This window comes from Bradyrhizobium sp. IC4059 (genome assembly GCF_020193615.1).
Lineage (GTDB): Bacteria > Pseudomonadota > Alphaproteobacteria > Rhizobiales > Xanthobacteraceae > Bradyrhizobium > Bradyrhizobium yuanmingense.
Genome location: NZ_JADYVH010000001.1, coordinates 340428 through 398098, shown reverse-complemented (window position 1 = coordinate 398098; position 57671 = coordinate 340428). Strand labels below are relative to the sequence as shown.

At 66.3% G+C, this 57671-nt stretch carries 47 protein-coding genes, 1 other RNA gene and 1 pseudogene (2 of these 49 cut by a window edge); 12 read left to right on the top strand and 37 right to left on the bottom strand.

Features of this window, described 5'->3' with window-relative positions:
- Positions 1 to 1162, top strand: partial view of an L-aspartate oxidase gene (locus I6F12_RS01845; RefSeq protein ID WP_225155378.1) — the 3' portion only. 443 nt of this gene lie to the left of the window's left edge; 1162 of the gene's 1605 nt are visible here — the last part of the coding sequence; its start codon lies off the left edge, out of view; it ends in the stop codon at positions 1160 to 1162.
- Positions 1163 to 1172: 10 nt separating this feature from the next.
- Positions 1173 to 2051: a carboxylating nicotinate-nucleotide diphosphorylase gene (gene nadC, locus I6F12_RS01840; RefSeq protein ID WP_109144665.1), complete on the top strand. Its 879-nt coding sequence runs from the start codon at positions 1173 to 1175 to the stop codon at positions 2049 to 2051.
- A 107-nt stretch (positions 2052 to 2158) separates the two neighbouring features.
- Here the strand turns inward: nadC and I6F12_RS01835 are convergent, their stop codons facing one another.
- The 21 genes from I6F12_RS01835 to rsmH form a co-directional block, all read right to left on the bottom strand.
- Complete coding sequence (locus tag I6F12_RS01835) at positions 2159 to 3607, bottom strand: cell wall hydrolase (RefSeq protein ID WP_225155377.1); 1449 nt, start codon at positions 3605 to 3607, stop codon at positions 2159 to 2161.
- Between the two features lie 310 nt (positions 3608 to 3917).
- Entirely contained in the window at positions 3918 to 6071 is a 2154-nt protein-coding gene (ligA, locus tag I6F12_RS01830) for an NAD-dependent DNA ligase LigA (RefSeq protein ID WP_225155376.1), read from the bottom strand.
- A 164-nt stretch (positions 6072 to 6235) separates the two neighbouring features.
- Positions 6236 to 7909 carry a DNA repair protein RecN gene (gene recN / locus I6F12_RS01825; protein WP_036003579.1) on the bottom strand — a complete coding sequence of 558 codons (1674 nt, stop codon included), beginning with the start codon at positions 7907 to 7909 and terminating at the stop codon, positions 6236 to 6238.
- Between the two features lie 13 nt (positions 7910 to 7922).
- Positions 7923 to 8813, bottom strand: a complete 891-nt coding sequence (locus tag I6F12_RS01820) for an outer membrane protein assembly factor BamD (protein ID WP_036003576.1) — start codon at positions 8811 to 8813, stop codon at positions 7923 to 7925.
- A gap of 243 nt (positions 8814 to 9056) precedes the next feature.
- Entirely contained in the window at positions 9057 to 10019 is a 963-nt protein-coding gene (gene lpxC / locus I6F12_RS01815; protein WP_225155375.1) for a UDP-3-O-acyl-N-acetylglucosamine deacetylase, read from the bottom strand.
- Between the two features lie 364 nt (positions 10020 to 10383).
- Entirely contained in the window at positions 10384 to 12171 is a 1788-nt protein-coding gene (gene ftsZ / locus I6F12_RS01810) for a cell division protein FtsZ (protein WP_074447532.1), read from the bottom strand.
- Between the two features lie 87 nt (positions 12172 to 12258).
- Positions 12259 to 13581, bottom strand: a complete 1323-nt coding sequence (ftsA, locus tag I6F12_RS01805) for a cell division protein FtsA (RefSeq protein ID WP_036003557.1) — start codon at positions 13579 to 13581, stop codon at positions 12259 to 12261.
- Entirely contained in the window at positions 13578 to 14606 is a 1029-nt protein-coding gene (locus I6F12_RS01800; protein ID WP_225155374.1) for a cell division protein FtsQ/DivIB, read from the bottom strand. The genes ftsA and I6F12_RS01800 overlap by 4 nt, the downstream gene beginning before the upstream one ends.
- Positions 14607 to 14956: 350 nt before the next feature.
- Positions 14957 to 15943 (bottom strand): D-alanine--D-alanine ligase, encoded by a 987-nt coding sequence (locus I6F12_RS01795; RefSeq protein ID WP_225155735.1) that lies wholly within the window; start codon positions 15941 to 15943, stop codon positions 14957 to 14959.
- 147 nt (positions 15944 to 16090) lie between these two features.
- A complete protein-coding gene (gene murB, locus I6F12_RS01790) occupies positions 16091 to 17008 on the bottom strand; it encodes a UDP-N-acetylmuramate dehydrogenase (RefSeq protein ID WP_225155373.1) in 918 nt (305 codons plus the stop codon).
- A gap of 4 nt (positions 17009 to 17012) precedes the next feature.
- The gene (gene murC, locus I6F12_RS01785) at positions 17013 to 18416 is read right to left on the bottom strand and encodes a UDP-N-acetylmuramate--L-alanine ligase (protein ID WP_225155372.1); all 1404 of its coding nucleotides are present in this window, start codon (positions 18414 to 18416) and stop codon (positions 17013 to 17015) included.
- Between the two features lie 149 nt (positions 18417 to 18565).
- Entirely contained in the window at positions 18566 to 19669 is a 1104-nt protein-coding gene (gene murG / locus I6F12_RS01780; protein WP_225136907.1) for an undecaprenyldiphospho-muramoylpentapeptide beta-N-acetylglucosaminyltransferase, read from the bottom strand.
- A 113-nt stretch (positions 19670 to 19782) separates the two neighbouring features.
- Positions 19783 to 20934, bottom strand: coding sequence for a putative lipid II flippase FtsW (ftsW, locus tag I6F12_RS01775; protein ID WP_225136864.1), 1152 nt, complete (start codon positions 20932 to 20934; stop codon positions 19783 to 19785).
- A 101-nt stretch (positions 20935 to 21035) separates the two neighbouring features.
- Positions 21036 to 21329, bottom strand: coding sequence for a hypothetical protein (locus I6F12_RS01770; protein ID WP_036003531.1), 294 nt, complete (start codon positions 21327 to 21329; stop codon positions 21036 to 21038).
- A 30-nt stretch (positions 21330 to 21359) separates the two neighbouring features.
- Positions 21360 to 22760 carry a UDP-N-acetylmuramoyl-L-alanine--D-glutamate ligase gene (gene murD / locus I6F12_RS01765; RefSeq protein WP_225155371.1) on the bottom strand — a complete coding sequence of 467 codons (1401 nt, stop codon included), beginning with the start codon at positions 22758 to 22760 and terminating at the stop codon, positions 21360 to 21362.
- A gap of 7 nt (positions 22761 to 22767) precedes the next feature.
- Positions 22768 to 23871 carry a phospho-N-acetylmuramoyl-pentapeptide-transferase gene (mraY, locus tag I6F12_RS01760; RefSeq protein WP_036003524.1) on the bottom strand — a complete coding sequence of 368 codons (1104 nt, stop codon included), beginning with the start codon at positions 23869 to 23871 and terminating at the stop codon, positions 22768 to 22770.
- 138 nt (positions 23872 to 24009) lie between these two features.
- Entirely contained in the window at positions 24010 to 25392 is a 1383-nt protein-coding gene (gene murF, locus I6F12_RS01755; RefSeq protein WP_225155370.1) for a UDP-N-acetylmuramoyl-tripeptide--D-alanyl-D-alanine ligase, read from the bottom strand.
- Complete coding sequence (locus I6F12_RS01750) at positions 25389 to 26861, bottom strand: UDP-N-acetylmuramoyl-L-alanyl-D-glutamate--2,6-diaminopimelate ligase (RefSeq protein ID WP_225155369.1); 1473 nt, start codon at positions 26859 to 26861, stop codon at positions 25389 to 25391. The genes murF and I6F12_RS01750 overlap by 4 nt, the downstream gene beginning before the upstream one ends.
- 86 nt (positions 26862 to 26947) lie before the next feature.
- The gene (locus tag I6F12_RS01745) at positions 26948 to 28714 is read right to left on the bottom strand and encodes a penicillin-binding protein 2 (RefSeq protein ID WP_225155368.1); all 1767 of its coding nucleotides are present in this window, start codon (positions 28712 to 28714) and stop codon (positions 26948 to 26950) included.
- Entirely contained in the window at positions 28711 to 29103 is a 393-nt protein-coding gene (locus I6F12_RS01740; protein ID WP_036028375.1) for a hypothetical protein, read from the bottom strand. Before I6F12_RS01740 ends, I6F12_RS01745 begins: the two co-directional genes overlap by 4 nt.
- Positions 29104 to 29106: 3 nt before the next feature.
- Positions 29107 to 30096: a 16S rRNA (cytosine(1402)-N(4))-methyltransferase RsmH gene (rsmH, locus tag I6F12_RS01735; RefSeq protein ID WP_225155367.1), complete on the bottom strand. Its 990-nt coding sequence runs from the start codon at positions 30094 to 30096 to the stop codon at positions 29107 to 29109.
- Positions 30097 to 30537: 441 nt separating this feature from the next.
- On the opposite strand from rsmH, the gene I6F12_RS01730 reads away from it, so the two are divergent.
- Positions 30538 to 31398 (top strand): N-acetylmuramoyl-L-alanine amidase, encoded by an 861-nt coding sequence (locus tag I6F12_RS01730; protein WP_225112578.1) that lies wholly within the window; start codon positions 30538 to 30540, stop codon positions 31396 to 31398.
- 123 nt (positions 31399 to 31521) lie between these two features.
- On the opposite strand, the gene I6F12_RS01725 is transcribed toward I6F12_RS01730, so the two are convergent.
- Together I6F12_RS01725 and I6F12_RS01720 are read right to left on the bottom strand one after the other, a co-directional pair.
- Positions 31522 to 32751, bottom strand: a complete 1230-nt coding sequence (locus tag I6F12_RS01725) for an RNA polymerase sigma factor (protein ID WP_225155366.1) — start codon at positions 32749 to 32751, stop codon at positions 31522 to 31524.
- 137 nt (positions 32752 to 32888) lie between these two features.
- On the bottom strand, positions 32889 to 33242 hold the full coding sequence (locus I6F12_RS01720; protein ID WP_158284423.1) for a YciI family protein: 354 nt from the start codon (positions 33240 to 33242) through the stop codon (positions 32889 to 32891).
- 148 nt (positions 33243 to 33390) lie between these two features.
- Between I6F12_RS01720 and rnpB the strand changes: the two genes are divergently transcribed.
- Positions 33391 to 33821: RNase P RNA component class A (gene rnpB, locus I6F12_RS01715), an RNA gene on the top strand.
- A gap of 202 nt (positions 33822 to 34023) precedes the next feature.
- Here rnpB and I6F12_RS01710 read toward each other — a convergent pair.
- Both I6F12_RS01710 and I6F12_RS01705 read right to left on the bottom strand, forming a co-directional pair.
- Positions 34024 to 34737 carry an alpha/beta hydrolase gene (locus I6F12_RS01710; protein ID WP_225155365.1) on the bottom strand — a complete coding sequence of 238 codons (714 nt, stop codon included), beginning with the start codon at positions 34735 to 34737 and terminating at the stop codon, positions 34024 to 34026.
- 68 nt (positions 34738 to 34805) lie between these two features.
- On the bottom strand, positions 34806 to 35273 hold the full coding sequence (locus I6F12_RS01705; protein ID WP_225155364.1) for a DUF983 domain-containing protein: 468 nt from the start codon (positions 35271 to 35273) through the stop codon (positions 34806 to 34808).
- Positions 35274 to 35322: 49 nt separating this feature from the next.
- Here I6F12_RS01705 and I6F12_RS01700 point away from each other — a divergent pair, with 49 nt between their 5' ends.
- Together I6F12_RS01700 and I6F12_RS01695 are read left to right on the top strand one after the other, a co-directional pair.
- Complete coding sequence (locus I6F12_RS01700; protein WP_225155363.1) at positions 35323 to 36693, top strand: PLP-dependent aminotransferase family protein; 1371 nt, start codon at positions 35323 to 35325, stop codon at positions 36691 to 36693.
- A gap of 363 nt (positions 36694 to 37056) precedes the next feature.
- A complete protein-coding gene (locus I6F12_RS01695) occupies positions 37057 to 37800 on the top strand; it encodes a sulfite exporter TauE/SafE family protein (protein WP_225155734.1) in 744 nt (247 codons plus the stop codon).
- 66 nt (positions 37801 to 37866) lie between these two features.
- On the opposite strand, the pseudogene I6F12_RS01690 reads toward I6F12_RS01695, so the two are convergent.
- The 4 genes and pseudogenes from I6F12_RS01690 to I6F12_RS01675 all read right to left on the bottom strand — a co-directional run.
- A pseudogene (locus I6F12_RS01690) lies at positions 37867 to 39198 on the bottom strand (MATE family efflux transporter); the annotation flags it as partial.
- 55 nt (positions 39199 to 39253) lie between these two features.
- The gene (locus tag I6F12_RS01685; RefSeq protein ID WP_036003502.1) at positions 39254 to 41053 is read right to left on the bottom strand and encodes an ABC transporter ATP-binding protein; all 1800 of its coding nucleotides are present in this window, start codon (positions 41051 to 41053) and stop codon (positions 39254 to 39256) included.
- Between the two features lie 349 nt (positions 41054 to 41402).
- On the bottom strand, positions 41403 to 42989 hold the full coding sequence (locus I6F12_RS01680; RefSeq protein WP_225155362.1) for a DHA2 family efflux MFS transporter permease subunit: 1587 nt from the start codon (positions 42987 to 42989) through the stop codon (positions 41403 to 41405).
- Positions 42990 to 43079: 90 nt separating this feature from the next.
- Positions 43080 to 44393, bottom strand: coding sequence for an HlyD family secretion protein (locus I6F12_RS01675; protein WP_225155361.1), 1314 nt, complete (start codon positions 44391 to 44393; stop codon positions 43080 to 43082).
- Between the two features lie 191 nt (positions 44394 to 44584).
- Between I6F12_RS01675 and I6F12_RS01670 the strand changes: the two genes are divergently transcribed.
- Both I6F12_RS01670 and I6F12_RS01665 read left to right on the top strand, forming a co-directional pair.
- The gene (locus tag I6F12_RS01670) at positions 44585 to 45220 is read left to right on the top strand and encodes a TetR/AcrR family transcriptional regulator (protein ID WP_036003459.1); all 636 of its coding nucleotides are present in this window, start codon (positions 44585 to 44587) and stop codon (positions 45218 to 45220) included.
- Between the two features lie 41 nt (positions 45221 to 45261).
- Positions 45262 to 45603 (top strand): DUF6665 family protein, encoded by a 342-nt coding sequence (locus I6F12_RS01665; protein ID WP_036003457.1) that lies wholly within the window; start codon positions 45262 to 45264, stop codon positions 45601 to 45603.
- Positions 45604 to 45621: 18 nt separating this feature from the next.
- Here the strand turns inward: I6F12_RS01665 and I6F12_RS01660 are convergent, their stop codons facing one another.
- On the bottom strand, positions 45622 to 46203 hold the full coding sequence (locus tag I6F12_RS01660; RefSeq protein WP_225128350.1) for a histidine phosphatase family protein: 582 nt from the start codon (positions 46201 to 46203) through the stop codon (positions 45622 to 45624).
- A gap of 100 nt (positions 46204 to 46303) precedes the next feature.
- Positions 46304 to 47521 carry an extensin family protein gene (locus I6F12_RS01655; RefSeq protein WP_225155360.1) on the bottom strand — a complete coding sequence of 406 codons (1218 nt, stop codon included), beginning with the start codon at positions 47519 to 47521 and terminating at the stop codon, positions 46304 to 46306.
- 95 nt (positions 47522 to 47616) lie between these two features.
- Between I6F12_RS01655 and I6F12_RS01650 the strand changes: the two genes are divergently transcribed.
- The gene (locus tag I6F12_RS01650; RefSeq protein WP_225155359.1) at positions 47617 to 47796 is read left to right on the top strand and encodes a hypothetical protein; all 180 of its coding nucleotides are present in this window, start codon (positions 47617 to 47619) and stop codon (positions 47794 to 47796) included.
- A 192-nt stretch (positions 47797 to 47988) separates the two neighbouring features.
- Here I6F12_RS01650 and I6F12_RS01645 read toward each other — a convergent pair whose 3' ends face one another.
- Positions 47989 to 48885, bottom strand: a complete 897-nt coding sequence (locus tag I6F12_RS01645) for a DUF2147 domain-containing protein (RefSeq protein WP_225155358.1) — start codon at positions 48883 to 48885, stop codon at positions 47989 to 47991.
- A gap of 194 nt (positions 48886 to 49079) precedes the next feature.
- On the opposite strand from I6F12_RS01645, the gene I6F12_RS01640 reads away from it, so the two are divergent.
- Complete coding sequence (locus tag I6F12_RS01640) at positions 49080 to 49856, top strand: DUF2147 domain-containing protein (RefSeq protein WP_225155357.1); 777 nt, start codon at positions 49080 to 49082, stop codon at positions 49854 to 49856.
- A 153-nt stretch (positions 49857 to 50009) separates the two neighbouring features.
- Positions 50010 to 51431 carry a FecR domain-containing protein gene (locus I6F12_RS01635; RefSeq protein ID WP_225155733.1) on the top strand — a complete coding sequence of 474 codons (1422 nt, stop codon included), beginning with the start codon at positions 50010 to 50012 and terminating at the stop codon, positions 51429 to 51431.
- A gap of 216 nt (positions 51432 to 51647) precedes the next feature.
- Here I6F12_RS01635 and I6F12_RS01630 read toward each other — a convergent pair whose 3' ends face one another.
- Both I6F12_RS01630 and asd read right to left on the bottom strand, forming a co-directional pair.
- Positions 51648 to 52235 (bottom strand): NUDIX hydrolase, encoded by a 588-nt coding sequence (locus I6F12_RS01630; RefSeq protein WP_225155356.1) that lies wholly within the window; start codon positions 52233 to 52235, stop codon positions 51648 to 51650.
- 64 nt (positions 52236 to 52299) lie between these two features.
- Positions 52300 to 53163: an archaetidylserine decarboxylase gene (asd, locus tag I6F12_RS01625; RefSeq protein ID WP_225136832.1), complete on the bottom strand. Its 864-nt coding sequence runs from the start codon at positions 53161 to 53163 to the stop codon at positions 52300 to 52302.
- A 35-nt stretch (positions 53164 to 53198) separates the two neighbouring features.
- Here asd and I6F12_RS01620 point away from each other — a divergent pair, with 35 nt between their 5' ends.
- Complete coding sequence (locus I6F12_RS01620) at positions 53199 to 54863, top strand: aminotransferase class III-fold pyridoxal phosphate-dependent enzyme (RefSeq protein WP_225155355.1); 1665 nt, start codon at positions 53199 to 53201, stop codon at positions 54861 to 54863.
- Between the two features lie 306 nt (positions 54864 to 55169).
- On the opposite strand, the gene I6F12_RS01615 is transcribed toward I6F12_RS01620, so the two are convergent.
- The 3 genes from I6F12_RS01615 to I6F12_RS01605 all read right to left on the bottom strand — a co-directional run.
- Complete coding sequence (locus I6F12_RS01615; protein WP_025034507.1) at positions 55170 to 55829, bottom strand: membrane protein; 660 nt, start codon at positions 55827 to 55829, stop codon at positions 55170 to 55172.
- A 120-nt stretch (positions 55830 to 55949) separates the two neighbouring features.
- The gene (locus tag I6F12_RS01610; RefSeq protein WP_036003432.1) at positions 55950 to 56639 is read right to left on the bottom strand and encodes a methyltransferase domain-containing protein; all 690 of its coding nucleotides are present in this window, start codon (positions 56637 to 56639) and stop codon (positions 55950 to 55952) included.
- A gap of 33 nt (positions 56640 to 56672) precedes the next feature.
- A protein-coding gene (locus I6F12_RS01605) for a glycosyltransferase family 1 protein (protein ID WP_225155354.1) crosses the window boundary here: on the bottom strand, positions 56673 to 57671 show its 3' portion. The gene runs 54 nt beyond the window's last position; only the last 999 of its 1053 coding nucleotides appear in the window; its start codon lies beyond the right edge, outside the window — the gene reads right to left on this strand; its stop codon occupies positions 56673 to 56675.

The window sequence follows — 57671 nt, the reverse complement described above, 5'->3', positions numbered from 1 at the left end:
GCGTCGCACCCCCTCGATCCGCCTGATGGAAGGCTTCGTCGCCGAAGCACTGCTGACCGAGGACGGCGCGGTCACCGGGCTTCAATTGCGCGAGGCCGGCAATGCCGCGGCACGGCCGCTCGTGCTCGCCTCGCGCGCGGTCGTGCTTGCGACCGGTGGGCTCGGCCATCTCTACGCCGTCACCACCAACCCGTCGGAAGCGAGCGGCTCGGGCCTTGCGATCGCCGCCCGCGCCGGCGCCGTGATTGCCGATCCTGAATTCGTGCAGTTCCACCCGACCGCCATCATGGTCGGCCGCGACCCGGCACCGCTCGCCACCGAAGCCCTGCGCGGCGAAGGTGCAACGCTGATCAATGGCAACGGCGAGCGCTTCATGAGCGCCCGCCACCCGCTCGCGGAGCTCGCGCCGCGCGATATCGTGGCCCGCGGCGTGTTCGCCGAGATCGCGGCCGGGCGCGGCGCCTTCCTCGATGCGCGACGGGCGCTGGGCGCGCGTTTCGCGACGAGTTTTCCGACCGTGCATGCGAGCTGCATCGCTGCCGGCATCGATCCCGCGGCGCAGCCGATTCCGATCGCGACGGCCGCGCATTACCACATGGGCGGCATCGCGGTGGACGCGCGCGGTCGCAGCTCGATCGACGGTCTCTGGGCCGCCGGAGAAGTCTCCTCCACGGGCGCGCATGGCGCCAACCGGCTTGCCTCGAATTCCCTGCTCGAAGCCGTCGTCTATGCCGCCCGCATTGCCGACGACATCGCCGGCCGCACTGTGCCCCCGCCGGCACGCCTTCCCGAGTCTTTGGTGACACCACGCGCCGGCACGCCGGATGCTGCGGAGGTGAAGCGGCTGCGCGCAATGATGAGCGCGCATGTCGGCGTGATCCGCGACGGTGATGGGCTTGCGCAAGCCGTGCGCCATTTCGTCAGGCTCGAGCGCGAGGCCGGACGCAGCGTCCTCGGCAACATGGCGATTTCGGCCCTGCTCGTCGCCGCTGCGGCCTGGACGCGGCGCGAAAGCCGCGGTGCGCATTACCGTTCCGATCACCCGGCCGAGAACCCAGCGCTGGCGCAGAGAACGATGACCACGCTCGCCGCGGCGCGCGAGGTCGCGGAGAGCCTCGACGAGCGCCCGCGGCCACGCCTTGTGCAATCCATGATCGCCTGAAGGAGGCCCCATGATCACCCCGACCTCACTGCTCTATCCCGATGCCTTCCTCTCGCCGCTCGCGATCGAGGCGGCCGTTGAGCGCGCGCTCGACGAGGATCTCGGCCGCGCCGGCGACATCACCTCGCTGGCGACGATCCCGGAGGCGACGCGCGCGCAAGCCATCCTGGTCGCGCGCCAGTCCGGCGTGATCGCCGGATTGCCGCTGGCGCTCGCGACCTTGCAGAAGCTTTCGCCCGAGATCGAGGTGCGCGCACATGTCCGCGATGCCACGGGGGTTGCGCGCGGCCAGCACGTGCTGACGATCTCGGGCCCGGCGCGCGCCATTCTCACGGCGGAGCGCACCGCGCTGAACTTCGTCGGCCGGCTGTCGGGCATCGCCACGCTCACCGCGGACTATGTCGCCCGCACCGAAGGCACCAGGATGCGCATCTGCTGCACGCGCAAGACCACGCCGGGATTGCGGGCGCTGGAGAAATACGCGGTGCGCTGCGGCGGCGGCTTCAACCACCGCTTCGGGCTCGACGATGCGATCCTGATCAAGGACAACCACATTGCGGTGGCCGGCGGCATCCGCCCGGTGCTGGAGCGCGCCCGCGCCCATGCCGGCCATCTCGTCAAGATCGAGATCGAGGTCGACACGCTGGCGCAGCTGCGCGAGGTGCTCGAGAGCGGGATGGCCGATGCGGTGCTGCTCGATAATATGGACCTTGCGACGCTGCGCGAGGCGGTGAGGCTCAACGCGGGCCGCGTCGCGCTGGAGGCGTCCGGCGGCGTCACGCTGGACACGATCGCCGCCATCGCGGCCACCGGCGTCGACTATGCGTCGGCCGGCGCCCTGACGCATTCTGCGCCGAACTTCGATTGTGCGCTGGACATCGAGGCGTGATGGCACCTCTCGCGTCATGGCCGGGCTTGTCCCGGCCATCAACGTCATGCGTTACCAAGAACGTGGATGCCCGGGACAAGCCCGGGCATGACGATCACTTGTAGGCGCTACCGCCGCTCGCCCAACTCCGCGGAGCTCTTGGCTTCCTGCGCGAGCGCGGCGGAGAGCGCGGCGGTTTGCGCCGGCGTGCCCCAGCTCGGCAACTCGCTGCCGTCGCCCCAATTGCGCGGCCGATAGAAGGTGTGCACGCCGGTCTTGTACAGCTTCTTCATCTCGGCGACCCAGGACGGGCGGACCCAATAGGCATGGTAATGCGTGGACTTGCCGACCTCGGGCAGCCAGATCTGCCCGTCGAGCATCGCCTTGGAGATCTTCTTGGCGCGCTCCCACATTTCGGGTTCGCGGATCACGTCGGCATTGTTGTCGCAGGCGAAGGTGAACTGACAGGCCAGGTGACGGTGCTTGTTCTGATAGACCGCGCCGCATACGGTGTCAGGATATTTGCCGGAGAAGACGCGGTTCATCACCACTTGCGCCACCGCAATCTGGCCGCGCACGGCTTCGCCGCGGGCCTCGAAATAGACGGCTTCGGCAAGACACTTCTCGGACTTGGCGCGCGACTTGTCGTCGAGCGCGAGCCGCTCCGCCGGCGACTTGCCGCGCTGGTTGTCGGCGTTGACCTCGCCCTTCGGCGCGACGCTCTCGCCGCTCTCGATGTCCTTGGCGATCTCCGCCGTCGGCGGGGTCAGCGAGGCCGTCACCTTCATGTCGGGGTCGGGCACCACGATCAGCGGCTCGGCGCCGGGCTGCCAGCTCTCGATGGTCTCGATCTGGCCGCCCAGCGAGGAGCTGCCGAAGAAAAGGCTCGATGTCTTGACGCTGAAAGGATCGCGCGCGGGAGCAGCCGGCGCCGTGGCGTGCTTCAGCGCTTCCAGCGGCTGCACCGCGAACGCGCGCGCAGCCTCGCTCGCCTGCGGCGGATTGGAATATTGCGGCAGCGGCGGCGCGCGCATCGCCTCCTGCAGCTCGGGATCGAGCGGGGCCGCGGATTCCGGCGACATCGCCGGCGGCCATGCGGCGGTCTTGGCGCCGAACACCGAGCTGTTCGAGGTAGCGGGATCTTCCTTGGCTGGTGCTGCAGCCGGCGCGGCCGTCTCAGGCGACTGCGTCGGCGCGACGATTGCGAGGCGATCGCCCTTCAGGGCGCGATCGACCTTGGGAAAGTCGGATGCGTGGTAGCGCGGCGGTGCCTGAAGCGCCGGATTGCGGCGGATTGCGCCGGTGACGTCGCCGCCGTCGAGGCTCGCGAGCCGAACCATCGCACTCTGCGGAACCGAGGTGCCGATGGGGCGGGAAAAACTGTAGGTGGCAAGCTGGATCGAGGACGCAGCGGAGAACACCTGCTTCTGCCACCGCTCGGCGACGCCGGGTTGGCGCGCCAGCAACGAGGCAATGTCCTGATAGCCGGTCTCTCTCGGCATCAATGCGAAGATGCAGAGACCGATGCCGAAGGACGCGAACCGCGCGCCCTTCGGATGGTTACGCAACACAGACATCGATACGCTCACGCTACGCTTACGCTGGTTCGATCGAACTCAGTACATCCGTGCAATTCGATCTTTATTGTGAGTATCTAATTTAGGTTGCCGGGGCGTTAATCGGCGTTGCGCAGGCGGCACACTCAAGCGAATGCAGGTGTTTTCACGGGGCGACGTCGCGCATTGGCAAATGCGGCCTCACGTGAAGCGGTAAACATCGGGTCAACGCGAATGGTGAAGGAACTCTTGCGCCCCCGCGTACCATCACGGGAAGCTGTTGGGGGAGCGCCTGTGCGATGACGACGGTTGCGAGGGGCCAACGCGCCCCTCACTCGGCGATCAGCTTCAACCACTCGTCTTCGGTCAGCACCTTGACGCCGTGCTTGTTGGCGTCCGCGAGCTTCGAGCCGGCGCCGGGGCCCGCGACGACGAGATCGGTCTTTTTCGAAACCGAGCCCGACACCTTGGCCCCGAGCCGCTCGGCCGTCGCCTTGGCTTCATCCCGTGTCATCTTCTCCAGCGAGCCCGTGAACACCACGGTCTTGCCGGCGACGGCCGAATTGCTCTTCGGCTTCTCGGCGTCGACGATCTCGACCTCCTTGGTCAGGCGTTCGACAATGCCGCGATTGTGACTCTCGCCGAAATAATCGGCGATGCTCCTGATCACGGTGTCGCCGATCTGGTCGAGCGCGTCCATGTCCGCGATCGCCTCCTCGTCGCCCTTGGCAACCTTGAGGCAGGCATCATGGAAGGCGTCCCACGAGCCGTAGCCGCGCGCCAGCGCCAGCGCCGTGGTCTCGCCGACATGGCGCATGCCGAGCGCGAAGATGAAGCGCTCCAGCGCGATTCTGCGCCGGCTCTCGATGGCGCCGAACAGGTTGCGCACGGAGGTCGCGCCGTAGCCTTCGATCTCCTCGAGCTTGAGTTTCGCGTTGCGCTTCTCCAGCGTGAAGATGTCGGCGGGCTCCTTCACCCAGCCCTCGTCGAAGAAGTACTGGAGCTGCTTCTCGCCGAGGCCGTCGATGTCGAAGGCCCGCCGCGACACGAACAGCTTCAGATGCTCGATCTTCTGATAGGGACATGCGAACTCGCCAGTGCAGCGGGCGCGCGAGCCCTCCTCGCCCGTCGCCGTCTCCTCGCGCACGACGTCGGTGTGCAGCGGACACGGGCACTTCTTCGGGAAGTGGAATTCCCTGGCGGTCTTCGGCCGCTTGTCGAGGACGACGTCGACCACCTGCGGGATGACGTCGCCGGCGCGCTGAATCACCACGGTGTCACCGATCCTGATCTCGCGCCCCTCGCGCAGCACCTCGCCCTTGTTGCCGATGCCCTTGATGTAGTCCTCGTTGTGCAGCGTGACGTTCTGCACGATGACGCCTCCGACGCCCACCGGCTCGAGCTTGCCGACCGGCGTGAACGAGCCGGTGCGGCCGACCTGGATCTCGATGTCGCGCAGCACCGTCATGGCGCGCTCGGCCGGGAATTTGTGCGCGATGCCCCAGCGCGGCGTGCGCGACACGAAGCCGAGCCGCTCCTGCCAGTCGATGCGGTCGATCTTGTAGACGACGCCGTCGATGTCGTAGTCGAGCCGCGCGCGCTGCTCCTCGATCGCATGATGAAAGGCGAGCAGTTCCTCGACCGAGTGACAGAGCTTGGTGAGCGGATTGGTCTTGAAGCCACAGCGCTCGAACCAGCCGATCATGCCGCTCTGCGTGTCTTCCGGCATCGCGCTCATCTGCCCCCAGGCATAGGCGAAGAAGCCGAGGGGACGGGAGGCGGTGATGGTCGGGTCCTTCTGGCGGAGCGAGCCGGCGGCCGAATTGCGCGGATTGGCGAAGATGGTATCGCCTGCCGCCTTCTGCCGTTCGTTGAGCGCCAGGAACGCCTTCTTGGTCATGTAAACTTCGCCGCGCACCTCGCAGATGTCGGGGATGTTGCGGCCCTTTAGCTTCTGCGGCACGTCTTCGAGCGTACGGATGTTGGCGGTGACGTCCTCGCCAACCGCACCGTCGCCGCGCGTCGCGGCGGTGACGAGCTCGCCACCCTCGTAGCGCAGCGACATCGAAAGGCCGTCGATCTTCGGCTCGGCGGAGAAGTCGATCTTGTCGTCATCGAGCTTCAGGAAGCGCACGATGCGGCCGACGAAGTCGCGCACGTCCTCCTCCGCAAAGGCGTTGTCGAGCGACAGCATGGGCACGGCATGCGGGACTTTCTTGAAGCGCCCTGACGGCGCGGCGCCGACCTTCTGCGAGGGCGAGTCCGCGGTGACGAACTCGGGAAAACGCGCCTCGATCGCGTTGAGGCGCTGGCGCAGCGCGTCGTATTCGGCGTCGGTGACGGTGGGCGCGTCCTCCTGATAGTAGCGATCGTTGTGCCCCTCGATCTCGAGGGCGAGCCGCTTATGCTCGACCTTGGCCTGCGCCTTGGTGAGTTCGGCGACGTCGCGTAGCGGTGTTGCTTTGGATTTTGCTGCTCTGGCCATGGCGCTTGGATACGACGGAGCGGGCGGGAGGGTAAAGGCTTGTGGAAATCTCGTGCCCCGGGCGCAGCGCAGCGCTCCTTCAGCGGTGCGCTGCAGAGCCGGGGCCCATGTCGCGGCAGGCATTCTGGGTCCCGGCTCGCGCTACGCGCGTCCGGGACACAAGCCTAAGCCGTCGCCGCCTTGAGCAGCCGTTCCGCCGCAGCCCTCGCCTCGGCCGTGATCTCGGCGCCGGCGAGCATGCGGGCGATCTCCTCGCGGCGGTGGTCGGCGGCGAGCGCATTGACGCGGGTGGCGACGCGCTTGCCCTTGTCGAGGGCGTCCTTGGAGATGAGCAGGTGCTGGTCGGCGCGGGCGGCGACCTGCGGGGCGTGGGTCACAGCCATGACCTGGACCTTGCCGGCCAGCCGCGCCAGGCGCCCGCCGATGGCGTCCGCAACCGCACCGCCGACGCCGGTGTCGATCTCGTCGAAGACGAGCGTCGGCGCCGAGCCGCGGTCGGACAGGACGACCTTGAGCGCGAGCAGGAAGCGCGACAGCTCGCCGCCGGAGGCGACCTTCATCAAGGGCCCCGGTCTGGTGCCCGGATTGGTCTGCACCCAGAACTCGACGCGATCGAAACCTTGCGGCCCGGGCGCAGCCTCGTCGGTCTCGACCTGGGTCATGAACCTCGCGCGTTCGAGCTTGAGCGGGGCAAGCTCGGCATTGACCGCCTTGTTGAGCTTCTCGGCCGACTTCTGCCGCGCCAGCGACAGCTTCTTGGCGGCCGCCGCATAGCGGCTGTCCGCCTCGATCGCGGCCTGCTCCAGCTTCTTCAAGCGCGAGGCGCCGGCATCGATCAGGACGACGTCGGCGGCGTATTTGGCGGCCAGCGCGGCGAGGCCGTCAACCGGGGTCGAATATTTGCGAGACGCCGCACGCAAAGCAAAAAGCCGTTCCTCGATGCGCTCGAGCTCGGCCGGATCGAAATCAGTTGCGGCCAGCGCCGCCTGGAGATGCTGATCGGCCTCCTCCAGCGCGTTGATCGCCGCGTCGATTGCCTTTACCGCGGGCTCGACCAGCGCCGGCGAGTTGACGCCGCGGCGCTCCAGCCGGCGCACCGCCGCCGAGAGCGCGGCAACCGGCGAATGATTGCCGCCGACCGCCTCCTGCGCCTCGCGCAGGTCGGAGGCGATCTTCTCGCCCTGCATCATGGTGGTGCGGCGGGAGGCCAGTGCGGTTTCCTCGCCATCTTTGGGCGCGAGCTGCTTCAGCTCGTCGGAGGCGTGACGCAGATAATCGGCCTCGCGCGCCGCGCGCTCCATGGCGGCGCGATGCTCCTCAAGCGCGGTGTTGGCGGTGCGGCGCGCATCCCAGAGCGCTTCGACGGCCGCGACGTCCTTCTCCAGGCCGGCAAAAGCGTCGAGCAGGCGGCGGTGGGTGGCGGCATCGACCAGCGCGCGCTCGTCGTGCTGGCCGTGGATCTCGACCAGGGCGGTGCCGACCGCCTTCAGCGTCTGCACGCTGATCGATTGGTCGTTGATGAAGGCGCGGGTGCGCCCGTCGGCGAGCTGCACGCGCCGGAGAATCATCTCGCCGGTGTCGTCGAGGCCATTCTCGGCCAGTATCTTCGTCGCAGGGTGATTCTTCGGGACATCGAACACGGCCGTGACCTGCCCCTGCTCCGCGCCGTGACGCACGAGGCCGGCGTCGCCGCGGCCGCCGAGCGCCAGCGCAAAGGCATCGAGCAGGATGGATTTGCCCGCACCGGTCTCGCCGGTCAAAACCGCGAGGCCGGAGGCGAATTCGATATCGAGCCGTTCGATCAGGACGATGTCACGGATCGACAGACGCGCCAGCATGGAACCAAATTTCCTAGCCGAGACCCATCTTCTTGAAGGTCCGGCTGATCCAGGACCCCTGATTCTCGCTCGGCTCGAGACCGCCGGATTTTACAAGATTATAGGCGTCCTTGTACCAGCGGCTGTCAGGAAAATTGTGCCCAAGCACCGCCGCCGCGGTCTGCGCTTCGCCAACGATGCCGATCGCCATATAGGCCTCGGTGAGCCGGAACAGCGCCTCCTCGACATGGCGAGTGGTCTGGTACTGGGTCACGACGGTCTTGTAACGATTGATGGCGGCCGTGTAGTCGCGCTTCTGGGCGTAGTAGCGGCCGACATTCATTTCCTTGCCGGCGAGCTGGTCGCGCGCGCCCTCGATCTTGGCCTTGGCCGAGGTCGCATATTCCGAGTTCGGATATTTGCGCACCACCTCTTCCAGCGCAGCGATCGCCTTTTCGGTGCGGGTCTGGTCGCGGCTGATGTCCGGGATCTGGTCGTAATGGGAGGCGGCGATCAGGTATTGCGCATAGGCCGCATCCGGGCTGCCGGGATGCAGCGTGACGTAGCGGGTGGCGGCACCGATGCAACCGTCATAATCGCCGCCCTGATAGGACGCATAGGCCGACATCAGCAGCGACTTGCGGGCCCAGTCGGAATAAGGATGCTGGCGGTCGACCTCTTCGAACTTCTTGTTCGCCGCCTTCATGTCCTTCTTCTCGTTCATGAGGTACAGGCCCTCATTGTAGATCTTGTCGGCGGGCTCCTCGACGAAGGTGTCATCCTTGGCGGTGAACTTGTCCCAGAGCGCGCCCGTGCCGCATCCGGCGAGCGGCAGCGCAAGAACGATGAAGGTGACGGCCTGAATCAGCCCGCGGGCTCGCGACGAGACCGAGAAAAATCCGCGCGTCATACGCTGTGCCGACATGAGTTTTAAGCCCTGACGCCCTGTGATGCGGTGTCCGCCAGCCCACGAACCCCTCATGGGCGCGAAATGTAACCGTGGTGCCTGCCACGCGACCACGCCGATGTATCCGAAAACGATCGTTAACGAACCGGATAGGGAGGCATTTCGCCCGGATTAAGGCGAACCTGCCGCAATGCTAGCCGATCATGGTTACCAGGAGTTTCCCGGGGGCCGCCAGCCACGTTCCGAAGGCGGCAGGCCGCGTCAGGACACATCCGGTCCGAAGGCCGCAGCGACCCGGCCGCCGACGATGCCACGACCGACCTCGCCCACGGCACGCGTGGTGCGGCGGGCAGCCTCGCCCTCGACCACCCGCCAAGCGGTCCGGTCGGCGAGCAGCGCCGTCAAGACGGCGTGGTTGAGCTTATGACCGCCACGCACCGAGCGGTAGGCGCCAAGCAGCGGCAGGCCGGCCAGCGAAAGGTCGCCGATCACGTCCAGCACCTTGTGACGGGCGCATTCATCGGCGTAGCGCAGGCCCTCGGTGTTGAGCAGCCGCTCGTCGTCGAACACGACGGTGTTGTCGAAGGAGGCGCCGAGGGCATAGCCGGCGCTCCAGAGCCGCGCGACGTCGCACATCAGGCCGAAGGTCCGGGCCCGGCCGACTTCACGGCGGAAACCTTCCGGATTGAGGTCGAAGGCGTAAGCCTGCTGGCCGATGACGGGATTGGTGAAATCGATCTCGACCTCGACGCGGAACCCGTTGGTGTGGGGCCTGACCTCGCCGAAGGAGTCGCCGATCTTGACCGAGATCGGCTTCAGAACCTGGATGAAACGGCGCTGCGCCGGCTGGGTGACGATGCCGGCCTGGTCGATTGCCGCGATGAAGGCGGCGGCGCTGCCGTCCATGATCGGGACTTCGGGACCGTCGATCTCGATGGTGGCGTTGTCGACACCCATTCCCCGCAGTGCAGCAAGCACATGCTCGGCAGTGGACACCAGCGGACCGTTGCGGTCGCCGAGGACCGTGGCAAAGTCAGTCGCAATCACTTGCTCGGCGGTGGCCTGAACTTCGCGGTCACTTCCCTCAAGTCCGGTCCGGACAAAAATAAAACCCGCGTCGACAGACGCAGGCCCAAGCGTGAGAGTGACGGGAAGACCGGAATGAACGCCCACGCCTGCCACAGAGGCTTGCGCACGAAGCGTTGTTTGCCGGCTAAATTTCATCAGGAACCCGCCCCACTAAGACCCACTGCGACTTATACGAGACCTGCTTGGCCGGCCAGAGCCGACGCTACCGAATCTCCGTATCCCCAAGTCACGGCAAACCATAGTTGCAGCCTCAAACAGCGCCAACTCACGCTTTTTTACCGATTGTTACCCCAAACCTGCCGTATTCGCGCCAAGGCTTAACCAAATTGCGCCGGGTTTCGGGACCGCTATCGGCAGTTCTACTGAACCACCGAAGCCGTAATTAATCATTTAAAATCAGTTGTTTGGCTGCTCAATCCGGACATGCCCGGGACAAAAGGAAAGGTCCCGGCGAGCTCCTCGCCGGGACCTTTTTTCGTCTGCCTTATTGTAACAATCCTCAGGTCGCCTGCCGCCGCAGGAAGGCCGGGATATCAAGATGGTCGTCACCCTGTGGCGCCGGCGCAACAGGCGCGGGGCGGCCATGGACGTCCAGACCCTGCGGCGCGGGACGGCGGGCATACTCCGATACCGGCTCGTTGGACGCGATCTGCTGCGCCACGGTCTTCTGCGGCCGGCGTTCGGGCAGCGGCGGCATGGCGGGACCGGCGGTGCGGGCCGCGACCGGTGGCTCGCTTTCCTCGTCGCGACGGCCGAGGCCGACATTGGCGAGGCGCTGCAGCAGCGACAGGCGGGTCTTCTGCGGGGTCTCCTCCTCAGCCTCGCCGCGGGCCTGCCGAATCTCGGCTTGCGCCGGCATCGGCAGCTCCTCGATTCGCGGCATGCGCGGCGCGCGGGCCGGACGCTCGGCCTGCGGCGGGATGAAGGTATCAGGCGTCATCGGCTCCTGCACCGCGACCGGGGCCATGTCGGCCTCCGGGAACAGGGTCGGCTTCTGCGCGATCGGGCGCACGGTGACGTCGCCATAAGTCTGTGGCGCGGGCGGCTGCGGCACCTCGGAAACGGCAGCGGCGATCGCGGCGAGCGCAGCACGCTCGACGTTCGGACGGGGCGCGGCGGCAGCCGGAGCCGGCGCGGCGGCCGGGGTCTGGGCTTCCAGCTTCTGAGCGCGCTCGGCCAGACGCTGATTGTCGGCACGCAGCCGGGCGGTCAGGTCGGCGAGACGGCTCTCGGCGGCGGCGGCCGGGGCGGCAGCCTGCTGCATCTGCGGTGCCGGGTTGGCGACGGGCGCAGAGGTGGCCTGGCTGTTGCGGGCGATCGCGGCCTGCTCGATGCCGGTGGCGACCACCGAGACGCGGATCAGACCGTCGAGCGCTTCGTCGAAGGTGGCGCCGACGATGATGTTGGCGTCCTGGTCGACTTCCTCGCGGATGCGGGTCGCGGCTTCGTCGACCTCGAACAAAGTGAGGTCCTTGCCGCCGGTGATGGAGATGAGGAGGCCCTTGGCGCCCTTCATCGACGAGTCGTCGATCAGCGGGTTGGCGATCGCGGCTTCCGCGGCGGTCAGCGCGCGCTTGTCGCCGGAGGCTTCGCCGGTGCCCATCATCGCCTTGCCCATCTCGCGCATGACGGCGCGGACGTCGGCGAAGTCGAGGTTGATCAGGCCTTCCTTGACCATCAGGTCGGTGATGCAGGCGACGCCCGAATAGAGCACCTGGTCGGCCATCGCGAAGGCGTCGGCGAAGGTGGTCTTCTCGTTGGCGACCCGGAACAGGTTCTGGTTCGGGATGATCAGGAGCGTATCCACGACCTTGTGCAGCTCGGAGATGCCGGCTTCGGCCGTGCGCATGCGGCGCTGGCCCTCGAAGTGGAACGGCTTGGTCACCACGCCGACGGTGAGGATGCCCATGTCGCGCGCGGTCTTGGCGATGACGGGAGCTGCACCCGTGCCGGTGCCGCCGCCCATGCCTGCGGTGACGAACACCATGTTGGCGCCCGAGAGATGGTCGCGCAGCTCGTCGATCACCTCTTCCGCTGCCGCGGCGCCGACGTTCGGCTGCGAGCCGGCGCCGAGGCCTTGCGTGACGGCCGTGCCCATCTGCACGATGCGCTGCGCTTTCGACATCGTCAGCGCCTGCGCGTCGGTGTTGGCGACCACGAAGTCGACGCCCTGCAGGCCCGCCGTGATCATGTTGTTGACGGCGTTGCCGCCGGCGCCGCCGACGCCGAACACGGTGATCCGGGGCTTCAGTTCGTGAATATCAGGAACATTGATGCTGATGGTCATGGTTGCCTCTCGATCACGCGCGCGTGGGTTCGCCCCGGCCGGTGGCCGCGGGAGTTGGTGAAAATCGAAGATTGCGGAAAGCGGTCATCAGAAGCCCTCGCGTAGCCATCGTCCGACCTTTCCGAAATATCCGCCGGTCCCTGTCTTGATCTGCTGCCGCGTATGCCGCGGTTCGACATGTTCGAGGTGAACATATTGCGGGTAGACCAGAAGTCCGGCCGGCACCGCGAACGCGGCGTTCTTCGCCTCGTTGGGAAGCCGGCCGAAACCGAGCGGACGACCGACCCGCACGGGCCGGCCGAGAATCCGGGTGCCAAGATCGACGAGGCCGGTCAGCTGGGAGGCCCCGCCCGAGAGCACGACGCGGCCGTTCGGCTCTGCGGCGAAGGGCGAATCCTTCAGCTTGTCCCGAACCATTTCGAAGACTTCCTCGGCACGGTGCTTGACGATGTTCGCGATGGTGGCGCGGGAGACGATCTGCGGCAGATCCTGCTCGTCACCGGCTGTCGGCACAGACATCAGCTCACGCGAGTCCGATCCGCCGGTGATGACGGTGCCGTATAAGGTCTTGATTCGCTCGGCATCGGCAATGGTCGCCGAGAGTCCGCGCGCAAGATCCATCGTGATGTGTTGCCCGCCGACCGCAAAACCTGCCGCGTGCACGAAGCGGCCGCCCGAATAAACGGCAATCGTGGTGGTGCCGGCGCCCATCTCGACGACAGCGGCGCCGAGATCGGCCTCGTCGTCGGTCAGCACCGAGAGTCCGGCCACATAGGGGCTCGCTGCCATGGCTTCGACATTGATGTGGCAGCGCTCCACCGCCAGCATCAGGTTCCGCGCCACGGTGGCGTCGCAGGTGACGACGTTCATGTCGACGCCGAATTGGTGCGCGACCATGCCGCGGGGATCGCGGATGCCTTTGACACCGTCGAGCGTGTAGCCGACCGGCAGGGCGTGCAGCACGGTGCGGCCTTCGCCGGTGGCGTGGCGCATGCCGGTGGAGGTGACGCGGCTGACATCGGCCGGCGTCACGGCGCCGCCACGAATGTCGGCGGCAGCCTCGACCAGCTGGCCGGCGAGCCGGCCGCCGGAGACCGACAACAGCACGGACTCGACCCGCACCTTGGCCATCTTCTCCGCAAGTCCGACGGCCTGGCGCACCGCCTGCTCGCATTCGCCGAGATCGATCACCGCGCCGGCCTTCATGCCGCGCGCCTGGATCTGGCTGTAGCCGATCAATTCCACCGCATGGGTGCGGCCGCGCAGCGCATCGCTCGGCGGCGACGGCTTCAGCCGCGCGATCATGCAGGCGATCTTGCTGGTGCCGATGTCGAGGCAGGCGACGATGCCGCCGCGCTTGTGCGGCATCGGGCGCGTCTTCGGCGTCTGGGTGCGATCGAGACCGGTCATGCGGAATCCCCGGCCTTCTTTTTCTTCTTGTCCTTGAACAGCTCCTCGCGCGCCTTGGCGGCGTCCTCGGAGAGCTGCACCACCAGCCGGTCCGGCAGGCGCATGTCGACGGCGACGATATCGCGCGAGAACAGCCTGTCCTCCTTGTCGAGCTTCGACAGCATCGCAAGCGCGTTGCCGACGTCCTGCTCGGGCAGGCGAATGTCGAGACCGTCCTTGAGCCGCAGGTTCCAGCGCCGCTCGCCGACGTAGATCGCGGCCTTGGTCACCGAATGGACCTGCGGGTAGCGCGCCAGCAGCGCCAGGAAATCGCGGGCCTGGGTCTCGGCGCCCTTGCCGACCACGAGCGGCAGCGACAGGAAGCGGCGCGAGACATAGGGCTCGAGCACGGCGCCGTCGTCGGCGATGATGGAGAGCCGGCCGGCCTCCTGCCACAGCGCGAACGCCTTGCGCTCGGTGAGCTCGATCATGAGCTGGCCCGGATAGAGCTTCAGCACGGTCGCATCCGCGATCCAGGGATTGGCCTTGAGCTTGTCGCGCACCGCCTCGGCATCGAGGAACAGCAGCGAGGAGCGGCCGCTGACGCCGCCGATCGCGAGGATCTCGTCCTGGGTCAGCTGCTTGCGGCCGTTGATGACGACGGAGGTGATGCGGAAGCCGGCGGAATTGGCCAGCGCATTGCGGGCATCGCTGACCGCGGTGACGAAATCCTGGAGGTGGCCGCCCTTGACGATGCCGAAGCCGCAGCTGCCGATCAACAGCAGCACGGTCATGCTGAGGCCGACCCGGCGCGGCAGATAGCGCTCGACCAGCGCGACCAGGCGCGGCGGCGGCTCGCGCTCGACGGCGGCCTTGGCCTGGGCTTTGGCTTTGGCCTTGTCCCTGGCGGCAGCGCGCGCCGCTTCGCGCTTGACCTGCGCCCACTCGCGCAGAAGCACGACCGCTCCGATAGCGGCCGCCTTCAGGTCAGCTTGGGGCCTCAGCGATCCGAAAAGCGATCGGGTGAGGCGTCCTGCACCATCCATTGCACGAGCTCGTCAACAGTTTGCCCGCGACATCGCGCGGATCCTGGCGAACATGACGTCTCGGACTTGCCGGGCCGGGTGCTGGTCTTCAGCAGAAGAAAACCTCTCCCCTTCAAAGCGTTCGCTGGAGGTGACATCACCCGCGACAGCTCACGCGCCGGCAGCCAAAGCGCCATATGCGCCGCCAGCGTTAACCTTCGGACGTCCTGGTAAACAAAAGGTAAAATTCGTTAACGACCTGCGCATTTTGCCTCGCGATATCTGGCATTTGCGCCGCCATGTCCGGCATTTTACCGGTTTTGGCTACCAAACCGGCCCGTTTCGCCGGTCCGGCCGTTAACCAGTCCTGACTATTTCCGCACGCGCTGGCAGGCGAGCTCGACCAGGCCGCGCAGGAAGTCGACGAACTCGATGCCTTCGGCTTTCAGCGCCTTGGGGTAGAGCGAGGACTTGGTCAGCCCGGGCAGCGTGTTGGTTTCGAGATAGACGAGGCCCTTGTCCGAGACGATGAAGTCAGAGCGGGAGTAGCCGGTGCAGGACATTGCGCAATGGGCCAGCATCGCCTGCTCCTTAAGCGCGGCGGTGATCTCGGGTGCGAAGCGGCCGGGGCAGATCTCCTGGGTCGATTTCAGAAGATATTTCGCCGCGTAGTCGAAATTGCCCTCGCCCGGAATGATCTCGATCGGCGGCAGCGAGATGATCGAGCCGTCGGTGCGCTCCAGCACACCGCAGGTCGCCTCCACGCCGACGATGTAGGGTTCGATGACGTACTCTTCATGCTTCGCTGCGTTGCGGACAGCGACGAGGTCCTGCTTGGCATTGACGAAGATCAGGCCGTAGCTCGACCCGTCGCGCGCGGGCTTTGCGATCAGCCTTCCATACTCGGCGAAAGCCTCGTCGATATCATCGAGCGCAAGATTTTCCGGCGGCGTCACGCCGCCGAGCGCGGCGAAGCGCTTGGCTGCGATCTTGTCGAAGGCCAGATGCGACGACGCCGAGCCCGAGCCGGTGAAGGGCACGCCGCGCGCCTCGCACATCACCTGCAATTCGCCGTTCTCGGCCCGCCCGCCGTGCAGGCCGAGCACCAGCACGCGATCCTCAGCCTTGGCCCGGTCGAGCGCCTGCGCGAGCGGGACGCCGCGCGTGCCCGGCTTGAATTCGTCCTCGAACGGGCGGGCATGCTCGAGCAGCTGCTTCGACTGCACGACGTGCACCTTGTCCTCGACGTCCCACCACCAGAGGTCAGCCTCGGGCAGCGCCTGATGCAGCGCCTGGGCTGTGGCAACCGAGACGAGACGCTCGCGGTTGGAGCCGCCGAAGAGGATGGTGATGCGCATGTTTCTGTCACCCATGTGTATCGTCATTCCGGGATGCGCCGAAAGGCGCAGGCCCGGAATCCATAACCTCGATCGTGAGTATGGATACTCGGGTGCGCAATTGCGCACCATAGCTCGCGACTTCGTCGCGCTCCGGAACGACGGTGATCATGAAACCCCGATCCGCTTGATTTCCCAGTGTAGCTCGATTCCGGAATTCGCCTTCACGCGTGCACGTACCGTCTCGCCCAGCGTCTCGATGTCGTGCGCGGTGGCCTCGCCGGTGTTGATCAGGAAGTTGCAGTGCATCTCCGAGACCTGCGCGCCGCCGGCGCGCAGGCCGCGGCAGCCGGCGGCGTCGATCAGCTTCCAGGCGGAATGGCCGGGCGGATTCTTGAAGGTCGAGCCGCCGGTTTTCTCGCGGATCGGCTGCGCGGTCTCGCGATGGCTCTGCACCTCCGCCATCCGCGCGCGGATCGCTTCCGCGTCCCTGATCTCGCCGCGAAAGCGCGCGGAGGTGAAGATGATGGAGGGATCGACGCCGCTGCTGCGGTAGACGAACTTCATCTCGGCGTTGGAGAAGACGTGCTTGGTGCCGTCGCGCCCGACGCCCCTCGCCTCGATCAGCACGTCCTTGGTCTCGCCGCCATTGGCGCCGGCATTCATGCGCAGCGCACCGCCGATCGTGCCGGGAATGCCGAAATAGAATTCGAGCCCACTGATATTGGCGGAGGCCGCAACTTCGGCCACGCGCTTGTCGAGCGCAGCCGTGCCGGCGGTGACGATGTCGCCGCTCGCAGTCGCCTCGCCGAAGGCGCGCGGCGCGAGACGAATGACGACGCCGGCAATGCCGCCGTCGCGCACGATCAGATTGGAGCCGACCCCGATGACGTAGACGGGAATGGCGGAGGCGAGATGCGCCAGGAAGTAAGCGAGATCGTCCTCGTCCGCCGGCGTGAACAGCACCTGCGCGGGACCGCCGACGCGAAACCAGGTGAGCTCGGCCAGCGACTGGTTCGCCAACAGCCGCCCGCGAAGCTCGGGCATCGCGGCTTTGAGTGAAGGGGTGATGTCGGGAAATCCCACCGCGCTACCCCAGCGCCTTCAGCTGGTCCGGCAGCGCATACGCCCATTGCGTGATGTTGCCGGCGCCGAGACACACAACGAGATCGCCGCTCTTGGCGATGCCATGAACGATTTTGGCTAGTTCGCCGGCATTGGGCAGCGGGATCACCTCGCGATGGCCGTGGGCGCGCAGGCCGGCGACGAAATGGTCGCGGTCGATGCCTTCGATCGGCGTCTCGCCGGCAGCATAGACGTCGGCGACGACGACCGCATCGGCATCGTTGAAGCAGGTGCAGAACTCCTCGAACAGCGATTGCAGGCGGGTGTAGCGATGCGGCTGCACCACCGCGATCACCTTGCCGGTGTAAGAATCGCGCGCGGCCTTCAGCACGGCTGCGATCTCCACGGGGTGATGGCCGTAATCATCGATCACGGCGGCGCCGTTCCACTCGCCGGTCTTGGTGAAGCGGCGCTTGACGCCGCCGAAGCCGGCCAGCGCCTTGCGGATCGCCTCGTCCGACACGCCGAACTCGTGCGCGACCGCGATCGCCGCCGTCGCATTCGAGGCATTGTGCCGGCCCGGCATCGGCAGCGCGAGATCGGCGATCTCGTGCGTGGTGCCGTTCTTGCGGTCGCGGATCACGACCTTGAACTTCGAGCCGCCGCCGCCGGCGGTGAGATCGACCAGCCGCGCATCGGCCTGCGGATTCTCGCCATAAGTGATGATGCGGCGGTCCTCGATCTTGCCGACGAGGCTCTGCACGACGGGATGATCGATGCACATCACGGCAAAGCCGTAGAACGGCAGGTTCTCGACGAAGTGACGAAACGCGTCCTGCACCGCCTCGAAGGTCTTGAAGTGATCGAGATGCTCGGGGTCGACATTGGTGACGATCGCGACATCGGTCGGCAGCTTCAGGAACGTGCCGTCGCTCTCGTCGGCCTCGACCACCATCCAGTCGCCGGCGCCAAGCCGCGCGTTGGAGCCGTAGGCGTTGATGATGCCGCCGTTGATCACGGTCGGATCGAGCCCGCCGGCGTCGAGCAGCGTGGCGACCATCGTCGTCGTGGTGGTCTTGCCGTGGGTGCCGGCGATGGCGACGCAGCTCTTCAACCGCATCAGCTCGGCCAGCATCTCGGCGCGGCGCACCACGGGAATGCGCCTCTCGCGCGCCGCCATCAGTTCCGGATTGTCGCGCTTGATCGCGGAAGACACGACCACGACCTCGGCGCCGTCGATATTCTCGGCCTTGTGGCCGACCGAGACTTTCGCGCCCTTCTTGCGCAGGCGGTCGAGATTGTAATTGTCGGCGGCGTCCGAGCCCTGCACGGCATAGCCGAGATTGGCCAGCACCTCGGCGATGCCGCTCATGCCGATCCCGCCGATCCCGACGAAGTGGATGGGTCCGATCTCGCGCGGCAGTCTCATGTGGTTTCCTTGGGGTCATCGTCCGCGAACGCGGACGATCCAGTACTCCGCGACGCCGGAGATTCAAATCAACTGCGTCGGATACTGGATGCCCCGCTTTCGCGGGGCATGACAAGTGGCTTTTTTGGCCATTCGGGCCGGAACAGGCGTCAGATTCCGGCGGTCTTCACCACGAGATCCGCCAGCCGCTCGGCCGCATCGAGCCGTCCCGCCCCCTTCGCCGCCGCCGCCATGGCGGCAAGCCGTGCCGGCTCGGCGGCGAAGCCGGAAATTTCGGATGCCAGCCGGTCGGAGCTGAACTCGGTCTGCGGGATGCGGATCGCGCCGTCGACCTTGGCCAGCACGCCGGCATTGGCGAACTGGTCCTGGTCGATCGAGCCCGGCAACGGCACCAGGATGGAGGGCCGGCCGATCGCGGCGAGCTCGGCCACGGTCCCCGCACCGGAGCGCGATACCACGAGATGATTGGAGGCGAGCCGCGCCGGCAGATCCGTGAAGAACGGCGCGAGCTCGGCCTTGATCTTGAGCTTGTCGTAGACGGCGCGCACGCGGCTCATGTCCTCTTCGCGCACCTGCTGGGTGAGGACGAGACGGCTCCACAGCGCAGGCTCGAGCCTTTCGATCGCGCCCGGCACGATGTCGGCCATGATGCGCGCGCCCTGGCTTCCGCCGACGACGAGCAGACGCAGCGGACCGTTCGGCTCGGGCGCGGCATACTTCACCGCGGCGGCCGCGAGGATCGCCGGACGCATCGGCGTGCCGACGGTCGTGGTCTTGCCTGCCAGCGCCGGATCGCGATCGAGCACACCGGGCAAGGACGTCGCGATGGCGCGCACGCGGCTCGACAGGAACCGGTTGGCGCGGCCGAGCACGGCGTTGGCGTCGTGGATGATGCCGGGCACGCCGGCGAATTTCGCCGCGACCAGCGGCGGCAGCGTCGGATAGCCCCCGAAGCCGACGACGGCGACGGGCTTCAGCCGCTTGATCAGCGCGTAGGCGGACAGCGTGCCGGCGGCAAGCGTGAGGCCGGCATAGGCCAGCTGAAGCGGATTGCGGCCGCGCGCGGTCTCGCTTCTGACGACGTCGATCATGTCCTTGCTGAATAGCCCGCTATAGCGCAGCGCGCGCTCGTCGGTGACGAGGCGGACGCGATAGCCGCGCCGGATCAATTCGACGCCGAGCGCCTCGGCCGGGAACAGATGGCCGCCGGTGCCGCCCGCGGCGAGAAGAATCAGGGGGGACGTGTCCATAATGAGGGAGTTTTACAGGGTCTTTCTCGTCATTGCGAGCGAAGCGAAGTAATCCAGACCACCTCCGCGGAGACAGCCTGGATCGCTTCGTCGCTTCGCTCCTCGCAAATGACGGCTCACGCGTAACTGCGCATCGCCTCGGCGTGGCCGCTCGCCTCGACCTCGGTGCGCGGGCGCAGCCGCGTCAGCGCCAGCATCATGCCTATGCCATAGGCGAGCGAGACCATCGAGGAGCCGCCATAGGAGATGAAGGGCAGCGTCATGCCCTTGGCGGGGATGAGCTGCAGGTTCACCGACATGTTGATCGCCGCCTGCACGCCGAACAGGATCGCGAGCCCGGAGGCCGCAAAGCGCGAGAACATGTCCTCGTTGGCATAGGCGCGCGACAGCGTGCGCATGACGACGAAGGCGAACAGCGCCAGCATCGCAAGGCACAGGATGATGCCGAACTCTTCGCCCGCGACCGCGAAGACGAAGTCGGTGTGGCTGTCCGGCAGGCTGCGCTTGGCGATGCCCTCGCCCGGTCCGAGCCCGAACCAGCCGCCGTTGTAGAAAGCCTCCATGGCGGTATCGACCTGGAAGGTGTCGCCGGAGGCCGGGTTCATGAAGCGCTTGATGCGCCCCGCGACGTGCGGAACGAACAGATAGGCGCTGAACAGGCCGGCCGCGCCGAGACCTGCGAGGCCGATCACCCAGATCATCCGCATGCCCGCGATGAAGAACAGCGAGCCCCACACCATCAGGACCAGCATGGTCTGGCCGAAATCCGGCTCCATCACCAATAGCGCGACCAGCATCAGCAGCAGCACCACCGCCATCGAGGTCGCCGGCATCTCCGGGCGCCTCGTCGATTCCGCGAACAGCCAGGCCGCGATCACGACGAAGGACGGCTTTGCAATCTCGGAGGCCTGGATGTTGACGCCGAGCAGCGTGATCCAGCGGCGCGAGCCCTTCACCTCCGGGCCGAAGGCGAGCGTGAGCACGATCAGGACGATGCTCGCCGCGAAGATGATCAGCGCCGAGCGGCGGATCGCGCGCGGCGACAGGAAGGACACCCCGAGCAGCACGATGCAGGACGGCACCAGGAACAGCACGTGGCGGCTGAAGAAATGGAAGGCATCGAGCCCGATGCGGGTCGCAACCGGCGGGCTCGCCGCCAGCGACAGGATCACCCCGGTCAGCATCAGCCCCAGGATGGCGCCCATCAGCGGCTTGTCGACGGTCCACCACCACTCGGAAAAGGGGGTGCGTTCTTCACGGGAGAGCATGGGCGGCCGCTTTCGGACAGAGGTCCGTTCATTGGTCGCCGAGGTTGGTTACCGGGAGGTTAAAGGGACGGGTAACTTTTGAGCGAAGCGTTGGTGCCGGGCTACGAACCGGGAGCCCTGACGAATCGATAGGGTATGCCGCCAAACGCCAGAGTGAGAACGCCATCCTCGGCGAATGAGAACTGGGTTCGTTCAACTTGTGGAGCTGAGGGCTGGTCGGTGACAATCGTCGAGCCCTCCACCCGATATCGAAGATTGATGATTTGTCGCTTGTCGTGCTCACGAATTGTGTAGCGCAGCCCACCGCTCTCATCGAACTCGAGCAGGACATTTCCCAGGCGGGCTAGCGCCAGTTCATCGGTCTCGTCTACAAGCCAGGCGCCTACCAGAGTCACTATGTCATTCAATCGTTGGTGTCGGTGTCCTCACACCACCGGCTGCACACCCGGCAGCGCCTGCACCAGTTCGCGGAACTTGGTGCCGCGGATCTCGAAATTGCGGTACTGGTCGAAGGAGGCGCAGGCGGGCGACAGCAGCACGACGGCATCGGTGAGGCCAGAGGCTTCCGCATCGCGGGCCGCGTGTTCGACCGCAACGTCCAGGGTCTGGCTGATCTCGTGCCCGACCTGTGTGCCCAGCGTGCCCGAAAACTCCTGCGCGGCTTCGCCGATCAGATAGGCTTTGCGGATGCGCGGGAAGAACCCGGTCAGGCTCGTAATGCCGCCGGCCTTCGGCTTGCCGCCGGCAATCCAGAAGATGTCGGCGAAGGACGACAGCGCATGCGCGGTGGCGTCCGCGTTGGTGCCCTTGGAATCGTTGACGAACAGCACGTTGCCGCGGCGCCCGACCTGCTCCATGCGATGCGCCAGGCCCGGAAAGCTGCGCAGGCCGTTCTGCAGCACGTCCTGGCTGATGCCCATTGCGAGCGCGGCAGCAGCCGCGCAGGCCGCGTTTTGCGCGTTGTGCTGGCCGCGCAGCGAGCCGATGCCACCGAGCGCGGCGACCTCGCTGCGGGCGCCGCCCGCGGCGCGCACGATGATGCCGTGCTCGACGTAAATGCCCGACGCGAGCGGATTCTTGACCGAGATGCGCACCACGTTCTTGCCGGCGCGGTCGAGCCGGTCGGCGATATCGCGGCAATAGCCGTCATCGACGCCGACGATCGAGGTGCCGCCGCCTTGCACACCGGCAACGAGGCGTTCCTTCACCGCGGCGTAATGCTCGATCGTGCCGTGGCGGTCGATGTGGTCCTCGCTGACATTGAGCAGGATGCCGACGGAGGGATCGAGCGAGGGCGTGAGGTCGATCTGGTAGGACGACATCTCGATGACGTGGACGCGGCCCGTGCGCGGCGGCTCCAGCGACAGGATTGCGGTGCCGATATTGCCGCCCATCTGAGTGTCGTAGCCGGCGACCTTGGTCAGATGCGCAATCAGCGCCGTCGTGGTCGACTTGCCGTTGGTGCCGGTGATGGCGACGAACGGCGCGTCCGGCGCATGGCGGCGCCGCTCACGGCAGAACAGCTCGATGTCGCCGATCACCTCGACGCTTGCCTCGCGCGCCTTCAACACGCTCCAATGCGGCACCGGATGGGTCAGCGGCACGCCGGGCGCGAGCACCAACGCGGCGAACTGCGCCCAGGAGACGTTGCGCAAGTCCGCGGTGATGAAGCCGGCCTGCGCGGCCTTGGCGACGTTCTCGGCATTGTCGTCGGCCGCGATCACTTCGGCCCCGCCGGCCTTCAACGCATGGCAGGAGGCGAGCCCCGAGCCGCCGAGGCCGAACACCGCGACCGTCTTGCCGGCGAAGGACGTGACGGGGATCATCGATCGGTCACCGCAGCTTCAGCGTCGAGAGGCCGGCGAGCGCCAGCATCACCGAGATGATCCAGAATCGGATCACGATCTGCGGCTCGGTCCAGCCCTTCTGCTCGAAGTGATGGTGGATCGGCGCCATCGCGAACACGCGCTTGCCCGTGAGCTTGAAGGACACGACCTGCACGATGACCGAAACCGCCTCGAGCACGAACAATCCGCCGATCACCGCGAGCACGATCTCGTGCTTCACCGCGACCGCGATCGCGCCGAGCATGCCGCCGAGCGCGAGCGAGCCGGTGTCGCCCATGAAGATCGAGGCCGGCGGCGCGTTGAACCAGAGGAAGCCGAGGCCGGCGCCGAGCAACGCGCCGCAGAGCACCGCGAGCTCGCCGGTGCCTGCGACATATTTGATCTGGAGGTAGTCGGCGAACACCAAGTTGCCGGTGAGATAGGCGATCATCGCGAAGCTCGCGGTGGCGATCATCACCGGCACGATGGCGAGGCCGTCGAGGCCGTCGGTGAGGTTCACCGCATTGCCGGCGCCGACGATGACGAAGGCGCCGAAGACGACGAAGAACCAGCCAAAATGCAGCACGGTATCCTTCAGGAAGGGAATCGTCAGCGCGGTGGAGGCGGGATCGCGGTTGAGCCGCACCAGCGCATAGCAGGCGACCAGCGCAATCACGGCTTCGATCAGGAGGCGCAGCTTGCCGCCGAACCCGGTCGTGGTCTGCTTGGTCACCTTGAGGTAATCATCATAGAAGCCGACGAAGCCGAAGCCGAGCGTCACCGCCAGCACGATCCAGACATAGGGGTTGAGCGGATTGGCCCACAGCACGGTGCCGACCGTGAGCCCGGACAGGATCATCAGCCCGCCCATGGTGGGCGTGCCCTTCTTGGAAAGATGCGATTGCGGACCGTCGGTGCGGATCGGCTGGCCCTTGCCCTGACGGATGCGCAAGTGATCGATGATCCAGGGGCCGAACAGGAACACGAACAGCGCGCCAGTGACGATGGCGCCGCCGGTGCGGAAGGTGATGTAGCGGAAGACGTTCAGGAAGGTGCGAAAGGCACCGAAGCCCGGAAATGTGTTGGAAAGCTCGATCAGCCAGTAAAACATTCAGACGGTCCTATAGCGCCTTTGCACGTCCAGGTGCCTCAAGCGCATTCGCTGGTCTTCGTCATGGGCCGCGTTTCGGGAAACGGACGGCCTCCTGCCGCAAAGGATGGGATTCGGGAACGGCGCCTTCCAAGCAGTTTACGCCTTTGCCTGCAAGGCGGCCACCAGCCCCGGCACAAACTTGTTGACCCAGAACATCTTCTTGCTGCCCTTGACAACCACGACGTCGCCTGCCTTCAGCAGGTTTGCGACATCGGCCGGTTTCAGCGTGGCGGGATCGTCATGCCAGCCGAGCCCCTTGCCCGACGGCAATGTGTCAAACAGGTGGCGCATCAGCGGCCCGACGCAATAGACGCCGTCGATGCCGTCGAGATATTTGGCCAGGCCGGTGTGATAGCTCGGCGCGTCCGCGCCGAGCTCGAGCATGTCGCCGAGAACCGCGATGCGGCGGCCGCCGCTCATGTTGCGCGCCTGCAGGCTTTGCAGCGCCGCCGCCACGCTGGCCGGATTGCCGTTGAAGCTGTCGTCGATCACCGTGACGTCGCCGACCACCTGCTCGACGCCGCGGCCGGTCATGATGCCGACGCGGTCGAGCTTGACCGCGAGCGTCGCGACGTCGAGATGCGCGGCATGAACGGCGGCGAGCGCGGCCAGCGCATTGTGCACCCGGTGCGGCGCGCCGGGGGTGAGGCTGAAGGCGATCTCCTTCCTGCCGATCGCGGCCACGACCTGCCAGCTCTCGCCGTGCGGCGCGTGCGCGACCTCGTGCACCTCGGCATGCTCGCCGCCGAAGCGCACGACCTTGCCCTTCCACTCGGAGGCCTTGATTCCGGCGGGTAGCACCAGCACGCCGTTCTCGGGCAGTCCGAGCGCGATCGATACCTTCTCGCGCCGGATGGCCTCGAGCGAGCCGAGCTTTTCCAGATGCACCGGCTGAACGTTGACGACCAGCGCGACGGTCGGCTGCGTGAGCTCGCTCAATCGCGCGATCTCTCCCTTCTGGTTCATGCCCATCTCGACGACCCAGAGGCTGGCGTCCCGCCTGGCATTGCACAGCGTCAGCGGCACGCCCCAGAAATTATTGAAGCTCGAGGGGCTCGCATAGGCGTTCGGATAGGCGGCGAGAAATTCCTTGGTGCTGGTCTTGCCGGCGCTGCCGGTAAGCCCGATCACCGGGCCATTGAAGCGCGCGCGTGCGGCGCGCGCGAGGCCCCAGAGGCCGTCGATCAGCGTGTCCTTGACCACGATCTGGGGGATGCGGATGCCCGCGATCTCGTGCGGCACGATCATCGCCACTGCGCCTGCGGCTTCCGCCTTGTCGGCGAACTCCCAGCCGTCGCGCGCGCTGGCGAAAGCCGAGATGAAGCCGCCGCTCGGCGTGCCGCTCAGCGCAACGAACAGGCTGCCCGGCTTCACCAGCCGGCTGTCCTGGGTGACGAGATCGATTGCCGTCTCCGGGAACGATCCGGCGACGCCCAGCGCGCGCGCGACCTCGGCAACCGTCCATATTGGCCCGCTCATGCAACCCTCGACGCTAGTGCGGCGGCGACCGCCTCGTGATCACTGAAAGGCAGCACCTCGCCGCCGACGATCTGCCCGGTCTCGTGGCCCTTGCCGGCGATGAGCAGCGCATCGCCCTCCTGCAAGTCCTCGATCGCGGCGCGGATCGCCTCGGCGCGGTCGCCGATCTCGCGGGCGCCCTTGGCGGCGGCGAGGATCGCGGCGCGGATCGCTTCCGGCTTCTCGCTGCGCGGATTGTCGTCGGTGACGATGACGGCGTCGGCGTTCGCCGCCGCGATCTCGCCCATGATCGGACGCTTGCCGGCATCGCGGTCGCCGCCGGCGCCGAACACGACGACCAGCTTGCGCTTCGCATAAGGCCGCAGCGCCTGCAGCGCCTTCGCGAGCGCATCGGGCTTGTGCGCATAATCGACGAAGATCGGCGCGCCGTTGCGCTCGCCGACGCGCTCGAGCCGGCCCTTGGCGCCTTCGAGATGTTCGAGGCTCGCAAACACGTTTTCAGCATCGCTGCCCGTGCCGATGGCGAGGCCGGCCGACACCAGCGCATTCTCGATCTGGAATTCGCCGACCAGCGGCAGCCGGATCGCGTGAGCCCTGCCGCGATGTTCGACCGTAAGCTTTTGCGAGAAGCCTTCGACTACGGCCTCCGTGAGGCGAATGCCCTCGCCGGCGCCATCGCCGTTGCGGCCGACCGCCATGACGCGCAGGCCGCGCGATGTTGCCGCATCGATCGCCTCCGCCGAGCAATCATGATCGGCCGAGATCACCGCCGCGCCATCAGGCGGCACCAGCTCGCGGAACAGGCGGAGCTTAGCCGCGAGGTAATGCGCAACGGTCGGATGGTAATCCATGTGGTCGCGCGAGAGATTGGTGAAGCCGCCGGCCGAGATCCGCACACCGTCGAGGCGATATTGGTCGAGCCCGTGCGAGGACGCCTCGAAGGCGAGATGCGTGACGCCCTCGCGCGCGATCTCGTCGAGCTGCCGGTGCAGCGCGATCGGATCCGGCGTGGTCAGCGAGCCATAGACCGTGCGCTTCTGCGATACCAGACCGATGGTGCCGATGCTGGCGGAGGCGTGCCCAAGCCGCTCCCAGATCTGGCGCGTGAACGCGGCGACCGAGGTCTTGCCGCTGGTTCCGGTCACCGCGGCAATCGTCGCGGGCTGTGCCGGGAAAAATCTGGCCGCGGCAAGTGCCAACGCGCGGCGTGGATTGGCGACAGCGATGAACGGCACCTTGCAGGCGTCCGGTGCATGGTCGCCGACGACGGCCACCGCGCCCGCCGCAATCGCGGCATCGACGAAGCGGGCGCCGTCGGTCTTGCTGCCTGCGAGCGCGAAGAAGAGATCGCCCGGCTTGACCACGCGGCTGTCGAGCGCAAGGCCGCTCACCTCGAGCGCCGCAGCGGCGGGCTCGATCGCGGCATCATTGCCCTTGACATCCTGACCCAAGAGGTCGCGCAGCTTCATGGTGTTCCAGTCGACATGCCGTGCCGGAAAGCCGAATCCTCCGGGGAAAATCCCGACTCAGCAGCGGCGATGGCCCACCCGGTTGATTACTGGGTTGTCCTGGATGCTGCAAGAATAAGGCGCTCCGCAGGCGGCAGCTCGAACCGCGGCTCGACCCCCAGAAGCGGCGCGATCCGCTCGATCACCTTGCCGCCGGTCGGCACCGCGTTCCAGCCCGAGGTGATGAAACCATGCGTTTCCGGCAGTGCCTGCGGCTCGTCCAGCATGATCAGGACGTGATATTTGGGATCATCGCAGGGCAGGATGGCGGTGAAGGAGTTGAGCACGCGCTTCTTGGCGTAGCGGCCGTTGACGACCTTCTCGGACGTGCCGGTCTTGCCGCCGACGTAGTAGCCCTTGACGTCCGCCTTTCTCGCCGAGCCGACCTCGGCATTGAGCCGCATCAGGAACCGCATTTTGTCGCTGGTCTCCGGCTTGATGACGCGCTTGGCCAACGCCGCAGCTTCGGATTCGCTGCGCTTCATGAATGTCGGCGGAATCAGATAGCCGCCGTTCACCAGCGCGTTGATGCCCATCACCGCCTGCAACGGCGCCACCGACAGGCCCTGGCCGAACGCGGCGGTGACCGTGTTCAGCTCGCTCCAGCGCCGCGGCAGCAGCGGCGCCGCACTCTCCGGCAATTCGGTGCGCAGCCGCGTCGTCTGGCCCAGCTTGGCGAGGAACGCCTTGTGCGCCTCGACACCCTGGTTGAGCGCAATCCGTGCCGCCCCGATGTTGGACGAGTAGGTGAACACTTCCTTGGTGTTGATGAAGCGCCCGACCGGATGGCTGTCGTGGATCGTGAACTTGCCGTAATGCAGGTTTCCGCGCGCGTCCCACATCGAGTTCAGATTGATCTTGCCGGAATCGAGCCCCATCGCCAGCGTAAACGCCTTGAAGGTCGAGCCCATCTCGTAGACGCCGGTGGTGAGGCGGTTGATGCGGTCGGGGTCGTGCGCTTCCTTCGGATTGTTGGGATCGAAGTCCGGCAGCGAGACCATCGCCACGATCTCGCCGGTCTTGACGTTTGAGACGATGCCTGACGCGGCCTTGGCGCGGAACTTGTCCTTGGCCTTCAACAGCTCGTCGCGCAGCGCATGCTCGACGCGCAGATCGACCGCGAGCTCGATCGGCTTCTGCAACCGGTCGGTGGCAAAGCCGGCGCGGTGGAGGTCGGCGAGCCCTTGATTGTCGAGCCACTTCTCGAGGCCGGCGATGCCCTGGTTGTCGATATTGACGAGACCGATGAGGTGAGCGACCTCGTTGCCGGTCGGATAGACGCGCTTGTTCTCGCGCAGGAATCCGATACCAGGAATGCCGAGCTTGTGGACGGCCTGCTGCTGCGCCGGCGTGACCTCGCGCTTGAGCCAGACGAAGCCCTTGCGTGTCCTTAGGCGCTCGCGCACCTCGGCCTCGTCGAGGTCGGGAATGGTCGCGGTGAGGAGCTCGATCGCCTCGTCCTTGTCGATGATGCGGCGCGGCTCGCCGAACAGGCTCGCCGCCTTGACGTCGGTCGCAAGGATGGCGCCGTTGCGATCGACGATGTCGGGCCGCGCGGTCGCAACCACCTCTTGCGCTGCGGCGCGGCGCGCGCTGTGGGCGTCGGCGCCGATCGCGAACATCACGAGCCGCCCGCCGATCAGGGCATAGACCGAAGCGAAGGCGAGCATGGCGAGGCCGACACGCGCGCGCGCCTTCGCGGCGCGATCGACGTTGCGCCCGTAGAGCAGGCTTCGGATCAGCCGCCGCCGCCACGGCTCAGTCGGCTTTTCGGCCAGCTTTTGGGCGGGTTTTGCAGGCGTTGCCGGGCTCATTGCTTGTCCTCGCGCTGAGGCACGGAGCCCGTCACCGCATCAGGGTCGCTCGCGGCTTCGATGGTCTTGAGCATGGCCCCGATCGGATCGGGCTCGCCCGGCCTGAACATCCGGGGCGGACGCTCCGGCAGGCTCTTCAGCGAATCATATTGCGTGCCGTTGACCGGCTTGAGGTGCAGATGCCGGTCGGACAGGCCCTGCAGCCGATGCGGCGCATCGAGCTTGGCCCATTCGGCCCGCAGCCCCGCGATCGCATCGCGCTGCTCGCGGATTTCCGCACGCAGCCGCAGCACCTTCTCGGTGCGCGCCGTGGAGTCCATCTTGATCCGGTAGACATGGGCGGCTGCGAAGATCAGCGCACCGATGACGAGGAGGTGGATGATGCGCATGCGCTAGCCGCCCCTCATCACGTCGGCGAGCTTCGGCCAGGACGATGCCTCATCGGTCTCATGCGCCGGCGCCGCGGTGCGCTCGGCGGCGCGCAGCTTTGCCGAGCGGGCGCGCGGATTGTGCGCAACTTCGTCCTCGCCGGCGACGACCGGCCGCCGCGTCAGCAGCTGGAAGCTCGGCGCAATCTGCGCGACTTCCGGCAGATGCCGCGAGCCGCCGCCGGTCTTGGAACGCTCGGAGAGGAAATTCTTGACGATGCGGTCTTCCAGCGAATGGAACGAGACGACGACGAGGCGGCCGCCGGGCTTGAGCACGCGCTCGGCCGCAGCGAGCGCGGTCTGGAGCTCCTCGAGCTCTTCGTTGACGAAGATGCGCAGCGCCTGGAACGTCCGTGTCGCCGGGTGAATGTCGCCGGGCTTCGATCGCACCACCCTGCCGACGAGATCGGCGAGCGCGCGCGTGGTCGTGAACGGAGTTTCCTGCCGGTCCGCCACGATGGCGCGGGCGATGCGACGCGAATGCCGCTCCTCGCCGAAGAGATAGATAATGTCGGCGAGATCGCCTTCCGAGGCGCGCGCGACGATGTCGGCCGCGGTCGGACCTGTCTGCCCCATCCGCATGTCGAGCGGACCGTCGAGGCGGAAGGAGAAGCCGCGGCCGGCCTGGTCGAGCTGCATCGAGGATACCCCGACATCCATCACGACGCCGTCGACAACATCGACGCCTTGCGCCGCGCAGACTTCGGCGAGGTTGGAGAAGCGGTCCTCGACCAGCGTCAGCCGGCCCGCGGCGCGTTCGACCAGTTCGGCGCCGCCGGCAATCGCGGTGCGGTCGCGATCGATGGCAATCAGTCGGGTTCCCGGCACGTCCAGGATCGCGCGGCTATAGCCGCCGGCGCCGAACGTGGCATCGACGTAGACGCCGCCCTCGCGCGGGGCGAGATGCGCGATGGCCTCACGGCCAAGAACGGGGATGTGCGGAACCGAACTCATGCGCGACGCCTGCCGGCCGCCGGCCGAAATACCCGAGTGGAATCGAGGCCGAACAAGCCCATAACGCCTCGAATCATTGCGCGTCGCGGCGGTTCCACGACAAAGCCCCCGTCCAGCATGGTTACCAAGCCCGATCGTCCCGGGCCACAAACCCAGTGTTCCCAGCGGAATTTGTCGGGCAGCCATGGGATTTCGAGCCAAAATACGCTTTGGCCGCCTCCGGACGCGGGTCGGCTCTTCATCCCTCAGTAACGGCCCTTAGCGTTAAGAAAGCGTTGCTCGGTTCGAGAGAAGTGGAAAAGGCGATGAGGGGAGTGATGCGTCATCCACACACATCGCCAAAATGAATCCGTTAACCGCGTCGCGCGATTGCGCGCGATGGAGGGTAAAGGAATAGTAAAGAGAAGGGCTTGCCCCACTCTCCGTCCGTTTGAGCTGCTCATGCCCTCGGGTTCGTCCACGGCTGGATCTGATTCGAAGCGTCAACGCGTTCTCCCGGTTCCCAAGACCGTGGCGGGCCTGCGCACCTTCGAGCCCGATTCCTCGATCGTCTCCGACATCATCCCCTCCCCGAACCATGGCGAGCGCAACAAGGGACGGCAGCCGGACATGATCGTGCTGCACTACACCGGCATGCCCGACGTCGAGGGCGCGCTGGCGCGCCTGTGCACCGCCGGCACCGAAGTGTCGGCGCATTATGTCGTGCTGGAGGACGGCCGCATCGTGCAATGCGTGCCTGAGGCCAAGCGTGCCTGGCACGCCGGCGTCTCCTCTTGGGCCGGCGAGGACGACGTCAACTCCTGCTCGATCGGAATCGAGATCATCAATCGCGGCCATGACTGGGGCTATCCGGAGTATCCGCTGCGCCAGATTGCCGCCGTGATCGCGCTGTGCCGCGGCATCATGCTCCGCCGCAAGGTGCCGGCGCACCGGGTGCTCGGCCATTCCGACGTCGCGCCCGCCCGCAAGAAGGATCCCGGCGAGAAGTTTCCGTGGCATTCGCTGGCCAATTCCGGCGTCGGCCACTGGGTGACGCCCGCGCCGATCGTCCGCGGCGAGACTCTCATGCTCGGCACCATCAGCGACGCGGTGCTGAGCATGCAGCAGGCGCTGGCAAGATACGGCTATGGCGTGCCCCTGAACGGCAAGTACGACGCTGCGACGATGGAAGTCGTCACCGCCTTCCAGCGCCATTTCCGCCCGGCGCGGCTGGACGGCGTCGCCGATCACTCGACGCTGTCGACCTTACAGGCGCTGCTGGCGAGCTTGCCGGCGGAAGGAACGCCGGTGGCGTCGACATAGCAGACGTCTTCCGAGAACGTGACCTCTTGCTCCGTCATGCCCGGGCTTGTCCCGGGCATCCACGTCCTGCCTCCACGCATGACGAACGTGGATGGCCGGGACAAGCCCGGCCATGACGGAAACTCAATCCATCTCCCTCATCCTTCGCGCATAGAGCCTTCGCAACGGCTCGAGCTGCGTCGCCACCGTCGCCGCACGATAGGCCTCGCGCGCCTCCTCCGTCCTGCCGAGCCGCCGCAACAGATCCGCGCGCACGGCGGGCAACAGCTCATAGCCGCGAAGCCCGCCGCGCGCGGCGATCGCATCGACGAGATCGAGCGCTCGTGCCGGCCCATCGACCATCGACAGCGCCGCGGCGTGATTGAGCTCGATCACGGGCGACGGATTGATGCGCAGCAGCACCTCGTACAGCCCCGCAATCTGCGGCCAGTCGGTCTCCTCGAAGCTCGGCGCACGCGCATGCAGCGCCGCGATCGCGGCCTGCACCGCATAGGGTTGTGGCCGGCCCGGCACGCGCAGCGCGTGCTCCACCAGCCGCAGCCCCTCGTCGATCTGCGCGCGGTGCCACAGCGAGCGGTCCTGCTCTTCGAGCAGGACGATGTCGCCGGCCGGCGTCTGTCGCCCGGCGCGGCGCGCGTCGTGCAGCAGCATCAGGGCCAGCAGGCCCTTGATGCCGGCGCGGTCGGGCATCAGCCGGTTCAGCAGGCGGCCAAGCCGGATGGCTTCGCTCGCCAGATCAGGCCGCATCAAGTCCGCGCCCTCGGTTGCGACATAGCCTTCGGTGAAGACGAGATAGATCACGGCGAGCACGCCATCGAGCCGCGGCGCCAGCATCTCGCGTTCCGGCACCTCATAGGGGATTCCGGCAAGCCTGATCTTCTGCTTGGCGCGGACGAGCCGTTGCGCCATCGCCTCCTCGCCGACGAGGAAGGCGCGTGCCACCTGCGCCGTCGACAGTCCGCACACGGTGCGCAGCGTCAGCGCGACCTGCACCTCGGGCGCGAACGCGGGATGGCAGCAGGTGAAGATCAGCCGCAGCATGTCGTCGTCGAGCGTTGCTGTCGGCTCGTCCGGGCCCAGCGCGTTGAGCTCGAGCTCGTGCACCAGCGCCTGCTGCTTGCCGCGGAACACAGCCTGACGGCGGATGCGATCGATCGCCTTGTGCTTGGCGACGTTGACGAGCCAGGCGCGCGGATTGTCGGGGACCTCACACGCCCAGCGTTCCAGCGCGACCGCGAACGCATCCTGCAGCGCGTCCTCGGCGAGATCGAAATCGCCGACGAGACGGATCAGCGTGGCTAGCGCCCGCCCCGCCTCGTCGCGGAAGATTTTGTCGATCTCGCCAGGGGTCATGTCACGCGATCACCCCCTCTCGTCATTCCGGGGCGCGGCAAAGCCGCGAGCCCGGAATCCATAACCACGATTCGGGGATATGGATTCCGGGCCTGCGCCTTGCGGCGCATCCCGGAATGACGAAGGTGAGAGAGCCGTCACTTCTCATAGACCCAGATCGGCCGCACCTCGATCGAGCCGATGCGTGCGCTCGGAATCCGCGCCGCGATCTCGATGGCGGCGTTGAGATCCTTGGCTTCGATCAGGTAATAGCCGCCGAGCTGCTCGCGCGTTTCCGCGAACGGACCATCGGTCGTCAGCGTCTTTCCGTCGCGCACGCGCACCGTTGTCGCGGTCGTGGTCGGCTGCAAGCGGTCGCCGGCCTTGAAATTGCCGTTCTGGATGATGTCTTGCGTGAAGGATTGATAGTCGGCCAGGATCTTCTGGCTGGTCGCCGCGTCGATCTTCGCGTACTCGACCTCGTTCTGATAGATCATCAGCAGATATTGCATTGCTTCACTCCTGTGTTCGGCTGTGTTGCCGACAACCAGTCGAACGGGCGGCGCGCCAAACGACATCTTCAGGATAAAATATTTCGGGCGGGCCGTGCGCGGCGATATCGGCTTGACGAAACCGTCACAAATGCCCATGCGTTATCAGTCAGTCGGCCGGACGGCCGCTCCGGCAGGTGCCGAAAGGCCGCCGGGGAGGAAAGTCCGGGCTCCCTTGACATGCGGTGCCGGATAGCGTCCGGCGGGGGTGACCCCAGGGAAAGTGCCACAGAGAACGAACCGCCCGCCTTCGCCCTTCGGGGCTTCGGCGCGGTAAGGGTGAAAAGGTGCGGTAAGAGCGCACCGCGGCGCCGGCAACGGAGCCGGCATGGCAAACCCCACCGGGAGCAAAACCGAATAGGGACGGCTTAAGCGGGCTGTTCGCGAAAGCGATAACGCCGCGGGGCGATGTCAGGCCCGCCGTCCGGGTAGGTTGCTCGAGGCCATGTGCGAACACGGTCCCAGAGGAATGGCCGTCACGTATCGTTCGCGCAAGCGGACGGTGCCCTACAGAACCCGGCTTACAGGCCGGCTGATGTGCGACGAGGGGTTCGGTGCCACCGCATCGGACCCCTCACCATTTTGGCCGATCACCTCGCCAGCCAACCGCCGTCATTCCGGGGCTCGCGAAGCGAGAGCCCGGAATCCATCAGGCGACCGGCGCGGAGGAGAAATGGATTCTCAGATGCGCAATTGCGCATCGTAGCTCGTGCTGCGCACGCCCCGGAATGACGGCTGCGACCTATGCGACGATCTCGTCCAACACCGCCATCAACGCCTCCGGCGCCGTCACATTCGGCGCGTGGCTAGCGTCGAGCTCGACATAGCGCCAGCCCTCCTCGCTCTTCGTGCGCTGGGCAAACTGCCCGAACACATCGCCGGGCGGAAGGCGCGTGCAGTAGATGTAGCTGCGCGGCACCGCCGGCTCGCCATGTTCGACCCTCAGGCGCGTCTCGAAGCATTTGATCGGCATCGGGACGCGGCGCGCATTGAGCCAGTCGAGATCGGCCTGCGCCGTGTCCGGCGGCGGCGGGTTCGGCGGGATGCGATAGCCGTCGCCCGAGCTGACTGCCCTGCGCATCTGCTCGCGCCCGCCCTCGTTGAGGTCGAACAGCGACTGGCCGTCACGCGGCACGAAGGCGTCGAGGTAGATCAGCTGCGTCACGCGCTCGCGCGCGCGGTCGGCGACCCCGGTCGCAACCATGCCGCCATAGCTGTGGCCGAGCAGCACGATGTCGCTGAGGTCCTCGAAAGCGATGACGTTGAGGATGTCCTGGATATGCGTGTCGAGACCGATCGATGGATTGGCCAGATGCGCGCGCTCGCCGAGCCCGGTGTAGGTCGGCGCCACCAGGCGGTGGCCGGCCTGCGCCATCAGCGGGTGCATCTTCTTCCAGGCCCATCCGCCGGACCATGCGCCATGACAGAGCAGGAAGGTCTTCGCGCGCAGGGCCATCGGCGTTTCCATCATTCTTGCTTGATACGATGGAGTGTAGCGGCTGGCCGCGCGATGTAAACGCCGCCTCAGGCCGCGCGCGTGTTCTTCACCAGCACAGGCGCAAGCTCGCCGGCCTCGCGCCGCAGCTTGCTCGCCTCGAAACCGTGCATGCCGAGCTGCCATTGCAGTCCGACGATGGCGCCCTTGGTCGGTTGCAGCAGCGCGAGCGAGGCGAACAGCGTTACCGGCAGCCATACCGCGAGCTGCAGCCATTCCGGCGGCGCGTAGGCGGTCTCGACCGCGAGGATTGCCGGCACCACGAGATGGCCCACCACCACCATCACGAGATAGGCAGGAAAGTCGTCGGCGCGCTGGTGGAACAGCTCCTCGCCGCAATGGTCGCAAGCCTGCGTCGCTTTCAGGAAGCGGCCGAACATGTGCCCTCCCCCGCAATTCGGACATCTGCCGCTGAAGCCGCGCCACATCGCCTTGGCCAGAGAGACCGTCGCCGGAGAGACAGACATGACCACACCTCTTCCTTTTCGATGATCCATACAGTAATATCTTGCATCCATACATTCAAAGGTTATGGGCCTAAATTGCATGGAATGGATCCCTACAATCTCGGAGCTTTCCGGCCCGCGCTACCAGCGCATCGTCGACGCCATGGAGGCCGACATTGCCGCCGGCAGGCTGGTGCGCGGTCAGCAGCTGCCGACGCAGCGCGCGCTGGCAAAGGCCCTCGGCATCGACCTCACGACGGTGACGCGCGCCTACACCGAGGCGCGGCGCCGGGGCATCATGGAAGCCAGGGTCGGACAGGGCTCGTTCGTGTCGGAGACCAGCGCGCGGCGCGCGGTCGACCTGCCGCACCCAGTCGCGATCGACCTGTCGATGAACGTGCCGCCGCACCCGCTGGAGGCGCAGCTCGACGAGCGCATCATCACGGGGCTCGAAGCCTTGCGCGCGCAATCGGGCCTGACGGCGTATCTCAACTACCAGCCGCCCGGCGGCAGCGCGCATGAACGCGAGGTCGCGGCGCGCTGGATGCGCGCCCGCGTTCCGCATGCGCAGGCCGACAGGCTGGTGATCTTTCCCGGCGCCCAGACGATCCTCTTCAACCTGCTCGCCCATCTTGCGCGCCCCGGCGACACCGTGCTGACCGAAGCGCTCACCTTCCCCGGCATCAAGGCCGCCGCGGCACTGCTCGGTGTCAAGCTCGTCGGTGTCCCCATGGATGAGGACGGCATCCTGCCGGATGCGCTGGCAAAGGCGTGCCGCGTGCATACGCCGAAAGCCGTCTATCTCATTCCGACGCTGCACAATCCGACCACGGCGACGCTTTCCGCCGAGCGGCGCGGCACTATTGCGAAGATCATCCGCGATGCCGGCACCATCCTGATCGAGGACGATGCCTACGGGCTGCTCGACCGCTCGGCCTCGCCGATCGCGAACCTCATTCCGGAGCGGACTTATCTTGCAACGACGCTGTCAAAATGCATCGCGCCGGCGCTGCGTGTTGCCTATCTGGTGACGCCCGACAGCGGCGCCCAGCGGGACATGCGCACCTCCTTGCAGGCGACCGTGCAAATGCCGGCGCCCTTGATGGTCGCGCTGGTGACGCATTGGATCGAAAACGGCATCGCCGATCGCATCATCAGCGCCATCCGCAACGAAGCGGTCGGGCGCCAGCAGCTCGCGCAACGCGCGCTGAAAGGCTTTCAGTTCCTCGCCAGGCCCGCGGCGCATCATCTCTGGCTGCGGCTGCCGGAGGAGCGGCCCGATCTTGCCGCACATCTGCTGCGGAACGGGCTTGCCGTCGTCGCCGGCGATGCCTTCACCGTCGACGGGGCACCGCAGCATGCGGCACGCGTCTCGCTCGGCGCGGCCCGGAACAGATCGGAATTGACGGAAGCGCTGCGTATCCTGGTCGGCGCGCTGCACAAGCCTGCCGATACGAGGCAGATCGTCTAAAGCGGAAATGGCTTCCTTCACCTCTCCCGCTTGCGGGAGAGCATAGGCCGCCTTCGGCGGCCGTCCTCCAAGAACGCCGAGGCGAAGCCTCGGCTTTGCCGAAGGCGCGGGTGAGGGCTTTCTCCTCTTGGGGATTGTCCCGTTGTGGAGACACCCTCTCCCAACCCTCTCCCGCAAGCGGGAGAGGGAGCGCACCTCCCTCGTAGCAATCGAGCTATATTCATCGCACTTTAGATCACCGACGGTGAAGCGCCCGCAGAGCACGCTTGCATGCGGCATGGATTGACCTCGATGGCGGCAGGCATGTTATGCGAGCCGTGCGATCAACCGTTCGGGGTCGCCCCTTGCGACAAGGACAATCCGTTGGAAACGCTCACCTACGTCCTGCTGCTGCTCGGCGCGCTCGCCGGCGGCTTCGTCTCGGGACTGGCCGGTTTCGGCACGGCGCTGATGGCACTCGGCATCTGGCTCTACGTGCTGCCGCCCTCGCTCGCGGTGCCCCTGGTGCTGATCTGCTCGGTCATCGCGCAGACCTCGACGCTGCCCTCGATGTGGAAGAATTTCGATCTCTCGCTGGTCTGGCCGTTCCTGATCGGTGGACTGATTGGCGTGCCGCTCGGGACCATGATGGTCGCCTCCGCGGACCCGGAGGTGTTCAGGCTGAGCGTCGGCGTGCTGATCCTGATCTTTTCGAGCGCACTGTATCTGAACAAGAGGCCGCTCGCGATCAAGATCGGCGGCCGGATCGCAGACGGTGCGATCGGCTTTGCCGGCGGCATTCTGGGCGGACTTGCCGGATTGTCCGGCCCGCTGCCGATCCTGTGGGCCAACATCCGCGGCTGGAACAAGCACGAGCGGCGCGGCATCTTCCAACTCTTTAACTTCACGGTGCTCGCCACCGCGCTGGCGTTGCAGACGGCATCAGGTCTCGTCGCCCTCAAGGTGGTCTGGCTCGCGGCCGTCGCGTTTCCGGGCACGCTGATCGGCGCATGGGCGGGCGCGCGCGTCTACCATGCGCTGAACGACAAGCATTTCGGCGATGTCGTGCTCGGCCTCTTGTTTCTGTCGGGCCTGACGCTCGTCTGGAACAGCCTTGGCGCGCATTAAAGCGCCGCGAACTCGCGGGAGGTCACTTTCGCTACGCGGGAGCACGGGCGCAGCCTGGTCCCGCGGCGCGAAGCGCTTGCCGAACTCGCGGCGCAGCAGCCACAGGCTCAAGCCGGCCTGCAGCGTCGTCGCCGCGATCGAAAGATACCAGACGTGCTCGATGCGGAATCCGGGTCGCGTCGACAGCCAGAGCACCGGCAGCGAATAGGTGAGCACGCGCGTCATCGAGCTCAGCAGCACAGGCTTGGTGTTGCCGAGGCCCTGGAACATGCTCGAGCAGGTGAAGATGAGCCCCTGCGCCACCATGTTGAGCGAGATGATCCGCAGGAACAGGTAGGCGATCTCCATCGTCTCCCGGTCGTTGGAGAATCCCGCCAGCAGCAGCTCCGGCTTCAGCTGCGCGAGGATCATGAAGCCGACCGCCACGATGGAGGTGATCAGCACCGATTTGACGAAAGTCTCTCGCACCCGCGCGGCGTCGCCAGCGCCGAAATTCTGGCCGGCGATTGGCCCGGCCGCCAGTGCAACCGCGAGCGCCGGCATCTGGATGAGGGCGAGGACGCGCTGACCGATACCGAATCCTGCCTGTGCCGCCGCGCCGAAGTCGCGCAGCACGTAGTAGACTACCGCCATGAAGATAAACATCATTGCGAACTCGCCGCCGGCCGGCAGACCGACATTGAGGATGCGCTTGAAGTGGCGTGGTTGCGGACGCCACTGCACCGGATTGAATGCAACGTAGCGCTCGACCTTGCGAAAATACGCCAGCAGCATCAGGACGCCGGCGCCCACCGCGATCGTGCTCGCCAGTCCGGCGCCGGCAACACCGAGCGGATAACCCGTGCCCCAGCCGGAGATCAGGACCGGCGCCAGTGCAATGTTGATGATGACGGCAAGGACCCGCACCAACATGGCGGGTCGCACGATGCCGGTCGCGCTGAGCGCGGAGGCAATGACTTGCATGACGAATTCCAGCGCGAGCGCCGGCATGAACCACAACAGATAAGTGGTCCCCGCCTCGATCGTGGCCTGGTCAGCGGCAATCGAACGCATGTAAGGACGCGACAGCACCGCTCCCATGACCAGGATCAGCAGGCCGAACAGCACCGAGAGCGCGACCGCCTGATTGAAGATCAGATTGGCGTCCCGCCGGTCCTTGCGTCCCACCGCATGCGCAATCAGCGCCACTGTCCCGACGCCGAGCACCTGTATCAGGCCGTTGACGAGAAAGCCGGCATTTCCCGCGGCGGCCACGCCTGCCACTGCGGCATCACCCAGCCCCGACACGAAGTAGAGATCGACCAGCTGGCAGATCATGATCGAGATCATGCCGGCCATGATCGGCGGCGCCATGCTCAGGAAGTGGCTAGCGATGGAGCCGCGCGTCAGGTCTTTCATCTCATTCCATCCCTCGACGCCGTGACGGCGGGACTTCGCCCCGCCGCCGCGCGCCTCACTCCGCTGCTGCGATCTGTCCGAGCTCCACCACCTGACGCTCGAACAGGCCGCGATAGATGCCCCCTTGCTTGGCTGCGAGCACCGTATGCGTGCCCTGCTCGACGATCTCGCCGCGGTCGAACACCAGGATGCGATCGAGGCTCCTCACCGTCGACAGCCGGTGCGCGATCACGATCGAGGTGCGCCCCTTCATCAGCCGCTCCATCGCCTCCTGGATCAGCGCCTCCGATTCCGAATCGAGGCTCGAGGTCGCCTCGTCCAGGATCAGCACCGGCGCATCCGCCAGGAAGGCGCGCGCCAGCGCGACGCGCTGCCGCTCGCCGCCCGACAGCTTGACGCCGCGCTCGCCGACCAGCGTGCCGTAGCCCTTCGGCAGGCGCAGGATGAAGTCATGCGCGTTGGCGAGGCGGGCCGCCTGCTCGATCGCTTCAAGGCTGGCACCGGGCCGGCCATAGGCGATGTTCTCGGCGAGCGTGCGGTGAAACAGGATCGGCTCCTGCTGCACGATCGCGATCTGGCTGCGCAGCGATTGCTGCGTGGCGAGCGCGATATCCTGCCCGTCGATCAGCACGCGGCCGCCGGTGACGTCGTAGAGCCGCTGCACCAGCTTGACGAAGGTGGTCTTGCCGGAGCCGGAGCGGCCGACCAGGCCGACCCGCTCGCCGGCGCGGATCCTGACCGACAAGCCGTCGTACAGCGGCACGCGATGGCCGCCATAGTGGAACGTGACGTCGTCGAACACGATCTCGCCGCCCTCGATCGCGATCGGCCGCGCGTCGGCCGCATCGGCAATGCCGATCGGCTCGTCATGGATCGCCACCAGCTCGTCCATGTCGTTGACCGAGCGCTGGAGGTTGTTGATGTGCATGCCGACGTCGCGCAAATAGGCGTGGATGATGTAGTAGCTGGTCAGCACATAAGTGACGTCGCCGGGCGAGGCGTGACCTGACATCCACAGCAGCACCGATCCGCCGATCACGGACGCGCGCAGGCACAGCAGCAGCGAGAGCTGCGACATCGCCGTGTAATTATAGCGGTACCAGGTCCGCCGCACGCGCACGCGCCAGCGGTTGATGACACCGGCGAGCCGCGTGTCCTCGCGCGACTCCGCGCCGAAGGATTTCACCACGGCATTGCAGGTCAGCGCATCCGCCAACGTGCCGCCGACCTTGGTGTCCCAGGCATTGGAGACGCGGGCCGCCGGCGCGATGTAGCGGGTCGAGAGCACCACCGTGATCGTGACGTAGAAGATCGCCCCGATCGCGATCACCACGCCGAGCGAGGCCCAGTGCATCCCGATCAGGATCATCGAGCCCACCAGCACCAGCAGCGAGGGCGCCAGCGCCATCAGGATGGTGTCGTTGAGCAGGTCGAGCGCCCACATGCCGCGAGTGATCTTCCGCACCGTGGAGCCGGCAAAGGAGTTCGCATGCCAGTCGGTCGAGAAGCGCTGCACGCGGGTGAATGCCTCTTGTGCGACGTCCGACATGGTTTTGAGCGTGAACGGCACGATCGCCTGCAACCCTGCGAGCCGCAGCACCACCGAGGCCGCGCCCAGCGCCACGATGGCGCCGAACGCGACCAGCGCGGCATGGCGCGCATCGGGATCGGACGGTCCGCGGGTCAACGCATCGACCAGATGTCCGGAGAAGACCGGCATGAACAGGTCGGCGACGGTTGCGCCCAACAGGCCGCCGGCCACGACGAGGCCGCGCACCGGCTGCTTCAGCCAGTGCCGGAAGACGAAGGGCAGCACCACGCGAATGGCGGCGGGCTTCTTTGACAGAGCGGTCATGGCATCATCCGGCCGCTTCGCGCGGGCCGGCTCCATCGATGGACGCGAGTCGGCCCGAAGGCCGCGACGGCGTCACGTAAGACTGACTTTGACTTGGGAAACGAAGCGATCGGGACGCTTGGCCAAAACCTTGGCCCAATCGAAGCTGGCGGAAGAGGCCTCTAACAGGCCGCGTACATACCGAGCCAGAACGTGATCGAGGTCATCATCGAGCGCGGGCGTACGATCTGCGATTGCGACGACATCATGCAAATCTCTCCCCGGTTCGAATGAATGAGGTGCGCTTTATAGATGTGTCGCCAGCCGATTGCAACGGGGCTCGCGCGAGATCACGCACGAGTGTTGCAAATTAGTGCGCGTCGCCGGCCGCGCCGAACGGGGAAGCCGGCTTGTTCAGCAGCGCGACCAGCAGGCTGAGACCGAGATAGAACAGCGCCAGCATGAGGAAGACATCGCCGAAGCTCATCACCACGGCCTGACGATGCACGATCTGGCTGAGCTGCTTCATCGCCATCAGCGCGGAATCGCCGAGCCCCTGGAACTTCTGCATCAACATGGTCAGGGTTTCAGTCGCGGTCGCGTTGCCCCAGGTCACCCGCTCCTGCAGGCGGACGATGTGCAGGTCGGTGCGTTCGTTGAGCACGGTGTTGATGACGGCGAGGCCGACCGCGCCGCCGAGATTGCGCATCAGGTTGAACAGGCCGCTCGCGTTCTTCACCTTCTCGGGCGCGAGCGTGCCGAGCGCGATGTTGTTGGTCGGCACCATCGCGAACATCATGCCGATGCCGCGCAGGATTTGCGGCACCAGCAGCTCGTAGAAATCGTATTCGCGCGTGATAAAGGTCATCTGGTAGGAGCCGATCGCGAACACGATGAGGCCGAATGCGATCATGTAGCGCATGTCGACCTTCGCCATGAGCCGGCCGACCAGCGGCGCGACCAGGAACATGGTGATGCCGGAGACGAACATGGTCTCGCCGATCATCAGCGCGCTGTAGCCGCGCACTTCGGCGAGATAGCGCGGGTAGATGTAGGTCAGGCCGTAGAGGCCGATGCCGATGCAGAATTGCAGCGTGCATCCGACGGCGAAATTGCGGTCGGAGAAGGTGCGCAGATTGACGATCGGCTCGGCCGCCGTGAACACGCGCCAGAAGAAGGCGATGGCCGAGAGACCGCTGATCCAGGCGCAGATCGCGACCGACGTGTCCTGCATCCATTGATGTTGCGATCCTTCCTCCAGCACGTATTCCAGCGTGCCGAGGAAGCTCGCCATGAACAATAGGCCCCACCAGTCGAAGCGGTCGAGCAATTCGAAATGCGGCTCGTCGAAATCGACCAGCGCCAGCACACCCAATGTAATGCCGATGCCGGGCACGACGTTGATGAAGAACAGCCAGTTCCACGACATCAGGTCGGTGATGTAGCCGCCGACCGTCGGCCCGATGGTCGGGGCCAGCGTCGCGACGAGGCCGATGATGGGTCCGACGATGTGGAATTTGGTGCGCGGGAAGACGGTGTAGGCCGAAGCGAACACGGTCGGGATCATGCCGGCGCCGAGAAAGCCCTGCAGCGCACGCCAGAGGATCATCTCCTCGATCGTCGTGGCGAAGCCGCAAAGCAGGCTTGCGGCGGTGAAGCCCGCCGCCGAGATCGCGAACAGCAGCCGCGTGCCGAAGGCGCGCGACAGGAAGCCCGACAGCGGGATCGCGATCACCTCGGCGATCAGATAGGCGGTCTGAACCCAGGACACCTCGCTGGAGCTCGCCGACAGTCCGGCTTGGATTTCGTTCAACGAGGCCGAGACGATCTGGATGTCCAGGATCGACATGAACATCCCGAACACCATGATGATGAACGCGAACAGCCGCTTCGGCGCAATGCGCTCCGAAGCGGGATCCGCCATCATGGCAGGTGAAGCGGTGGTGGCGGTGGCCATGTGTCAGCTCGGACTCATCTCACCTCTCCCGCAAGCGGGAGAGGGAGCGCACCTGCATTCGGGGCAGCAGCGCGGCTCATGTCATCGTCCCTACTGCGGATGGACCGCGGTGGGATGGTCGAGGTCGACCTCGCTGTCGGCGTCGGCGGCGCCCTTGTTGGTGTCGACGGTGGCGTAGACCGACATGCCGGCGCGGAGCAGGTTCTGCTTCGCCACCGATTTGGGCACGCGAATGCGGACCGGCACGCGCTGCACGATCTTGGTGAAATTGCCGGTGGCGTTGTCGGGCGGCAGCAGCGTGAACACCGAGCCCGCGCCCGCCGCGATGCTGTCGACCACGCCGGAGAACTTGCGCATGCCATAGGCATCGACCTTGATCGTCACCGGCTGGCCGGGACGGATGCGCTTGAGCTGCGTCTCCTTGAAATTCGCGTCGATATAGACCTCGTCCAGCGGCACGATGTTGCCGAGGCGCTGGCCGACCGCGACGAAGTCGCCGGTGTTGACCAGGCGGTTCGAGAACGTGCCGTTGACCGGTGCGCGCACCGCGGTGAAGCCGAGGTCGCGCTCGGCCTTGGCCAGCGTGGTCTTGAGCTCGGCAAGCTGGGCCTGCGCTTCGGCCTGCTGCGCCCTGGCGACGTCGACATTGCTGACGGCAACCTCAAAGGCGGCCTTTGCAGCCTTGACCGCGGCGGCGCCCTGGTCGCGTCCGGCCTCCGAGCTTTCGAAGGTGGCGCGCGAGGCAAAGCCCTTGCTGCTCAGCGCCTGCTGGCGCTCGTAATCGAGGTCGGCGCGCTTGAGGCCCGCTTCCGCGGAGACGAGCTGCGCCTTGGCCTGGGCGACCTGGCTATCGAGTGCGGCGACCTGGCGGCCGATGCGATCGATGGTGGTCTGCTGGGTCGCGATCTTGGTCGCGGCGGCTTGGACCGCGATCCTGTAATCGCCGTCGTCGATGCGGAAGATGATGTCGCCGGCCTGGACGGGCGTGTTGTCGCCGGCGAGGATCGCGGAGATATGGCCGGCAACGCGCGCGCCGAGCATGGTGTTGTTGGCGCGGACATAGGCATCGTCGGTCGAGATGTAGAAGCGGCCGACCAGCGTGTAATAGCCGGCATAGCCCGCAACGGCGAACGCGAGCGCGAGGCCGAGGCCGGTCAGGACGAATTTGCGCTTGCCGGATTTGGGCGCAGCGGCGGCGGGCGCTTCCGCCCCGGGTGCCGGCGGCTTGTCGGTCACCGGACTCTCCGGCGCCTCGCGGGTCGGACGCTTCGCCTCCTCGGCGACATGAGGGCGCAGTTGCTCGGCAGGGAGTGCGGATGCCTCGGAGCCAGGATCGCCGCCCGCCTGGCCCTCCACCGCTTCCTGGCGAAGGACGCGAGCCGTCTGGTCTCTCGATGCGGCCATCCAGGCCTCCCCACAAACGCAACCGAGGGCGCCCGCTGTTGCGGGCGGTCTCCTCGCTACATCTCAAATACCATTGACCGAACGGTTCGGTCAATATAGAGATTATGTCCTGCAGACCTTAATGCCGCGAATCCTTCGTTGGCGTTTCATGGCCCTGATCCGAACCAAAAAGCTTCCGAGACCCTAAACCAATGGTTGTAGCTGCCGGCGAACAATTGCACATCGTCCCGGACGAGGACAATTCCAAGCGCCGCCAGATTCTGGACGGCGCCCGCAAGGTGTTCATGGATCTTGGCTTCGACGGCGCCAGCATGGGCGAGATCGCCCGCGCCGCGCAGGTCTCCAAGGGCACGCTCTACGTCTATTTCGCCGACAAATTCGCGCTGTTCGAAGCCATCGTCGAACAGGAGGCGCTCCAGCATGGCCAGGTCGTGTTCAGTTTCGATCCCGAGCGCGAGGCCGAGACCACGCTGAAGGAGTTCGGCCTCGCCTATCTTCACCTGGTCTGCCGCCCCGGTGGCGGATCGGCGATCCGCACCGTGATGGCGATCGCCGAGCGCATGCCGGATGTCGGCCGCCGTTACTATGCGCGCGTGCTGGACAAGAGCATCAACCGCCTCTCCGACTATCTCAAGGCCCGTGTCGCCTCGGGCGATCTCGCGATCGACGATTGCGATCTCGCCGCCTCGCAGTTCATGGAGCTCAGCAAGGCCTCGCTGTTCCTGCCCTTCGTGTTCCAGGCGGCGCCCGCGCCGTCGGAACAGCGCATGAGTGCGGTGGTCGAGAGCGCAACGCGGATGTTCCTGGCGGCGTATAAGGCGAAGTAGCCGCGCGTTGCGCCTGTGGGCCGGGCGGCTATATTGCGGCCATGTCTCGTGATCTTCGCCCGCCGGTCGACATCCTCCACTACGAGATCGTCCAGGAACAGGCTTCGGCGCTTGGACGGATGGGCCGCGCCCTCGAACAGAGCCTGTCGCGCTTGCGCGAGTTCGACGCCGCCCACGCAGCGACCGATGTGCCGGAAGCGATGCAACCGGCCAGGCGCAAGCTGGTGCTGGAAGCCGGCCAGGCGCTTTGGATGTTCGTGGTGCAACGCGAGGCGTCCGGCTTGCGCGACAGCCGCCACATCATGCGCACCTACAACGTCCCGGGTGAGGTGCAGCGCTGCATGGGATTGGCACCGGCGCCGCGGAAGCCGGCTGCGGGGTGAACTCCGGCTCGGCTGGGATCAAATTTCGATGTCTTCCATTGCGCGCCACCCGTGAAGGACGCGCCGCCCCTCCCGCGCGAACGCAAAGCAGTTGCCACCGCCGGCGGGCTGATCGTGGATGCGGGCGATGGGGTGGCCCGCAATGTGGCAAAACAGCAGCGTGCCGACTGCGCCGTGGCCGACGAACAGGACGTCGCCGGGACGATGTCGCGCCAGCACCGCCTCAGCCTCGCGCACGATCCGCGCCTGTGCATCCGCGGCACGCTCCCAGCCGCGCACGCTGAGATGAGGCGCGGCGAAGAACTGGTCGGCGACGGCTTCGAACTCGGCCGGCTTCAGGAAGCCGGTCGCCGAACGGTCGTTCTCGTGCATGGCCTCGCGGATCTCGATCATCAGTCCGAGACGAGCGGCAATGATCTCGGCGGTCTCGATCGCCTTCCGCTCGCCGCTGGCGACGATCTGCGTCGTGCTTGCAAGCCAGCCTGCATTCGCCAAGGCTTCGGTGCGCGCGCGACCGACCGGGCTCAGGCCCCATTGCGGCACCGGCACATCGGGATCGATTTGCACCTGCGGGTGGGTGAGATAGCGGACGATAGACATTGCCTTTGACGCGATCGTAGCCCGCATGGAGCGAAGCGGAATGCGGGGACAGTTTTTCCCGGATTGCGCTTCGCTCCATCCGGGCTACTGGCAAATCGGGCTATTCGTCGATGTACTCGTCGTCTTCCCGCTTGTGCATCGTGCTCTTGCGCGCACCGAGCGAGCCGGTCACCGACGGCTCGCGCCCGCTCGCATAGGGTCTGCGCGACTGCGCGCGCGAGGCGACCTCTTCGCCGGACACTGCGGCGGGCTGGCAGATCAGGCGGCGGCTAGCGCGGCGCATCAGATCGACGTGGATGTGATCGTAGTGAAAGACGTTGGAGCCCGGCGCCAGCACGGTGGTGAAATGCGCGCAGGCCCCAGCCTGCACGTCGCGCAGGAAGCCCTGCTCTTCCGGCATGCCGCGCCAGCCGTCCTTGATGGTGACGCGGCGGCCGTCCGCGAGCACGAAGGCGGAAATGTCGAGGGCGTTGCCGAAGGCGTGCTCCGAAATATGGGCCCGCGAATTGCCGTTCATGCCACGGCAGGAATAGGCGGAGATCTGCTTGATCTCGGCGACGCGTACGCCGAACCAGCGCATCGCCGAAGGCTGCACCGTGTCGGCGAGCCAGCGGTCGAGCTCGGACACGATCGGACAGGCGAGCGTCGCCGTCGGCTTGATTGCGACCGGACCGACGGACGTGACGGGATTGCCCTGCGCAGGTCCAAGACGCGGCAGCGGCTGCTGTGCCGGCGCCTGCGAGTAAGGCGCCGGACGAGCCGGATAGCTCGGTGCGTTCATGTAGCGCGCCGCACCCGCCGCATCGGTGCCCTCCGGCGGCAGATCGATCTCGTCCTCCTGCGCGGCCACGCCGGGTGCGTTGAGCGACATCGGTCCGGTCGAGGTGCCGTAGCCGGTGGGCTGGCGCACCGCGCTCTCGGGATAGTTCGAGCGCTGCGGATAGGACGATGCCGGATAGGACGATGCCGGATAGCCTTGGCTCTGCGGATAATTCGACTGCGGCTGCACCGGCCAACGCGGCTGGTTGCCGATGCTGCCGGGCGGGCGCAGCGCCTCGTCGGCAAAGCCATAGGTGCCCGAGGCTTCGCCGATGGCGGCGACCTTGAGCGGAAATTCGGCGCCGCAGCTGCCAGGCCCGGAGATCGGGTCGATGCGGACGATGTCCGCACTTTCCTTGACTGCGCCCGATTTCAGGCATGCGGCTTCCGCCTCGGCCCGCCACGGTTCGCGTTCGGCCTGGAAGAAGCCGCGACCGCAACCCGCGAGCGAAACAAGGACGATGGAGCCGACGAGATACAAACGAACTCCGCGCGTCATGCACGCACGTTCGGTGAATTTACTTAAAGACTCTTCAACGTGTTGATTTCAGTGTTCTTTAACCATACCGGGCGCGGCGGCACCGGTTGCTGCCGATGACGAGCGACAGCGAGCCTGACTTTTTCGAAAAGAGACTTTCTGTTAACCATAACGGCTGCGCGCCAAGCAGCGCGCACGGAGGGAGCGACCTCATGACGTTCGCCGGCAGACTGAGCGTTATCACCGCCTACCTCGCCATGGCCTTCGTCGGCGCCATCGTGCTCGGGATGATTTAGAGGGCTGATCAACACACCGCGGCCACTTACCCTCCCCTGGATGGGGAGGGTCGATCGCGCGCAGCGCGAGCGGGGTGGGGTGATCTCTCCGCGCGGGCAGTTGCTCCGTGGAGAGACCGTCACCCCACCCCGTCTCACATTCCGCTGCGCTTCATGTGAGCCGACCCTCCCCCTCCAGGGGAGGGTAAGAAATTACGACCGCGTGCGCGAGGGCTGCGATGAGGCGGTGATCTCCTCCCTTGGCCCATCGACCCGCGTCCAGTCGTTGCCGGAGCACCAGAAGCGGCCGAGCGCGCAGGCTTCAACGCGCAGCTTGCCTGAGCTCTTCAGCGTCATCGTGGCGTAATAGGTGTTGCCGCTGGAGCGGCTGTAGATGCTGCCGGTCCAGACATTGTGCTTCTTCGGCTTCATGTTGACGAGCACGCTCTCGCCGCGACCGGATGCTTCACTGAGCGCGTAGCCGCACAGCGCAGGTCCACAGCGCTCGATGCGGACCGTGCCCTTGGCGCCGGCGCTCTCCCATTCGCCGAGCGGCGCATGGCTCTCGTCAGCGCTGATCTGCGCCACCGCTGTGGTCTGATTGATCTCGGCGCCCGGGACGATGACCGGCGGCTCGATACGCTGCGGCTCGAGCGCGGCGGTCTTCGGTGGATCGATGCGCTCCAGGTCAACCCGGGGCGGGCCGTGGCTCATCGTCTCCAATCTCGAAATCTCCAAGCTTGGCGCCGGCGGTGCAACGGGCTGCGAGGTCGCCGCGGCAAGGACGGGAGGCGCAGGTGCCGGCACCACCACCGCCGCTTGGGGGGACTTGACAACTGCCGTCGGACAAGCCGGCTGCGGCGCCTGGACCGCCGGCGCGGGCGCGGGCTGCGCGGCTCGTGCCATGCCGACATCGTCCGTCGGCCTGAGGCTGCGCCTGGAGGCTACCGTGATACAGGATGCGGATCGGCAATTGCGCGGCGCCTCGACATGGAACCGGTTGCCGCCGATCGAGAACGTGTAGGAGCCGGCCTGCGCCGTCGGCGCGATCGCCAGCAACGCGATCGATGTGGCAAGCCAGGTGGCAAGCCGGGTTGCAAGCCGCTGCATCTGCGTTTCCCTCGTGTCGCGACGACGTTACGCAGCGCAGGCGCGGCTGAATGTGCGCTGCATCACCCAGGCGGCGTTCGCTCGTTGTGACTCCCGTCACAGAACGCCCGACCCCCGCGGCGTAGGGTCGAACCACGCTTCATCCACCAGCGACTTCGGTCCATATCGGGACCACGCCATCTTCGGAGGTTGTCATGAACAAGCTCTCCATCGCCGCCACCGCCCTCTTCCTGGCTTCGACTGCCGCCGCGCATGCCGGCAATTCGATCTCGTTCCAGATCGAGGGCCAGCACATCCGCATCGAGACGCCGCGTAACTGCGCTTCGCTCAATTGCGTGACCATCGTCGCGCCGGGCCTGTCGGACAAGCCGATCAAGCTGAACAACATCAACCTCAAGGGCCTTGGCGGCTCCAAGGACGATGACGACGACACCACGCCGGCTCCGGCGCCCACGACGGCGCAGCCCACCCCGGCTCCGGTGCAGCAACAGCCCGTGCCGCAAGCGACTGTGCCGGCCGCGCCAGCCCCGTCCGCTGCCCCAGCCGCGACTGTTGCCGCCGCTCCTTCTGTCGGCTTCGACAGCTCGCAGCCTGCTCCTGTTGCTGCGCCTGCCCCTGTTGCCGCTCCCGCGCCCGTCGCCGCGGCTCCCGCGCCGGCGCCGGTGGCCGCCGCGCCCGTGGCCGCAGCGAACTCGCCGATCGGCATCTGGGCGACCGAAGAGAACAAGGGCAATGTCCGCGTCGAGCAGTGTGGCGCCAATCTCTGCGGCTATGCCGAGAAGACCAATGAGCGCATCCTGATCAACATGAAGCCCGAAGGATCGAAGTGGAGCGGCCGCATTCGCGATCCCAACTCCGGCCGCAATTACGACTCCACGATCTCGATGAAAGGTCCGAACGTGATGCGCGTGCAGGGCTGCGCCTTCGGCGGCATGTTCTGCGGCGGCCAGACCTGGAAGCGCGTGAGCTGACACGCGGAGGGCGTCGGCTCCCACACACGCACACTCTGCATGATGCCCGGGTTTGTCCCGGGCATCATGCATGTTCATCCGCCATTCAGGTCGCCCCGGCTGAAATCGGCTGATCTCACCTCGCGTTCTTCCCGGAACCTCCTCGTGACATCAATGCTGGCTTGGCGCCGCCTCGCATTCGCGCTCGCCCTGCTGGCCTTGCCGCTGGCCGGTGCAGATGTGGCTCGTGCATCCGAGCCCATCGAGCTGGCACAGGCGCAGCTGCAAGCCCAGCCAACGCCAGCGCCTTCACCTGCGCCTTCGGCCACCCCGACACCCTCCGCCGATGCGCAGCCCGCTGCGGTCGAGCCGATCGGCAACGTCGCGACCGTGACGGGGATCGCGACCGTCATCCGCGACAAGAATTCCTATCCGCTGCGCGTGCGCGACGACATCTATCTCAACGACATCGTGCAGACCTCGTCGAACTCCTCGCTCGGCATCACCTTCAACGACGCCACCACGTTCAACCTCTCGGCCAGCGCTAAGATCACCATCGACAATTACGTCTATGACGACAGCGGCAAGCAGAATTCGGCGATCTTCGACGTCGGCAAGGGCACGGTTGCCTTCGTGGCGGCCGCGGTGGCGAAGACGGGCGACATGAAGATCACGACGCCGACGGCAACGCTCGGCATCCGCGGCACCACCGGGGTCGTCGACGTGCCCGAAGGGGCGGCGGCGAACAGGGCGCGCAACGTCAACATCAAGCTCTATCCCGACGCAGACGGCCGGGTCGGCCACATCGATGTCGACGACCGCACGAGTGGCGCGCGGCTCGGCGCGCTGACGCAAGCCGCGAGCGGCTTTGCGATCCGCCCGGGCGCAGCCACGGCCGGCGGCATGCACTTTGCTGCCGTGCCGATCACGATTCCCGCGCAGCAGATCGCGCGCGACCGCGGCTTCGTCGGTCAGGTGCATCTGGCGCAGACCGCGGGGCGCCAGATCGTCATCGAGCAGCGCGACTTCCGTCGCGCCAATCCGACTGCGCTCAGCCGCATTCCGCGGCCGGCACAACCGCCGCAGCAGCAACAATTGCGGCCGACGACGACCCCAGGGCAATTGCCGCAACGGCCGAACGGCCAGCCGCGTCCGGATAACCGTCCGGGTCAGCAGCAGCCGGGCACACCTAGCCGGCAGGGACTACAGCAAGGCGTGCAGCCGCCGCAGCGGCAGGGACAAGGACAACACGGCGGCACGATCCGGCCGGGCACGCCGCGTGTCGGGCAGCAGCAACACTTGCAACCGCAGCCAGCCCAACCGCAAGGTGCCGGCCGTTCACGCGCACCGCAGAGCCTGCCGCAGCGTGGTGGACAGATTCAGCCCGGAGGAATCGTCCCGCCGCAACTGGGCGGGACACAGCAAGCCGGTCCGCAGCAGCCATTGCCGCGCACAGGATTGCAACCGGGCCAGCCTGCGGCTCAACAACAGGGTATGCAGCGCCCCGGCGGCTTCCAGCCACGCCTGCCCGCCGCGCAACGTCCCGCAGTTCCGCGCAGACCCGCGCCCGCGCCGGAGGAGAAAGGGCGGCGATGACCTGCTCTCTCCCGTCATTGCGAGGAGCCCTTGCGACGAAGCAATCCAGAGTGCCTCCGCGGGAAGACTCTGGATTGCTTCGCGAAGCCTGTCATCGGGCCGCGCATTGCGCGGACCCGGTGGCTCGCAATGACGACTCGGAGGAAGCGGCGCGCTCTGGCACGCAAATCAGCTCGCGGACCTTTCCAAACTCACAACCGGCGCGGCGACGCAGACTCACGCTTCGCCGCGTAGCCAGGCCTTCACCTTCCGCAACAGGCCATGCCGCAACTCATCGACGGAAGCTGCTTCCGCTTGTGTCAGCGTCTGCAATGATGCATCGATGTCGTCTTTCGCCAAGGGCGACACCGGCTCGGAAACCTGCTTCGGCTCCGGGGCGGACAGAGGCGCCAGCCCCGCCGCCGCAAGCGCGATCGGTCCGATCTGAGTCAGGAAGACGCGTTCGTATTCGCGCGACAGACGGGCGATCGCGTCGTCCAGCGTCAGCCAGTCGACCGCCTTGATGTCGTTCATCAGCTTGCGGACCGGCCCGCCGTCGGCCTCCATCCGCCAGAAATGCACGACCTTGGAGCGCCCGCCGGACTGATAGACCAGCGTGCCCAGGAATTCGTGCACGGCGACGTCGTGGCCGGTCTCCTCCAGCACCTCGCGGTGCGCGGCTTCCTTCGGCGTCTCGCCGTCGTCGAGCTTGCCCTTGGGCAGGACCCATTCGTTGCGCTTGCGCTGGCGCACGACTGCAACCAGCGGCACCAGCCCGCGCCGCAACACAATACCACCCGCCGCCAGGACCGGCGCCCGCGCCATCGTCAAATCCGTATCAAATCGTCCCCGCCCGAGGATATAGGCGGCGGGGACGGCGGATTGAAGGCTACTTTCTTCTGAGCAGCGCTTGACCGGCGCGAATGCGCGTGCCCTCGGCAATGCCGTCGCAGAAGGAGAAATCGCCGGGCGCGAGGATGATGATGGTCGAGCCGTGCTCGAACCAGCCGAGCTCCTCGCCTTTGCTCACGTTGACGTCGCAGGGAAAATTGACCGGGCCGCGGGTCTGCGCGCTCAGCACCATGTCGAGAAAATGCAGGCGGATGCTCGCGACCAGGATCGCCGCAACCGGCACCAGCGTCACCGCTTCGCCGGTCGACAGATGCGTGCGGATCACCGCGCGCTCGTTTTTGCAGAACAGACGCTCGACGCGCTTGAGCGCGATCGGGTTGACGTTCCAGACATCGCCATGGATCAGCGTGACCCGCTCGATGTGCGCGTCATAGGGCGCATGGAAGCGGTGATACATGCTCGAGGTCAGCCGCAGCGTGACGAAAGAGCCGTTGCGGTGCTGCTCGACCAGCGCGGAATCGCCGACGAGATCGAGCAGCGAATAGGGCGCGCCCTTGACTTGGAACAGTTCGGTGTCCGCGATTTTCCCGTGAGCGCCGACGATGCCGTCCGAAGGGCTCGCCACCACCGCAGGATCGGGATCGAACGGCCGCAGGCCCGGCTTCAGCTCCCGGGTGAAGCAGTCGTGCAGGCTGCTGAACTGCGTCTTGCGCGCCTCCGACAGATCGAGGTCGGAGAACAGCTTCCACAGCGCAATCGAGAAATCCCGCACCAGGGGATTCTCGATCTTGGAGAACCAGCCCATGAAGCGGGTCAGGGCCGCGCGCGGGATGCGGTTGGTCAACAGGAAGTTGAGGTCTTCCTGCTGGGTGAAAGAGGCGATGAGGGCTTTGACTGTCATGAATCTGTCAGCTCACAGGTTTAGCGCTTGTTGTCATGGAAACGACACTCCCGATTCTCTCGATGTCCGTGGCCGCCGCAGCATCCGCTGCTGCCGTCCTCCCGAAGATCAAGGCACGGGTCGAACTCTCCCGCGCCAAGCACCGCTCGCTCGCCGGGCACTCCAAGATGTCGCGCCGGGTGGCGCGGCTGCTCCCATTCTACGAGTTTAGCGGTGATCAGTATTTCGGCTGTGACGGCGCGCCGGCGAACATCGTGGCCCAACGCAAAGAGGCCTTCTTCCGTCTCGCCAGGCTTTACGCCGAGCGCTACCCCAGGGGACGGGCGATGACGAAGGAAGCGGCCGAGACGATCTCCGACCTCAACTTCACCGAGAGCTACCGCGTGCCGTTCCAGTTCTCGCGTCTTGTCCGCGAGCATCTGGGCACCTCGACCTTCATGGAATCCTCGCGCGGCGTCACCATCACCGACGTCGACGGCAACACTGCTTACGACCTCACGGGCTCCTACGGCGTCAACATCTTCGGCAACGACTTCTACAAGGAGTGCATCGAGGGCGCCGAGAAGCGCGCCCATGCGCTCGGCCCCGTGCTCGGCCCGTACCATCCCGTCATCCTCGAGAATGTGCAGCGGCTTTGCCAGATCTCGGGCCTCGACGAGGTCTCGTTCCATATGTCTGGCACCGAGGCCGTGATGCAGGCAGTGCGGCTGGCGCGCTACCACACCAAGCGCACGCACCTGGTTCGTTTCGCCGGCGCTTATCACGGCTGGTGGGGCGACGTGCAGCCCGGCGTCGGCAATCCCATTCCTGCGCATGAGACCTATACCCTCGCCGAAATGTCGGAGAAGACGCTGCATGTCCTGCGCACGCGCAAGGACATCGCCTGCGTGCTGGTCAATCCGCTGCAGGGGCTGCATCCCAACGCCAACGCGCCCGGCGATTCCTCGCTGGTCGATTCCTCGCGCGGCGGCAATTTCGATCGCACGGCCTACACCGAGTGGCTCACGAAGCTGCGCGAGGTCTGCGGCCAGCGCGGCATCGTTCTGATCTTCGACGAGGTCTTCGTCGGCTTCCGTCTCGCCGCCGGCGGCGCCCAGGAATATTTCGGCGTCAAGGCCGACATGGTGACCTACGGCAAGAGCCTCGCCGGCGGCCTGCCGGTCGGCGTGGTCTGCGGCAAGAAGGAATTGATGCGCCGCTTCCGCGACGACCGTCCCGCCGACATCTGCTTCGCCCGCGGCACCTTCAACTCGCACCCCTACGTCATGACGGCGATGGACGAGTTCCTGAGCCGCCTCGCCAGCCCGAATTTTCGCGCCGTCTACGACAACCTCGATGCCACCTGGAACGGGCGCGTCCAGAAGCTCAACCAAATGATGGAAAGCGCCGACCTGCCGGTGCGCTTCGCCAACTTCTCCTCGATCTGGACGGTGAAATACACCACGCCGTCCCGCTACAATTGGATGCTGCAATATTACCTGCGCGCCGAGGGCCTGGCCTTGAGCTGGGTCGGCACCGGCCGGCTGATCTTCAGCCTCAACTACACCGACGCCGACTTCACCGAAGTCGCCGACCGCTTCGTCCGCGCTGCGCAGAAGATGAAGGCCGACGGCTTCTGGTGGCACGATGGCGTGCTCACCAACAAGCAGATCAAGCGCCAGATCCTGAAAGAGATGCTGGCCAAGCGCTTCGGGCGCTGAGGCTTTCTGACACTTGGCCCCGATCACCGCTCGCCCTTCTCCCTCGCCCCGCTTGCGGGGAGAGGGTCGGGGTGAGGGGGACTCTCCGCGCGTGCGGTGAGCATTGACGCACGACCATCTGGCAGCATCCCCGCGGAGAGTCCCCCTCACCCGAATTTGCGCTCCGGGCAAATTCGACCTCTCCCCGCACGCGGGGAGAGGTGAAGGAAGCACCGCGTTCGCAGCCCCCAACACGTGGATGCCCGGCACAAGGCCGGGCATGACGTAGCCATCAGACATCGGAGCCTGTCGCGTGCGCCGCGCGCTTCAAGCGTGCTGCTCTTCGAGCACGGGCTCGTCGATGAAGCCCAGCGTGTGCTCGGGATTGAGGTGCAGGCCGGGATCCATCAGCTCGCCGCGCATCAAAGCGAGCGGAGCACCGCGATAGAGCATCAAATCGTGGAACGGATCGGTCAGGATCTTGGTCATCCAGACGAGGCCGGTCTCGACGTCGCGGATGAAGAACAGGTGCACGGTGCGGAACAACAGGCCGCCGCCGCCGACCACGAGCCAGATCTTCGCCACCTGCCGCATGAAGTCGGTCGCGCTCTGCCAGGGCGTGAAGATGCCGAACAGGGTGGGATCGACGACCAGCACCAGCGGCGACAGCGCCCAGATCGCCATCAGCACCACCTTGCGCTGCAGATTGTAGCCGACCTTGATCTCTTCCTTGTACTCGTGCGTCGCCTGATTGATGTGGTCGTAGGTGTGCGGCTCGAAGAAGAAATGGCCGGCCTGGCGCGAGGTCATCGACACCAGCCAGCCGACCAGCGCGGAGACGACGGGATCGATGAACAGCCAGACATAGGCGAACAGGAAGCTCAGCGCGCTGACGAAGTGCAGGCTCTGATTGATGCGGCTGTGGTGATAGTAGCGATGGTCGTCCCAGCGCTGGATCCGCAGCTGCTCGAGATAGTTCTTGATCATGCTCATCCCCAAAATGCTTTCGGGTTCAGGATTTACAGAGATTCGATGTAGGCCGTGTGACATCATCATTTTGTCATGTGACGATGTGCAGCGGCGCGATGACGCACGCGACGCGTGAGCTCAAGCCGCCTTGGCGACGTCGACCTTGCGGAAGCGCACCAGCGAGAAGTGTCCCAGCGGCGGGATCAAGCGGCGCTCGGCAAGCTCGATCCCGTGCGCGCCGGCGAGCCATTTGGCGTAGCGCGACCAGGCGAACTCGGCGGTGCGGAAGCCGAGCGGACGCACCACCGGCTGCAGCTTCTGCTCGATGAAGCGGCGCATGCCGGTGTCGGCGCTGACGCGGGTGAGGATGATCAATTCGCCGCCCGGACGCAGCACGCGGGCGAATTCGTCGAGCGCCTTCTCCGGGTTCGGCACGGCGGTGACGACGTATTGCGCCATCACGACGTCGAAGGAATTATCGGGGAATTCGAGCTTCTCGGCGTCCATCACCGCGAGGCCCTCGACGTTCTTCAGCTTCTGCTCCGTCACGCGGCGGCGCGCCTTGTCCAGCATCGCTTCCGAAATGTCGGTGCCGAAGATGCGCAGGTTCGGCGCGTAGAGCGGCAGCGAGATGCCGGTGCCGACGCCGACCTCGAGCACGCGGCCGCCGATCTTGTTGGTGGCCGCGATCGCGGCCTGCCGGCCCTTGGCGAACACGCCGCCGAACACGAGATCGTAGACCGGCGCCCAGCGGTCATAGGCCTGCTCGACCGTGCCGCGCGTGAGGTCGAGCTGCTGGGTGCCGTCAAGGTTCATGATCTTAGCCATCGATGAGGTTCTCGCTGTGGTTCGAATAAACGGTCAGCCGCGCACCGGCCGCCGCGCCATGCGAGGCGAGGCGCGCAAGGAGCGGCTGGGCTGCAGTGAGGTGAGGTTGCCGACGAACTGGCGCGCGCTGTTCTCCCAGGAGCGCTCCAGCGCGAAGTTGCGGCAGGTCTCGCGTGACATCGTGAGCGCGCGCAGGCAGGCGGTGCGCAGATCGTGGTCGATCGCGCCGATCGGGTGATCGGCAATGACGTCCTTCGGGCCCGTCACCGGAAACGCCGCAACCGGCGTGCCGCAGGCGAGCGCCTCGAGCTGCACCACGCCAAAGGTGTCGGTCAGGCTCGGAAACACGAATACGTCGGCCGCGGCGAGATGCGCGGTGAGATCCGCCCCCTTCTTCTCGCCGAGGAAGACTGCGTCCGGATATTTCTTCTCCAGCGCCGCCTTCTGCGGACCGTCGCCGACCACGACCTTGGTGCCGGGCAGGTCGAGCGAGAGGAACGCTTCGAGATTCTTCTCCACCGCCACGCGCCCCATCGTCAGGAAGATCGGGCGCGGCAGGTCGAGCTGTGCCGGAGCGTCGGGATGAAACAGCCCGGTGTCGACGCCGCGCGTCCAGAAGCCGAGCCGCTTGAAGCCGCGCTCCGACAGCTCCTGCCGCAGCGAGGGCGTCGCCACCATGGTCATGGCGGCGGCATCGTGGAAATGGCGCAGCACCGCATAGCCGACGCCCGCCGGGATGCCGGTCCGCACCGAGACGTATTCCGGAAAGCGGGTCGTGTAGGAGGTGGTGAAGGCGAGCCGGTTGCGGCGGCAATAGGCGCGCGCCGCCCAGCCGATCGGGCCTTCGGTCGCGATATGCAGCGCCTCCGGCGCGGCCTTCTCGATCCGCCGCGCGATCTCCTTCGCCGAAGGCAGCGCAAAGCGCAGGCCCGGATAGGTCGGCAGCGGCCAGGACGGAAAGCCGTCGGGGGTGAGGAAGTCGATCTCGACGTCGAGGGTCTTGGCCGCATTCGCCAGGGAGGTCAGGGTGCG

Excerpts from the sequence above, each read along its gene's own strand:
- nadC (WP_109144665.1), top strand. The coding sequence starts at position 1,173 with ATGATCACCCCGACCTCACTGCTCTATCCCGATGCCTTCCTCTCGCCG.
- I6F12_RS01835 (WP_225155377.1), bottom strand. The coding sequence starts at position 3,607 with ATGTCTGTGTTGCGTAACCATCCGAAGGGCGCGCGGTTCGCGTCCTTC.
- ligA (WP_225155376.1), bottom strand. The coding sequence starts at position 6,071 with ATGGCCAGAGCAGCAAAATCCAAAGCAACACCGCTACGCGACGTCGCC.
- recN (WP_036003579.1), bottom strand. The coding sequence starts at position 7,909 with ATGCTGGCGCGTCTGTCGATCCGTGACATCGTCCTGATCGAACGGCTC.
- I6F12_RS01820 (WP_036003576.1), bottom strand. The coding sequence starts at position 8,813 with ATGTCGGCACAGCGTATGACGCGCGGATTTTTCTCGGTCTCGTCGCGA.
- lpxC (WP_225155375.1), bottom strand. The coding sequence starts at position 10,019 with ATGAAATTTAGCCGGCAAACAACGCTTCGTGCGCAAGCCTCTGTGGCA.
- ftsZ (WP_074447532.1), bottom strand. The coding sequence starts at position 12,171 with ATGACCATCAGCATCAATGTTCCTGATATTCACGAACTGAAGCCCCGG.
- ftsA (WP_036003557.1), bottom strand. The coding sequence starts at position 13,581 with ATGACCGGTCTCGATCGCACCCAGACGCCGAAGACGCGCCCGATGCCG.
- I6F12_RS01800 (WP_225155374.1), bottom strand. The coding sequence starts at position 14,606 with ATGGATGGTGCAGGACGCCTCACCCGATCGCTTTTCGGATCGCTGAGG.
- I6F12_RS01795 (WP_225155735.1), bottom strand. The coding sequence starts at position 15,943 with ATGCGCATCACCATCCTCTTCGGCGGCTCCAACCGCGAGCGTCTCGTC.
- murC (WP_225155372.1), bottom strand. The coding sequence starts at position 18,416 with ATGAGACTGCCGCGCGAGATCGGACCCATCCACTTCGTCGGGATCGGC.
- ftsW (WP_225136864.1), bottom strand. The coding sequence starts at position 20,934 with ATGCTCTCCCGTGAAGAACGCACCCCCTTTTCCGAGTGGTGGTGGACC.
- murD (WP_225155371.1), bottom strand. The coding sequence starts at position 22,760 with ATGATCCCCGTCACGTCCTTCGCCGGCAAGACGGTCGCGGTGTTCGGC.
- mraY (WP_036003524.1), bottom strand. The coding sequence starts at position 23,871 with ATGTTTTACTGGCTGATCGAGCTTTCCAACACATTTCCGGGCTTCGGT.
- murF (WP_225155370.1), bottom strand. The coding sequence starts at position 25,392 with ATGAGCGGGCCAATATGGACGGTTGCCGAGGTCGCGCGCGCGCTGGGC.
- I6F12_RS01750 (WP_225155369.1), bottom strand. The coding sequence starts at position 26,861 with ATGAAGCTGCGCGACCTCTTGGGTCAGGATGTCAAGGGCAATGATGCC.
- I6F12_RS01745 (WP_225155368.1), bottom strand. The coding sequence starts at position 28,714 with ATGAGCCCGGCAACGCCTGCAAAACCCGCCCAAAAGCTGGCCGAAAAG.
- I6F12_RS01740 (WP_036028375.1), bottom strand. The coding sequence starts at position 29,103 with ATGCGCATCATCCACCTCCTCGTCATCGGTGCGCTGATCTTCGCAGCC.
- rsmH (WP_225155367.1), bottom strand. The coding sequence starts at position 30,096 with ATGAGTTCGGTTCCGCACATCCCCGTTCTTGGCCGTGAGGCCATCGCG.
- I6F12_RS01730 (WP_225112578.1), top strand. The coding sequence starts at position 30,538 with ATGCCCTCGGGTTCGTCCACGGCTGGATCTGATTCGAAGCGTCAACGC.
- I6F12_RS01725 (WP_225155366.1), bottom strand. The coding sequence starts at position 32,751 with ATGACCCCTGGCGAGATCGACAAAATCTTCCGCGACGAGGCGGGGCGG.
- I6F12_RS01720 (WP_158284423.1), bottom strand. The coding sequence starts at position 33,242 with ATGCAATATCTGCTGATGATCTATCAGAACGAGGTCGAGTACGCGAAG.
- I6F12_RS01710 (WP_225155365.1), bottom strand. The coding sequence starts at position 34,737 with ATGGCCCTGCGCGCGAAGACCTTCCTGCTCTGTCATGGCGCATGGTCC.
- I6F12_RS01705 (WP_225155364.1), bottom strand. The coding sequence starts at position 35,273 with ATGGATCATCGAAAAGGAAGAGGTGTGGTCATGTCTGTCTCTCCGGCG.
- I6F12_RS01700 (WP_225155363.1), top strand. The coding sequence starts at position 35,323 with ATGGAATGGATCCCTACAATCTCGGAGCTTTCCGGCCCGCGCTACCAG.
- I6F12_RS01685 (WP_036003502.1), bottom strand. The coding sequence starts at position 41,053 with ATGACCGCTCTGTCAAAGAAGCCCGCCGCCATTCGCGTGGTGCTGCCC.
- I6F12_RS01680 (WP_225155362.1), bottom strand. The coding sequence starts at position 42,989 with ATGGCCACCGCCACCACCGCTTCACCTGCCATGATGGCGGATCCCGCT.
- I6F12_RS01675 (WP_225155361.1), bottom strand. The coding sequence starts at position 44,393 with ATGGCCGCATCGAGAGACCAGACGGCTCGCGTCCTTCGCCAGGAAGCG.
- I6F12_RS01670 (WP_036003459.1), top strand. The coding sequence starts at position 44,585 with ATGGTTGTAGCTGCCGGCGAACAATTGCACATCGTCCCGGACGAGGAC.
- I6F12_RS01665 (WP_036003457.1), top strand. The coding sequence starts at position 45,262 with ATGTCTCGTGATCTTCGCCCGCCGGTCGACATCCTCCACTACGAGATC.
- I6F12_RS01660 (WP_225128350.1), bottom strand. The coding sequence starts at position 46,203 with ATGTCTATCGTCCGCTATCTCACCCACCCGCAGGTGCAAATCGATCCC.
- I6F12_RS01655 (WP_225155360.1), bottom strand. The coding sequence starts at position 47,521 with ATGACGCGCGGAGTTCGTTTGTATCTCGTCGGCTCCATCGTCCTTGTT.
- I6F12_RS01650 (WP_225155359.1), top strand. The coding sequence starts at position 47,617 with ATGACGAGCGACAGCGAGCCTGACTTTTTCGAAAAGAGACTTTCTGTT.
- I6F12_RS01645 (WP_225155358.1), bottom strand. The coding sequence starts at position 48,885 with ATGCAGCGGCTTGCAACCCGGCTTGCCACCTGGCTTGCCACATCGATC.
- I6F12_RS01640 (WP_225155357.1), top strand. The coding sequence starts at position 49,080 with ATGAACAAGCTCTCCATCGCCGCCACCGCCCTCTTCCTGGCTTCGACT.
- I6F12_RS01635 (WP_225155733.1), top strand. The coding sequence starts at position 50,010 with ATGCTGGCTTGGCGCCGCCTCGCATTCGCGCTCGCCCTGCTGGCCTTG.
- I6F12_RS01630 (WP_225155356.1), bottom strand. The coding sequence starts at position 52,235 with ATGGCGCGGGCGCCGGTCCTGGCGGCGGGTGGTATTGTGTTGCGGCGC.
- asd (WP_225136832.1), bottom strand. The coding sequence starts at position 53,163 with ATGACAGTCAAAGCCCTCATCGCCTCTTTCACCCAGCAGGAAGACCTC.
- I6F12_RS01620 (WP_225155355.1), top strand. The coding sequence starts at position 53,199 with ATGGAAACGACACTCCCGATTCTCTCGATGTCCGTGGCCGCCGCAGCA.
- I6F12_RS01615 (WP_025034507.1), bottom strand. The coding sequence starts at position 55,829 with ATGATCAAGAACTATCTCGAGCAGCTGCGGATCCAGCGCTGGGACGAC.
- I6F12_RS01610 (WP_036003432.1), bottom strand. The coding sequence starts at position 56,639 with ATGGCTAAGATCATGAACCTTGACGGCACCCAGCAGCTCGACCTCACG.